Here is a 55,973-nt window from a genome sequence, read left to right as displayed (position 1 = left end):
TGAACAGGCATTCCTGGCCCAGTTCCAGGCCCTGCCTGAACCTTCCCAGGCGCTGCTGGTGCGCCTGGTCATGCGCAAGGGCCCGCACTTTCGCGCCGGCAAGCTGGCCTACCCGGAGATCGGCGATATCGCTGTCGCAGCTGGTTCGCTGCTCGAACGGGGCTGGTTGATCGAAGACGCCGAACTGGGGCTGGACGCGCTGTTCGCCCTGCTGCGCAAGGACGAGTTGCTGGCCACCTTCGCCGAAGCCGCCGCCCTGCGTGGCCTGAAGAAGTCGGAGCTGCTGGAGGCGCTGCTCGACCTGCATCCCGAACCACGCCCCTTCACCCGATGGAGCCCGGGGCTGGACCGCCTGTACAGCCTCACCGTCGGCCCGCTGTGCGATCGCCTGCGCCTGCTGTTCTTCGGCAACCTGGCCCAGGACTGGTCCGAGTTCGTGCTCGCCGAACTGGGCATCTACCGCTACGAGAGCGTACCCCTGGACGCCGAGTCGCGCGGCTTCCGCAACCGCCTGGACGTCGACCGCTACCTGCACTTGCAGCACTGCCGCGACCTGTTCGACGCGGGCCTGCCGGTCGCCGAGGTGCTCGCGGCACTGGGCGAATTCGCCAGCGACAACCCCTACTTGGTCCGGCGCCATGCCAAGCTGCTGTTCCGCCTGGGCCAGCAGTTGGAGCGCGAAGGCGAATGGGCCGAAGCGGCCGCCCTGTACGCCAGCAGCAGCCACGGCGAGGCCCGCCAGCGCCAGGTTCGCGTGCTGGAGAAGCTGGGCGAGTTCCAGGCGGCTCACGACCTCGCCACCCAGGCGCTGGACGCGCCGCGCAACGACGCCGAGGCCCAGGCGCTGGAGCGCGCCCTGCCCCGCCTGCAGCGGCAGCTCGGCCTGCCAAAGCGCCCTCGCAGAACCAGAAGTGACACCGGCGTGATCGAGCTGGAGCTGCCACAACCGCAGTTCAGCGTGGAGTGGGCGGTGCAACAGCACCTGCACCGGGACGAGGCGCCGGTGTTCTATGTGGAGAACACCCTGGTCTGCAGCCTGTTCGGCCTGCTCTGCTGGGAAGCGATCTTCGCCCCGCTGCCCGGCGCCTTCTTCCACCCCTTCCACGCCGGCCCGGAGGATCTCCACGATGCCGACTTCCGCACCCGGCGCGCCAACCTGTTCGAGCGCTGCCTGGCGCGCCTCGGCGACGGCAGCCACGGCGAGGCGATCCGCGCCACCTATGCGGCCAAGCACGGCACACTGTCACCCTTCGTGCACTGGGCGGTGCTCACGCCGGAGCTGCTGGAGACCGCCCTGCACTGCCTGCCGCCGGCGCACCTGCGCGCCTGGTTCGAGCGGCTGCTCGGCGACATCCGCGCCAACCGTGCCGGCATGCCGGACCTGATCCAGTTCTGGCCGGTCGAACGGCGCTACCGGATGATTGAGGTGAAGGGCCCCGGTGACCGCCTGCAAGACAATCAGAAGCGCTGGCTGGCCTTCTGCGCCGAGCACGGCATGCCGGTGGACGTCTGCTACGTGCGCTGGAGCCCGTCCGCGTGAGTTACGCCGTGGCCGTGCGCGCGCTGTGCGAATTCACCGCCAAGGAGGGCGACCTCGACCTGCGCTTCACCCCCGCGCCAACTGCCAGCGAGGGCATGGCCGGCCACGCCACTGTGGTCGGCCGGCGTGGCCCCGGCTACCTCGCCGAGCTGCCGCTGGCCGGCGAATACCCGGGGCTGCTGGTCAGCGGCCGCGCCGACGGCTACGACCCCGGGCAGAACCTGCTGGAGGAGATCAAGACCCATCGCGGCGACGTGGCGCGCATCCCGGACAACCACCGGGTGCTGCACTGGGCCCAGGTCAAGGTCTATGGCTGGCTGCTGTGCGACGCCATGGAGCTGCCGCACATCGACCTGGCGGTGGTCTACTTCAACGTCCTCTCGCAGAAGGAAACGGTCTTCCGCGAGCGCTTCGCCGCGCAAGACCTGCGCGCCTTCTTCGAGCTGCAGTGCTCGCGCTTCGTCGCCTGGGCCGAGCAGGAGAGCGCCCACCGCGTGGCGCGCGACGCCAGCCTGGAGACGCTGCGCTTTCCCTACCCGAGCTTCCGCCACGGCCAGCGCCAGCTCGCCGAAACGGTGTACCGCGCCGCCCGCGACGGCGACTTCCTGCTGGCCCAGGCCACCACCGGCATCGGCAAGACCCTGGCCACCCTGTTCCCGCAGCTCAAGGCGTTTCCCGGCCAGGGGCTGGACCGGCTGTTCTTCCTCACCGCCAAGACCCCGGGCCGACGCCTGGCGCTGGACGCCCTCGCCAGCCTGCGCGCCCAGGAAGCCGACATGCCGCTGCGAGTGCTGGAGCACGTGGCCCGCGACAAGGCCTGCGAATACCCGGATCGGGCCTGCCACGGCGAATCCTGCCCGCTGGCGCGGGGTTTCTACGACCGCCTGCCGGCCGCCCGCGCCGCCGCCCTGCAGCGCCGCTGGCTGAACCAGGAGGCGGTGCGCGAGATCGCCCTGGCGCACCAGGTCTGCCCCTACTACCTGTCCCAGGAGCTGTGCCGCTGGAGCGACGTGGTGGTGGGCGACTACAACTACTACTTCGACATGAGCGCCCTGCTGCACGGGCTGACGGTGCTCAACGGCTGGAAGACGACGCTGCTGGTGGACGAGGCGCACAACCTGATCGACCGCGCCCGCGGCATGTACAGCGCGGAGCTGGACCAGGCCGAGTTCAACGCCATGCGCAAGGTCGCCCCGGCCGGCCTCAAGGGTGTACTGGAGCGGGTCGGCCGGCACTGGAACCAGTTGCACCGCGACCAGGAAGTGCCCTACCAGATCTACCCGGCCATCGCCGACCTGTTCATCCTCGCCCTGCAGAAGGCGGTGGGCGCCATCACCGACCACCTCACCGACCAGCCGGAAGGCAACCAGGCCGCGCTGCTGCGCTTCTACCTCGACGCCCTGCTGTTCTGCCGCCTGGCGGAGGCGTTCGGCCCGCACTCTCTGTTCGACATCACCCGCCACGACACCCGCGGCGGCCGCAGCCTGTCGACCCTGTGCCTGCGCAACATCGTGCCCGCGCCCTTCCTCGCCGAACGCTTCGCCCATGCCCACAGCGCCACCCTGTTCTCCGCCACCCTGAGCCCCGGCCGCTACCATGCCGACCTGCTCGGCCTGCCGCGCGACTGGCGCTGGCTGGAGGTGCAGTCGCCGTTCGCCGCCGAGCAGCTCAGCGTCCGCGCCCTGGCCAACCTGTCCACCCGCTACCAGCACCGGGAGGCCAGCCTGGCGCCCATCGCCACGCTGATGGCCCGCCAGTTCGACGAACTGCCGGGCAACTACCTGGCCTTCTTCAGCAGCTACGCCTACCTGGAGCAGGCGCTGGCGCGTTTTCGCGCCGAGCGCCCGGACATCCCCGTGTGGGAGCAGTCGCGCAGCATGAACGAGGCCGAGCGTCAGGGTTTTCTCGATCGCTTCATCGAGGGCTCCCGGGGCATCGGCTTCGCCGTGCTCGGCGGCGCCTTCGGCGAGGGCATCGACCTGCCGGGCAAGCGCCTGATCGGCGCCTTCATCGCCACCCTCGGCCTGCCCCAGGTCAACCCGATCAACGAGGAAGTGAAGGCGCGCATGGAGCAGATGTTCGGCAACGGCTACGACTACGCCTACCTGTTCCCCGGCCTGCAGAAGGTGGTGCAGGCCGCCGGGCGGGTGATCCGCACCACGGAGGACCAGGGCGTGGTCTACCTGCTCGACGACCGCTTCACCCGCGGCGAGGTGCGCCAGCTGCTGCCCGGCTGGTGGCGGGTCGAGCGCAGTCGCTTCCAGCCGGAACCGCTCAGGTAGGGTGCGCCGTGCGCACCGCGCATCTCGCGGTACGCCCTGGGCGATACACACTTTGCAAAAAGCCGGAACTTGAGGCGCGGCGGAATTTCCTTATTCTCCGCAGCCGTGACGCCGGGCCCCTCTGACGGTCAGCAACCGCCATGTCGGAGTCATAGTTGGTACAACTACGACTTTAAGGAGGGGCTCATGAGCGCCCTGCATGCGTTTCTCTTCGCCGACCTGCTCGGCACCGCCACCTGGCTGTGGCTTTCCTTCTTCGCCCTGGTGATCGCCCTGCTGGCCTTCGACCTCGGCGTCCTCCACCGCGACAACCACGAGATCGGCGTCAAGGAGAGCCTGCTGCTGTCCGGCGGCTACATCTCCATGGGCCTGCTGTTCGCCGTCTGGGTGTATTTCCAGAAGGGCGGCGACTCGAGCATGGACTACCTGACCGGCTTCCTCATCGAGAAGTCGCTGTCGATGGACAACGTGTTCGTCATGGCGCTGATCTTCAGCTTCCTCGCCATCCCCCGCCAGTACCAGCACAAGGTGCTGTTCTGGGGCATCCTCGGGGTGATCGTGCTGCGCGCCCTGATGATCGGCCTGGGCGCCGCGCTGATCCACGAGTTCAGCTGGATCCTCTACGTGTTCGGCGTGTTCCTGGTGCTGACCGGCGTGAAGATGCTGTTCTCCAAGGTGGACGACGAGCCGGACCTGGCCAACAACCGCTTCATCCGATGGATACGCGGCCATCTGCGGGTGACCGAGCGCCTTCACGAGCAGCGCTTCTTCGTGCGCCAGCCGGACGCCAGCGGCCGCGACGTGCTGTGGGTGACGCCATTGTTCCTCGCCCTGATCCTGATCGAGTGCGCCGACCTGGTGTTCGCCGTGGACAGCGTGCCGGCGATCTTCGCCATCACCCAGGACCCGTTCATCGTCTACACCTCGAACATCTTCGCCATCCTCGGCCTGCGCGCCCTGTACTTCGCCCTGGCGGCGATGATCCATCGCTTCGCCTACCTGAAGTACGCCCTGGCCCTGGTGCTGGTGTTCATCGGCGGCAAGATCTTCCTGGTCAACGTCATCGGCAAGGTGCCGGCCGCCCTGTCCCTGGGCGTGACCCTCGGCCTGCTGGCCGGCGGCGTGCTGCTGTCGCTGTGGAAGACCCGCAACCAGCCGCCCCACGCGCTCGAACCCAACTCGGAGAACCGTCCCGGCGGGGCATGATCAGGCACCGAAGGCAGCCTCCAGCAGCCGTGGCAGGACCTCGCCGGCAGCGCCCTGCAAACTGTGCTCGCGGGGCCCGCCGACCGCCATCGGCTGCGGATTGATGTGCACCACGGTGGCCCCGTTCCGCAACGCGATCTGCGGCACCTGGGCCGCGGGGTAGACCAGGCCCGAGGTGCCGACCGACAGCAGCAGGTCGCACTCGGCCGCCGCTGCGAAGGCTTGTTCCAATGCCGCCTCCGGCAGCGCCTCGCCGAACCAGACCACGCCGGGCCGAACCCGCCCGCCGCAATGCTCGCAGCATGGCGGCGGCAGGCGTCTACCCTCCTCCGGCTCATCCAGCTCGGCGGCCAGCCCGACATGCGGTTGGCCACAGTCGAAGCAGCGCGGCGCATGCAGGCTGCCGTGCAGGTGGATCACGTCCCGGCTACCGGCGCGCTCGTGCAGGTCGTCGACGTTCTGCGTCACCAGGGTCAGGCGCGGCACCCTGGCCGCCAGTTCGGCGATGGCCCGGTGGGCGGCATTGGGCACCGCTCGCAGCACCCGCTGGCGTCGCCACTCGTACCAGCCCCAGACCAGCGCAGGGTCGGCCTCGAAGGCGTCGGGTGTGGCCAGCCGCGCCGGATCGAAACGCGCCCACAGCCCGGTCAGGGCGTCACGAAAGGTCGGGATACCGCTCTCGACGGAAACGCCGGCGCCGGTGAACACCAGCAGATGGCGGGACTGACGCAGGGCTTCGAGGAGGGAGGGAGTCATGGCGCGCTCGCGGGATCGGGGCAGGCCTTCATTCTCACCGAGCATGGTGGTGGTCGCCACTCATCCGCGGGGAGGAACGTCCTGGCCGGCGGGCCAGTCGCAAGTCCATCCCCAAGGAGAACCATCATGCACAACGTCCACGGTTACGAACGCACCCTCTCCATCGGCCTGGGACTGGCCGGCCTCGCCTATGGCCTGCACCGCGCCGACGTCTGCGGTTTCGGCCTGGCCGCTCTGGGCGGCCTCGGTCTGCTGCGCGGCCTCACCGGCCATTGCGCGGTGAAGGGCTACCTGCGCGATCCGCAGCAAGAGCTGCACTACCTCAAGGCCGAGATGCTGCGCCTGCGCGAGGCCATCGCCCGGCTCGGCACGCAGAACCCGGAGGAAGAACCGCCACTGGGCGCCGACACCATGGTCCACGGGTTCGACCGCTCGCTGCTGAACCCACGCTAGAGAGAAATCAACCGAGCACCTGACTGAGCACCGCCCGCAGCTTGCCCGGCTTGAGCGGCTTGTTCAGCAGGGGGATCGCCTTGCGCTGGGCCGCGCTCTGGCATTGTTCGCTGCGGTCGGCGGTGATCATCACCACCGGCAGCTGGGGATCGAAGCACGCACGCAGCGCCTCGACCACCTCGCAGCCGATCACGCCGTTGTCCAGGTGGTAGTCGATCAGCAGCACGTCGGGCGCCTTGCCGTCGAGCACCGCCAGCGCCTGGTTCAGGTCGCGGGCGGTGAGCACTTCGCAGCCCCACTGGCCGAGCAGCGCGGCCATGCTGTCGAGGATGCTCTGCTCGTTGTCGACCACCAGCAGGCGATGGCCCGGCAACGGATCGCCGAGCTGCACCTGGGGCGCCTTCGCCACCGCGCGGCGCGGCATCGGCGCCAGCGGCAGTTCGAAGGCGAAGCAGGAGCCCCGGTCCAGCCGCGAGCGCACCTGCACCGGGCTGTCCAGCAACTGGGCGATGCGCTCGACGATGGCCAGGCCCAGGCCGACGCCACGCCCCGGTTCGAGCTGGCTGAATTCCTGGAAGATCGCCTCCAACTGCTCCTCGGGAATGCCCCGGCCGCTGTCCCACACCTCGATGCGCACGCGCTCGCCGCGCCGACGCGCGGCCAGCAGCACGCCGCCCTGGCCGGTGTAGCGGCAGGCGTTGCTGAGCAGGTTGCGCAGGATGCGGCTGGCCAGGTGCAGGTCGGTGCGCACCGCCAGTTTCGGCAGGCGCGTGCGCAACCGCAGGCCCGCGGCCTCGGCCACCGGTTGGAATTCCGATGCCAGCGGCGCGAACAGGTCGGCCAGGTCGTGGTCGGCCGGGTCGGCCCGCACCGCGGCCTGGTCCAGGCGGGAGATGTCGAGCAGGTCGCCGAGCAGTTCCTCGGCGCCGTCCAGGGCCTGCTGGGTGCGCTCCACCAGTTGCCGCTCGGCGCTCGGCAGCGCGCGCTCGGCCAGGGTGGCAATCAGCAGCCGCGCGGCGTTCAGTGGCTGCAGCAGGTCGTGGCTGGCGGCGGCGAGGAAGCGGTCCTTGGAATGGTTGGCCTCCTGGGCCGCGTCGCGCGCCTCGCGCAGCTCCTCGGTGCGCGCGGCGACCCGCAGCTCCAGCTCGTCGTTGAGCTGCTGCAGGCGCAACTGGGCCAGCTTGCGCTCGGTGATGTCGGCGACGAAGCCCTCGAACACGCCAGGTTCATCCGGCTTGAGCAGCAGGTTCATGATCACCGTGATGCGGCTGCCGTCGCGCCGGCGCAGCTCGGTCTCGTAGCCATACAGGCCACCGCGCGCCTGCAGGGCGTCGCGGATCGACAACAGCTCCTCGGCGCCGCCGACGAACAGTTCGCGCGCCAGGTCCGACAGCGACCACAGCACCTCGCGCGGTTCGGCGTAGCCGAGCATCCGCGCCAGCGCCGGGTTGGCCGCCATCAGGCCCTGGGTCAGGCTGGCGCGGAACACACCGTGCACCGCGTTCTCGAACAGCCACTTGTAGCGGTTGCGCTCGGCCTCCAGTTCCTCAAGGCGCGCCATCAGCTCGGGATAGTGGCTCTTGCGCTGCGACTGGCTGCCCAGGCCAAGCAGCCCGGCGAGGGCCTTCTGCGGGTCCTCAGAGGGCCTCGCCATAGACGACCTCGACATCGCGCTGGCTGGACTGGCGCGGGTTGGTGAGGATGCACGGGTCGTGCATCGCGTGGCGCGAGAGGAACGGAATGTCGCTGCTGCCGACGCCGTGGCGCGCCAGGGTCTCGTGGAATCCCACCGCACTCTTGAAGGCGATCAGGTGCTCCACCAGCCGCGCGCGGATCTGCGGATGGGTCAGGCCACGGCAGTCCAGCCCGAGGGTCTCGGCGATCACCTTGAAGCGCTCCGGCGTGGCGTCGTAGTTGAAGGCCACCACGTGCTCCACCAATGCGGCGTTGCACAGCCCGTGGGGCAGGTCGAGGAAGCCGCCGAGGCTGTGGCTCATGGCGTGCACCGCGCCGAGGATGGCGTTGGAGAAGGCCAGGCCGGCCTGCATGCTGCCGAGCATGATCTTCTCGCGCAGGGCGATGTCGGCGGGGTTGGCGATCATGTCCACCAGGTTGCCACCGATCAGGCGCATGGCCTCCAGCGCGTGGCTGTCGGTGAGCGGGCCGTGGCCGGTGGAGACGAACGCCTCGATGGCATGCACCAGGGCATCGATGCCGGTGCAGGCAGAGAGGAAGGGGTCCATGCTCAGGGTGGTTTCCGGATCGATCAGCGACACGTCCGGCACCACCGCCTTGCTGACGATGGAGAACTTCATCCGCTCGGTCTGGTTGGAGATGATCACGAACTGCGAGACGTCCGCCGAGGTGCCGGCGGTGGTCGGGATCAGGATCAGCGGCGGGCTCGGCACGCGCACCGTGTCCACCCCCTCGAACTCGAGGATGTGGCGGCCGTGGGCGGCGACGATGCCGATGGCCTTGGCGCAGTCCATCGGGCTGCCGCCGCCGACCGCGACGATCACGTTGCAGCCCTCGCTGCGGTAGCGCTCGGCGCCGGCCATCACCTCTTCCATGCGCGGGTTCGGCGACACCTCGGTGTACAGGCTCCAGGCCAGGCCCTGGGCCTGCAGGCTGGCCTCCACGTCGGCCACCCAGCCGGCGGCCATGACGCCGGGGTCGGAGACCAGCAACACCTTGCTGGCGCCGAAGTTGGCGGCGACGTTGCCGACGTTGTGCCGGCAGCCGGCGCCGAAGATGATCTCGGGCGAGACGAACTTGCGCAGCGGGCTCAGTACCTGGCTCATGCCACAGCCTTTTTCTTGTTCTGGTGATGTGTCCGCAGCAGCCTACTGCAATCGTCGGGCTTTGCAATCGGACCTTCTGCCTAGAGCGGCCCGGCGCCATGGTCGAGCCCAGGTAGGGTGCGCCGTGCGCACCGTTCTCCGGGAAAATCGGTGCGCGCGGCACACCCTACGTCGAAACCACGCGGCCGATGTCGATCAACCCGGGGCCTCCAGCAGGTCGCGATAGAACCGGTACTCCGCCTCCAGCGCCTCGGCCTGGTGTTCGGCACGGCGGAAGCCGTGGCCCTCGTCCGGGAACAGGCGGTACTCCACGGCGACGCCGTTACCACGCAGCGCGGCCACCATCGCCTCGGTCTGCTGCGGCACCACCACGGCGTCGCGGCCGCCCTGGAAGAAGATCACCGGTACGCGGATGCGCCCCGCCTGGTGCAGTGGCGTGCGTTGTCGGTAGCGCTCCGGGTGCCGCTGCGGATCGCCGAGCAGCCAGTCCAGGTAGTCCGCCTCGAACTTGTGGGTGAGCCGGCGCAGCACCAGCGGGTCGCTGACGCCGTACAGGCTGGCGCCCCCGGCGTAGCCGCCCTCGGCCAGGGCCAGCAGCGCGCTGTAGCCGCCGGCGCTGGCGCCGCGCACGAAGACCTTGTTGCGGTCGATGCGCCCGGCGCCAGCCAGGTGCTCGACGCCGGCGCGGATGTCCTCCAGTTCGATGCACCCCCACTCTGCGCACAGACGCTGCCGGTAGGCGCGGCCGAAGCCGGCGCTGCCCCGGTAGTTGAGGTCGAGCACGGCGAAGCCGCGCAGGGTCCAGAACGGGATGCGCGGGTCGAACGCCGGGTAGCAGACCGAGGTCGGCCCGCCATGGAGGAACACCACCAGGGGCGTCGGCCCGGCCGCCCGCGCCGGGTAGAAGTAGCCGTGGGCGGTTTCCCCGCCGCTGGCGAAGGCGATGGCCTCGGGGCGCGGCAAGTGCTCGTCGTCCAGCGGGCGCTCGCCGCCGGCCAGCACCCGCACACCGCCATCGCGCCGGTCGATGGCCAGCACCGCTGGCAGGCGGTGCGGCGCGGAGGCCACGCAGTAGAAGTGTCCCGGGTCCGCCGCCAGCGCGCGGAAGCGGCTGAACTCGCCGGCCAGGCGCCGCTCCCGGCCGTCGCCGGAGCACTCCAGCAGCTCGCCGCCCTGCGCAGCGATCCGGCTCGCCAGCAGGGCGCCGCCGGTCAGCGGCAGGTAACTGCGCCCGCCCAGCTGCCAGGGCGCCGGCGCGTGATCGAACGGGGCGTCGAGCAGCGCAACCAGCCCGTCGCCCGCCTCGGCCAGCGGCTGCCACCAGCCGTGGCGGTCGCTCAGGCAATGCAGGCGGCCGTCGGCGTCGAAGCGCGGTTGCTGCAGCGATTCCTCGCCGGCGTCGCCGGCCAGCACCCGGGTGCGGCTCCAGTCGCCTTGGGGCGAGCGGTGCCGCTGGCACAGGCGGGTGGCGGTCCAGGGCTGGCGCGGTCGGTCCCACTCGATCCAGGCCAGCCGCTCGCCGGCCTCGTCCACCGTGGGCGCGGCGTAGAAGTCGGCGCCCTGCACCAGCACCTGGCGACTGCCGTCCAGGCCGAGGCGGACGATGCGGTGCGCCACCTCGCCCGGCTCGTGGCTCTCCTCCACCGCCAGCAGAGCCTGCCAGGCCGGGACGAAGGCCAGGTCGCCGTAGCGGCAGGTGAAGCAGGCGCTCAGCGCGCACGGCGCGCCGCCGGCCAGGTCGAGGTGGTAGACCTGCTGGTCGGCCTCGTTGACGAAGGCCACGCCCCGCTCGGTGGCGCAGCTGGCGCCGCCGCCGTATTCGTAGACCTTGCTGCGCACCGAGTAGCCGGGTGGCGTCAGCTCGCGGCACCAGTCGCCGAGGAGGAACTGCAGCGAGCAGCGCCCGCTGGCCGGGTCGAATTCGACCCACAGCACGCCGCCGTGGGCCGCGTGCAGCTCGGCGAAGTCGCGGCTGGCGGCGGCCGCCTGGGCGGCGGACCAGGCTGGCTCTGCGGTGCGCGCGGCGCACCCTACGGTGTCCGAGGGACTCATCTCAGCAATCCCCGGAGAACGCCGTGGTGCGCATGGCGCACCCTACGGTGAGTGGCGAGCAGGGTGCGCCGTGCGCACCGGTCGGTCCTTTCATGCCTTGCAGATCAGCCGCGAGGCCTTGTCGTTGCGGAAGGTCAGTTCGCCGAGGCCGGCGCCGCCCTGTTCCGCCTCGCGCCGGGCGTCGAGGATCATGCCGTGGTGGGCCGACTTGGCGCAGACCGGGTCGGCATTCTCCGCCGTGCCGGTGAGCATGAACGCCTGGCAGCGGCAGCCGCCGAAGTCGCGCTCCTTCTCGTCGCAGGTGCGGCACGGCTCGGGCATCCAGTCGTCGCCACGGAAGCGGTTGAAGCCGAAGGAGTCGTACCAGATGTGGCGGATGTCCTGCTCGCGCACGTTAGGGAATTTCACCGGTAGCTGCCGTGCGCTGTGGCAGGGCAAGGCGGTGCCATCCGGGGTGACATCGAGGAACAGGTTGCCCCAGCCGTTCATGCAGGCCTTGGGGCGTTCCTCGTAGTAGTCGGGGGTGACGAAGATCAGCTTGCACGGGTGGTTCTGCGCCGCCAGCCTCGTCCGGTATTCGTTGGTGATGCGCTCGGCGCGCTCCAGTTGCGCCTTGCTCGGCAGCAGGCCGGCGCGGTTGAGCTGGGCCCAGCCGTAGAACTGGCAGGTGGCGAGTTCGACGAAGTCCGCCTCCAGCTCCAGGCACAGCTCGATGATGCGGTCGATGCGGTCGATGTTGTGCCGGTGGGTGACGAAGTTGAGCACCATCGGGTAGCCGTGGGCCTTCACCGCGCGGGCCATGGCGACCTTCTGCGCGTAGGCCTTGCCGCTGCCGGCGAGCAGGTTGTTGAGTTCCTCGTCGGCGGCCTGGAAGCTGATCTGGATGTGGTCCAGCCCGGCCTCGGCGAAGGCCGCCACCTTGGCCTCGGTGAGGCCGATGCCGGAGGTGATCAGGTTGGTGTAGTAGCCCAGGTCGCGGGCCGCGCGGATCAGCTCGGCCAGGTCCTGGCGCACCAGCGGCTCGCCGCCGGAGAAGCCCAGCTGCGCCGCGCCCAGTTCGCGGGCCTGGCGGAACACCTCGATCCACTCGGCGGTGCTCAGCTCCTCGCCCTGGCGGGCGAAGTCCAGCGGGTTGGAGCAGTACGGGCACTGCAGCGGGCAGCGGTAGGTCAGCTCGGCCAGCAGCCAGAACGGCGGGCCGACCAGCACGCCGGGCTTAGCGCAACTCGATCCAGAACTGGGCATGGGCCACCTCGAGGAACGCCAGGATGTCTTCGTCGATGCCCGGCACTTCCGGGAAGCGGCCCTGCAGCTCGGCCACCAGGGTCGCCACGCTGCGCTGGCCGTCCACCAGCTTGAGTATCTCGCCGGCGCTCTCGTTGAGCTTGATCATGCCTTCCGGGTAGAGCAGCACGTGGCAGCCCTGGGCCGGCTCGAATTGCAGGCGGAAGCCGCGGCGGATGGCCGGCACGCTGGAGAACAGGTGTACGGTCATGGCGTGGGCTCCAGTGCGGTGTGTGCGACAAAAGTGGAATGCGATTTGGTGCGCGCGGCGCACCCTACGCGGGACACGACGGCGTGCATGGCGACGTATGTAGGGTGCGCCGTGCGCACCGGCTGACCCCGGCTCATGGCGTGATGCCCCGGTGCCACACGCGCTCGCGGGTCACCGTGTGGTACGGCGGGCGCTGCAGTTCGTAGGCCATGCTCATGGCGTCGAGCATGCTCCACAGCACGTCGAGCTTGAACTGCAGGATGTTCAGCATGCGCTCCTGGGCCTCGCGGGTGCGGTAGTGTTCGAGGGTGATGCGCAGGCCGTGCTCGACGTCGCGGCGCGCCTCCTTCAGGCGCTTGCGGAAGTAGTCGTAGCCGGCCTGGTCGATCCACGGGTAGTGCTGCGGCCAGCTGTCCAGGCGCGACTGGTGGATCTGCGGGGCGAACAGTTCGGTCAGCGAGCTGCTGGCCGCTTCCTGCCAGGACGCGCGGCGGGCGAAGTTGACGTAGGCGTCCACGGCGAAGCGCACGCCCGGCAGCACCAGCTCCTGGGACAGCACCTGCTCGCGCTCCAGGCCCACCGCCTCGGCCAGGCGCAGCCAGGCCTCGATGCCACCCTCCTCTCCCGACGTAGCGACGCCCGGCACCCCATCGTGGTCGAGGATGCGCTGAATCCACTCGCGGCGGGTGTCACGGTCCGGGCAGTTGGCCAGGATCGCGGCATCCTTCAGCGGGATGTTCACCTGGTAGTAGAAGCGGTTGGCCACCCAGCCCTGGATCTGCTCGCGGCTGGCGCGGCCCTGGTACATGGCGACGTGGAACGGGTGGTGGATGTGGTAGCAGGCACCCTTGGCGCGCAGCGCCTGTTCGAATGCCTCGGGGGTCATGGCCGGCTGGTTCATGCCAGGCTCCTCAGAGTTCGATGCCCATGCCGTCGAAGGCGACCTCGATGCCGTGCGCGGCCAGTTCGGCGCGCTCGGCCGAGTCCTCGTCGAGGATCGGATTGGTGTTGTTGATATGGATGAGCACCTTGCGCGCGGCCAGGCCCTGCAGCGCGGCGATCATGCCGTGCGGCCCGCTCTGCTGCAGGTGGCCGAGCTGGCTGCCGAGCTTGCCGCCGACCTCGGCGCGGATCATCTCGTCGTCGCGCCAGAAGGTGCCGTCCACCAGCAGGCAGTCGGCGGTCGCCATGCGTGTGCGCAGCCCGGCGTCCACCTGGCCCAGGCCGGGGGCGTAGAACAGCGTGCCGCCGGTGCGTCGGTCGCGCACCAGCAGGCCGATGTTGTCGCCCGGATGCGGGTCGTTGCGGTGCGGCGAATAGGGCGGCGCGGCACTGTGCAGCGGAAACGGGACGAACTCCAGCTGCGGGCAGGCGGCGATGGTGAAGCCGCGCTCCAGCTCGATGGGACGCCAGTGCAGGCCGCCGCCCGGCCAGTGCGAGAGCATGTCGAACAGCGGGAAGCCGCTGGTCAGGTCCTGGTGGACCATCTCCGTGCACCACACCTCGTGCGGGCAGCCCTCGCGCAAGCTGAGCAGCCCAGTGGTGTGGTCGATCTGGCTGTCGAGCAGGACGATGGCGGCGATGCCGGTGTCGCGCACCGCCCGCGCCGGCTGCAGCGCCGGGAAGGCTTCCAGCTGGGCGCGGATGTCCGGCGAGGCGTTGCACAGGATCCAGTTGACCCCGTCGTCGGACAGGGCGATGGACGACTGGGTGCGCGGCCGCGCGTTCAGCGTGCCCTCGCGCAGGCCACGGCAGTTGCGGCAGTTGCAGTTCCACTGGGGGAAACCGCCGCCGGCGGCCGACCCGAGAATCTGGACGAGCATACGGACTGCTCCGGGTGAAGCCCCGGCGGACCGGGGCTGTGCGGATCAACGATTGGCGAAGTACAGGGTCACTTCGAAGCCAATGCGCAGGTCGGTATAGCTAGGCTTGGTCCACATGGGTCGATCCTCTTCTTGTAAGCCGATGGATTACGGCCATTCGAGTTAAACACCAGGGTCGCCCCCTCCGAATGATACTTTCGAAGGAATTGCCCCCCTGATTTGGTAGGGCGGGCGCGACAGCTGTCGCCCCGCCCGCTACAGGTGTCGCAACACTGCGACAACTGTCCCGGCCGGCGCCGCCCCGGAGCGCGGAAAACCGCGCCGGCAGGGGCCGCGCCACGATACGGGCGAGGCGGCACGGCACTTGCTGCGCCTCTCGCCGTTCGACGGATGGATGACTGCACTTCGTTCCCGCCCGGAGTAAGGTTGGGACACGACGCCGGACGAACGGCTCCATGAAAAACAACAACGCGCCGCGGCACGATCCGCGGCCGACGGGAGTGCCCATGACCGCCCATGCCTTGGAAACCTGCCCGAACGACCTCGCCGCCTTCGTCGCGGACCACTTCCCCGAGCGCGGCATCCGCCCCGACGGGCTGATCGCCCGCTCCTGGTACCGCAGCGTGGTGGAGCACCGGCTCGATCCGCGTGGCCCCGTCGAGAAGAGCATCCTCACCGCCACCGAACTGCGCGAGCATCAGGCCCTGCACGAGGAGTACCTGGCCATCGCCGGCCAGGGCGTCAGCGGCCTGGCCAAGCGCGTGGTGCCGGCCGGCTTCGCCGTGCTGCTCAGCGACGAGCACGGCGTCACCCTCGACGCCCGCCTGCCGCGCCAGCGCGACCTCTATACCCAGGCCGGGCTGATCGTCGGCGCGCGCTGGGACGAATCCATCGCCGGCACCAACGGCATCGGCACCACCCTGGCCGCCGGCCAGCCGATGACCATCCACCGCCAGGAGCACTTCCTGGTCTCCAACTTCCGCCTGAGCTGCTCGGTGGCGCCGATCTACGACGCACAGAACGCCCTGCGCGGCTGCCTCAACGCCACCTGCCTGAACAGCGACGGGCCGAAGGAGGCGCAGTACCTCACCCTGCAGCTGGTGATCATGTATGCCCGGCTGATCGAGAACGCCAGCTTCCGCCAGCGCTACCGCGACCGCCTGAGCCTGTCGCTGAAGCCGCGCGACGACATCGCCGACCTGGCCAACGAACAACTGCTGGCCCTCGACGAGGGCGGCCGGGTGATCGGCGCCAACCACGCGGCCTTCGCCGCCTGCGCGGCGCATGGCATCGACCTGCTCGGCAGCCGCATCGACCAGCTGCTGCCGGCCGGCGTCGACGAACTGCTCGGCCTGACCCACGGCGGCGCCCGGGGCGTGCGCCTGCGCACCCTGTTCGACGAGGCGCTGGTGGACATCGGCCTGCGCATTCCCGCGGCCCAGCCCCGCCGCGCGGCAAGCACGGCCGCCGCGCAGCCCGGGCACCCGGACCTGCAGCGCCTCAGCGGTGGCGACGCGCGCCTGCAGGACGGCGTGCGGCGCCTGCGCAAGGTGCTCGACAAGGGCATCCCGATCCTCGTCACCGGCGAGACCGGCACCGGCAAGGAGGCCTTCGCCCGCGCCATCCACCAGGCCAGCGCGCGGCACGCCGGGCCCTTCGTCGCGCTGAACTGCGCGGCGATCCCGGAGAGCCTGATCGAGAGCGAGCTGTTCGGCTATCGCGGCGGCAGCTTCACCGGCGCCAGCAAGAAGGGCATGAAGGGCAAGCTGGAACTGGCCAACGGCGGCACCCTGTTCCTCGACGAGATCGGCGACATGCCCGCCCACCTGCAGACCCGCCTGCTGCGCGTGCTGGCCGAGCGCGAGCTGTTCCCCCTCGGCGCCGACGCGCCGGTGGCGCTGGACGTGCAGGTGGTGTCCGCCACCCACCAGGACCTGGCGGCGATGATCCAGGGCCGGCAGTTCCGCGAGGACCTGTTCTACCGCCTCAGCGGCATGACCCTGCACCTGCCGGCCCTGCGCGAACGCGGCGACCGCGACGCGCTGATCGACCAGCTGCTGGCCGGCCTCGCCCCCGACCTGCGCCTGGACGACGCGGTGCGCGAGCGCCTGCGCACCCATCCCTGGCCGGGCAACATCCGCCAGTTGCTCAACTGCCTGCGCTACGCCGCCGCCCTGGCCGAGAACGGCCGCGTCGACCTGGACTGCCTGCCGGCGGAGCTGCATCAGGCGCCCCTGCCGCCCGCCACCGCAGGCGCCCCGGCGAACGGCGAGCTGGCCGCGCGGCTGGGCGACGACGAGGCGCGCCACCTGTACGCCGCCCTGCGCGAACAGCGCTGGAACATCAGCGCGGTGGCCGAGGCCTTCGGCATCGCCCGCTCCACGCTGTATCGCAAGATGAAGAAACACGGCATCGTCCAGCCCAACGAACTTTTCTGAGTCCGGCGCGGCGCGCCGCCCGCGCCCTGGGAGCCGATCCATCCGGCAGGTACAAGTAGCGTGCGCCATGCGCACCACATGCCCCGCCCCAGTCCACCCGGAGTCGCCTGGAGTACTCCCGCTCCTTTCGCCTGGCATCGCGCGCAATGCCAGGAAAAAGGAGCGGGGTCGGGCCAGCGCCCTTCCCCGCTCAAGCATGCCCGGTCACTCCTGCGCGTAGATCACGTGGGTGTGGGTGTATTCGTACAGGCCGTGCTTGCCGTCCGCGCCGCCGATGCCGGACTTGCGCGTGCCGGCGTGGAAGCCCTGCATGGCCTCGAAGTTCTCGCGGTTGATGTAGGTCTCGCCGAAGTCCAGCTCGCGGCTGGCCTTGAGCGCGGCACTCAGGTTGCGGGTGTAGATGGACGAGGTCAGGCCGTACTCGCTGTCGTTGGCCAGGGCGATGGCCTCGTCGAGGTCGTCGACGATCTGGATCGGCAGCACCGGGCCGAAGACTTCCTTGCGCATGATCTCCATGTCCGCCGTGCAGCCGGCCAGCACCGTGGGCTGGTAGTGGAAGCCACGCCTCTTGTCCGCCAGCGCGCCGCCGGTGACCACTTGGGCGCCCTGCCCGGCCGCCGTGCGGACCATCTGCGCGACCTTGTCCAGGCCGGCCTGGTTGATCAGCGGCCCCATGTCCAGATCGGCTTCGACGGAGGGGTCGCCGTAGCGGGTGGCGGCCATCGCCGAGGCGATCCTGTCGATGAACTGGTCGGCCACCTTGCGCTCGACGTAGACACGCTCGGCGCAGTTGCACACCTGCCCGGTGTTGATCACCCGCGAGGCCTTGATGGCATTGACCGCCAGCTCCAGGTCGGCGTCGGCGAGGACGATGGCCGGCGCCTTGCCGCCCAGCTCCAGGTTGAGCTTGGTGATGTTCGGCGCCGCCGCGGCCATGATCCGCGAGCCGGTGCCGACGCTGCCGGTGAAGCTGATCAGGTCCACCCCGGCATGGCTGGTCAGGGCGCTGCCGGCGCCCGCGCCGGTGCCGCCGACCACGTTGAACACGCCGCGCGGCAGGTCGGTCTCGGCCACCAGCCTGGCGAACTCGAAGCAGTTGATCGGGGTTTCCTCGCTGGGCTTGATCACGATGGTGTTGCCGGTGATCAGCGCCGGCGCCATCTTCCGCGCGATGAGGAAGAACGGGAAGTTCCACGGCAGGATGCCGGCCACCACGCCGAGCGGCTTGCGCAGCAGGAAGATGTGCTCGCCGGCGCGGTCGCTGGTCAGTACCTCGCCCTCCAGGCGGCGCGCCCATTCGGCCATGTAGTCCAGGTAGTCGGCGGTGAAGTTGACCTCCACCTCGGCCAGGGCCGGTACCTTGCCGCCCTCGGTGGTGATGATGCGCGCCAGGCGCGGGGCGTTGGCGCGCACCTTGGCGGCGATCTGGCGCAGGTAGCCGGCGCGCTCGATGGCCGGCCTGGCGGCCCAGCCCTTCTGCGCGGCGCGGGCGGCGGCGATGGCGCGCTCGACCTGCTCGGCGCCGGCCTCGGGGATGCGCGCCAGCAGCTCGGCGTTGGCCGGGTTGCGCACCTCGATCAGGCTGTCGCTGCCGACGAAGGTGTTGTCGATGTAGTGCTGGTAGGTGGTGATGTTGCTCATGGTCGCTCTCGCTGTGCGGAGTGGGCGGACGGGCGCGCGCCACGGCGGCGCACGCCCGCGTGGATCACTTGGCGCTGAATTTCTTCCAGGCGTCGCCTTCCTGCTGCAGGTCGTGGGCGCGCTTGATCAGGTACTGATGGATCTGGTCCACCTGCTTGGCATCGAAGGCCTCGGCGAACGACGGCATGCCGTCCGGCACGCGGCCGCCGTAGAGGATGCCGAGGAACATCTGGTGCTTCTCCGGGGTGAGCTTGCGCAGGTCCGGCAGCACGCCGCCGCTCACCGCGTGGATGCCGTGGCACTGCGAGCAGTGGCCGTCGTAGAGCTTGGCACCGGCCTCCACGGTGGCCGCGTCGGCGGTCAGCGGCGGCGGCTTCGGCGCGTCGGCCGGCGGCGCCGGCTCGCGCAGCCTGGCGGTGCCACCGAGCTTGTAGGTGAGCACCTGGGCGAACGGCTGCACGCCGGCGCGCAGCGACAGGGCGCCGGCGAAGGTGGAGAAGGCGCCGCCCCAACCGGCCATGAAGGTGACGTACTGCTCGCCGTCCACCGAGTAGGTGATCGGCGCGGCCATCACGCCGCTGGCGGCCGGCTGCTCCCAGAGCTTCCTGCCGTCCTCGGCGGCGTAGGCGATCACCCGGCCGTCGGCGCTGCCCTCGAACACCAGGTTGCCGGCGGTGCTCAGGGTGCCGCCGTTGAAGATGGTCACGTAGGGCACTTCCCAGGCCGCCTCCTGCTTGACCGGGTCCCAGGCGATCAGCTTGCCGGACCATGTCTTGGCCATCTCCAGCAGGCCGTCGGCGCCCTCCGGCATCATCCCGGTGCGCAGGCCGAGCTGGTACATGCTCTTGAACGGGTTGCGGGTGGGCGCCTCGGGGATGTGCTCGTAGTAGGCGGACATGATGTGCGCCGGGATGTACACCAGCCCGGTCTTCGGGTTGAACGACATCGGGTGCCAGTCGTGCGCGCCCCAGAACGCCGGGGTCACCAGGTTGCGCTTGCCGTTCTTCCAGTAGGCGGCGTTTTCCTCGTCGACGATGGGCCGGCCGGTCTTCATGTCCATGCCCTTGGTCCAGTTCTGCGGGACGATGCCCTTGGCCGAGAGCAGCTCGCCGGTGGCGCGGTCGATGACGTAGAAGAAGCCGTTCTTCGGCGCCTGCATCAGCACCTTGCGCTGCTTACCCTCGATCTCCAGTTCGGCGAGGATCATGTGCTGGGTGGCGGTGAAGTCCCAGGCGTCGCCCGGGGTGGTCTGGTAGTGCCAGGCGTACTCGCCGGTGTCGGCATCGACCGCGACGATGGAGGACAGGAACAGGTTGTCGCCCTTGGCCTGGCTGCGCCACTTCGGGTCCCACAGCGAGCCGTTGCCGACGCCGATGTAGAGCAGGTTCAGCTCCGGGTCGAAGGCGAAGGAGTCCCACGCGGTGCCGCCGCCGCCCTGCTCGACAAAGGCGTCGCCGTGCCAGGTCTTGGCGGCGATCTCCATGGCCTTGTCTTCCGGCGGCAGCTTGGGGTCGCCCGGCACGGTGTAGAAGCGCCAGGCCTGCTTGCCGCTCTCGGCGTCGTAGGCGGTTACGTAGCCGCGCACGCCAAACTCGGCGCCGCCGTTGCCGATGACCACCTTGCCGTTCACCACCCGCGGCGCGCCGGTGATGGTGTAGCTGCGCGCGTGGTCGGCACGGGTGTCGACCGACCAGACACGCTTGCCGGTCCGGGCGTCGATGGCTTCCAGGCGGCCGTCGAGCACGCCGACGTAGACCTTGCCCTTCCACACCGCCACGCCGCGGTTGACCGCGTCGCAGCAAGCCTCGCCGGCGCGCGAGCGATCCGACTGCGGGTCGTACTTCCACAGCAGCTCGCCGTTGCGCGCGTCCAGCGCGTAGACCACCGAAAACGGCCCGGTGGTGTACATCACGCCGTCGACCACGATCGGCGTGGCTTCCACGCCACGGTCGAGGTCGAGCTTGTAGCTCCAGGCCAGGCCGAGCTTGCCGACGTTCTGCTGGTTGATCTGCTCGAGCGGGCTGTAGCGCTGCTCGTCGTAGGTACGGCCGTGGCTCATCCAGTTGCCCGGCTCCCGGTCGGCGGCGACGATGCGCTTGCCGTCGACGTTGGCCGGTGTCTCGGCGGCCTGGGCGGTATGGGCGAAGCCGGCCAGCAGCATGGCGGCGAACAGGGCGCGGCGGGGAGTACGCAGGGCGGGGTGCCGGCCGGATGACGGGCAGGCGGAAGGCGCGGTGAGGCCAATCGATCTCATGGAGTGTCTCCGATTCTTGTTGTTGCCACGGCGGCCACGCCGGGGCTTGCAGGCACAGGAGCAACGGCTGTGCCAGCACCGTGACGGATGGCCGCAGGCCAGGCGGCACGCGGTCTGCGGAGAAACGGCGGGACTCTGGAAAGGCGCGGCGGAGCGCGACACCTGTTGCAGCGGGCGGGACGGCTGTCGCACCGGCGCGACGCCTTCGCCGCCTCGCGGAAAAGAAAAAACGCGGCAGCGCCGCGTTCGACAGGACCTGCCGCTCCGAAGGGAGTAGGCGGTGTGGGAGAGGGCAGGACGCCCGGAGGCTCATCGAAAAAAAGCGCGGCCTGGGACCGCGCGGGACATCAATCCATCTGCCGGACAATGGCCGCACAGGCGGCCCACGCTCAGTTGGGCCGGCGACGGAAGCGCTTCCCTGCGCTCGATGAAAAAGCTGTCGGCGCCCGCCGCGAAGCGGGCGCGCCCCGGGTCAGAAGAAGCCCAGCGGGTTGATGTCGTAGCTCACCAGCAGGTTCTTGGTCTGCTGGTAGTGGTCGAGCATCATCTTGTGGGTTTCGCGGCCGACGCCGGACTTCTTGTAGCCGCCGAAGGCGGCGTGCGCCGGGTACAGGTGGTAGCAGTTGGTCCACACGCGGCCGGCCTTGATGCCGCGCCCCATGCGATAGGCGATGTTGATGTCGCGGCTCCACACCCCGGCGCCCAGGCCGAACTCGGTGTCGTTGGCGATGGCCAGCGCCTCGGCCTCGTCCTTGAAGGTGGTCACGCCGATCACCGGGCCGAAGATTTCCTCCTGGAACACGCGCATCTTGTTGTCGCCCTTGAGCAGGGTCGGCTGGATGTAGTAGCCGTTGGCCAGATCGCCGGACAGGCGCTCGGCGCCGCCGCCGGTGAGCACCTGGGCGCCCTCCTGCTGGGCGATCTCGAGGTAGCTGAGGATCTTGTCGTACTGCTGCTGCGAGGCCTGGGCGCCGACCATGATGTCGGTGTCCAGCGGGTTGCCACGCTTGATCTGCTTGACCTTCTTCAGCACCTCGGCCATGAACGCGTCGTAGATGCTCTCCTGCACGATGGCGCGGGACGGACAGGTACACACTTCGCCCTGGTTGAAGAAGCCCAGCACCAGGCCCTCGGCGGCCTTCTCGATGAACGCCGGCTCGGCGCGCATGATGTCCTCGAAGAAGATGTTCGGGCTCTTGCCGCCCAGCTCCACGGTGCTCGGGATGATGTTCTCGGCGGCGCATTTCATGATGTGCGAGCCGACCGGGGTGGAGCCGGTGAAGGCGATCTTGGCGATGCGCTTGCTGGTGGCCAGCGCCTCGCCGGCCTCGCGGCCGAAGCCCTGGACGATGTTCAGCACGCCCGGCGGCAGCAGGTCGCCGATGATCTCCATCAGCAGGGTGATCGACAGCGGCGTCTGCTCGGCCGGCTTGAGCACGATGGCATTGCCGGCGGCCAGCGCCGGGGCGAGCTTCCAGGCGGCCATCAGCAGCGGGAAGTTCCACGGGATGACCTGGCCGACCACGCCCAGCGGCTCGTGGAAGTGGTAGGCCACGGTGCCGTCGTTGATCTCGGCGGCGCTGCCTTCCTGGGCGCGGATGCAGCCGGCGAAGTAGCGGAAGTGGTCGGCGGCCAGCGGCACGTCGGCGTTCAGCGTCTCGCGCACGGCCTTGCCGTTGTCCCAGGTCTCGGTGACTGCGAGCAGCTCCAGGTTCTGCTCGATGCGGTCGGCGATCTTCAGCAGGACCAGCGCGCGGTCCTGCACCGAGGTGCGGCCCCAGGCGTCGGCGGCGGCATGGGCGGCATCCAGGGCCTTATCGATATCCTCGGCGCTGGAGCGCGGGAACTCGGCGATGACCTGGCCGTTGACCGGGGAGGTGTTGACGAAGTACTCGCCCTTCACCGGCGGCACGAACTCGCCATTGATGTAGTTGCCGTAGCGTGGCTTGAGGGAAACGATGGAGCCGGGGGTCCCAGGTTGAGCGTAAATCATGACGATGCCTCTTCTTGTGGTGCCTGCCCCTGCCAGTGGGCCAGGTCGTGCTTCGATCTTTGCAGCCGCTCTGCCGCGCGGGTATGCGCCGATGGCACAGCCGGACTACTCATTTGGTAGTACATGCCCGAGTGCAACCCTCGGCGGGGCGGCGCTCAGGGCAAGCGACGGTCGAAGGTCGCGCCGTCGTCGTCCCTCCAGCGTAGACCCAGCTCGCCGGCATCGACCGGCAGCACCACCCGCCAGTAGGGGTTGGCCGCCAGGCCGGCGAAGGCCTCCACCCGCATCAGTTCGCCCCGCTCGCCGCTCACCCGCAGCTCGCGCAACAGGTGACGCGACAGCAGGCGCCCGTCGGCGTCGTGGCGCTGGCCGGTCTCCATGGGATGGCGCAGCAGGCTGGCCAGTTCGCTGCCGCCGTCCAGCGGCCGGCGCCAGGCCTGGCTGCGGCCGAGTCCTTCCGCCGGATCGCCGACCGGCGGCGACAGGCAACTGCTGCCGGCGATGCGCACCGGCTGGCGCACGGCCCAGGTGCGGCCATCCGCGTCACGCGCCAGCACCAGCAGCGCCTGGCTCCGGGGCAGGCGCACGCGGGTGCTCAGGCGCAGCGGTTCGTGCCAGCCCCGCAGCTCCACATGGGCGATGCGCGGCTCATCTTCCGCCTCCCGCAACAGCGCCAGCCGCAGCGGCGGTCGGGCACCGCGCAGGGTCAGGGTGACGGCGACGAAGGCGCCGTCCTCGACCCATTCCGGTACCTCCAACGCCAGGCCCTCCGCCTGGGGCATGCCGCCGGCGAGCAGCCGTTCGCGCTCGTCATGCAACGGGTCGGCGGACAGCGGCAGCACCAGGCACAGCGACAGAACCGCCAGTAGGGCGCGCCGCGCGCACCGATAACCACTCACGCCGACGATCCCCACGCCGCGCCGCAACTGGCGGCGTACCAGGCCGCCGCCAGCTCGGCCTCGTGCCGGCGCAGCGCATCGTCGCCCTCCAGCGGGCTGAGCCGCAGGCTGCCCGGCACCTCGCCGAGCAAGTCGCTCTCCACGCGGTAGCGCGCCGAGATGGACACCGCGTCGTCGGGCGTCAGCAAGCTGAAGCAGGTGTTGCTCAGCGCGGGCGCCCGGGGTGGCTCGCCGCGCAGCTCCGCCAGCAGATGGGCGACCGCCAGGTGCGCCTGGGCCTGGGCGCTGAAGGCGGACTTGGGCATGGGCGCGGCGATGCTGGCGTCGCCCAGCACCGTGATGCGCCCGTCGGCCCGCGCACGGAAGCTCACGGGCTCCACCGGCACCCAGCCGCTGGTATCGGTCAGCCCGGCCCGCGCGGCGATGCTCGCCGCCCGTTGCGGCGGGATCAGATTGATCACCGCCGCGCGGTGACGAGCACCGAACTCGCACTCCAGCTCGCGCCGCGCCGCATCCGCCCGCACCACCCGGCCATCGCCGGCGTGGCCGATCCACTCGACCAGCCCCGGGTAGTGGCGGCGCCAGCCCTGCTGGAACAGCGCCTGCTTGGAGAAGCTGTCCTTGGCGTCGAGGATCAGCAGCTTGCTGCGCGGCTTGTGGCGCCTGAGGTAGTCGGCGACCAGGCTGGCCCGCTCGTAGGGGCCGGGCGGGCAGCGGTAGGGATTGTCCGGCACGCTCATCAGCACCAGCCCACCATCATCCATGGCCTGCAGTTGTCGGCGCAGCAGCTCGGTCTGGGCGCCGGCCTGCCAGGCGTGCGGCAGCCGCTCGGCCGCGGCGGCGTCGTAGCCCTCGATAACGTCGAAGCGCATCTCGATGCCCGGCGCCAGGACCAGATGGTCGTAGCCGAGCCAGCGGCCGTCATCGAGTTGCACGCGGCGGCCGGCCGGGTCGATGTCCCGCGCCGCCTGGCGCAGGTGGCGGACGCCGAGGCGCTCCAGCTCGCGGAAGGACCAGGCGATCCGCGCCAGCGGGTCGAACCCGGCAATCACCCGGTTGCTCATCGGGCAGGTGTGGTACACCGCCTTCGGCTCGACCAGCACCACCTCCAGCCCCGGCTCGGCCTGGATCAGCAGCCGCGCGGCGGTGGCGCCGGCGAAACCGCCGCCGACCACCATTACCCGGGCGGCGACACCCCGACCCTGCCCCGCCCGCACCCACCAGGGCAGCAGGGCCAGGCCGGCGAGCAGGCGGCGACGGCTGAAGGCGATCATCGGCTCAGCGCGCCGCGGCGCCTTCCGGCCGATAGCCCAGGCGCAATCCGCCCCAGTGCCGGCCCTTGACGCGGATCGGCACCGACAGGTCGTGCATCAGCTCGCCGGTGTCGCGGGTGTAGGTCTGCAACAGCAGCGTCTGCTCGTGGCTGCCGCAGCGGCTGCCGGTGCGGTCGTCGAAGCGGCGCTTGCTGCGGCTGCGCACCGTGTCCAGCTGGCGGTCGCCGGTAGGCGCGGCGCTGAACGCGCGGTTGTGGGTGGGCACATAGCCCTCGGGCGTGCAGGCGATGGCGAACACCAGGCCCTCGTGCTGCTGCAGCAGCGGCTCCTGGATATCCGGCAGCACGCGGTCGGTGTAGTCGTCGAAACGGGTCTTGTACTTCGCCGGGAAGCTGCCGGGCACGGGGCGGTACTGGCGGTCGAACAGATCGTCCAGGCCGATGCCGCCGGCGTCGATATCGGCCTCGAAGCGCGCGGCGATGGCCTGGGCACCCTGCCGGGCGAGGTCGTAGACGCGCTGGTGGTAGTCGTCCAGCGCCACCTCGGCGAGGCGCTCGCTGATCTGTTCGGCCTGGCCTTCCAGGCGCCCTGCGACGCCACCGAGGCGCTGGGTGTGGGCGTCGCTCTCGGCCAGGTCGCCGCGCATCTGTTCCATGGCGGCGAACAGGCTGGTGAGCTGCTCGCGGTTGACCTCGGCGCCCTGGGCGATCTCGCCCACCTGCCCCTCCACCGCCTGGGCCAGCTCGACGATGCTGGCGAGGCTGGCGCCGGCCTGCTCGACGGCGCCGACGCCCTCGTCCAGCTCGCTGGCCAGCTGGCGGATCTGCTCGACCACCGCGGCGGTCTGGCGCTGGATATCGGCGACCATCTCGCCGACCTCCTCGGTGGCGCTGGCGGTGCGCGCGGCCAGGCCGCGCACCTCGTCGGCCACCACCGCGAAACCGCGCCCGGCCTCGCCGGCGCGCGCCGCCTCGATGGCCGCGTTGAGCGCCAGCAGGTTGGTCTGGCTGGCGACGCCCTGGATCACCTGGGTGACCCGCTGGATATCCTCGCTGCGCTGGCTCAGCCCGCCGATCAGCTCGCGGCTGGCGCTGGCGCGGCCGCTCAGCTGGTGCATGCGGTCGATGCTCTGGCGCAGCACCAGCAGCCCCTCGTCGCTGCTGCGCCGGGCGTCGTGCGCGGCCGCCAGGGTGCGCTGGCTGAGCAGGCTGGTCTGCTCCTCGGTGGCGATCATCACCTCGGCGTTGCCGACGATGCTGGCCGCCGCCTGCAGCTGCGACGCCAGGCGCTGGGCCAGCTGCTTGACCGAATACGCCACCTCGGCCGCGGACAACGCGTTGCCGCTGGTGGTACGCGACAGATCGCGGCTCAGGCGCAGCAGCGACTCGTCGTCGCCGGCCTCCGCAACCGGCGCGGGCGCGCCGCCCTTGAGCAGCAGCGGCAGCCAGGCCACCAGCACCGCCAGCGGCAGAGCCACCGACAGGCCGATGTTGCCGCGCTGCAGGGCCAGGATCAGACAGCAGATGGCCAGGGCCTGGAGCAGGCCCGCCAGCAGAAGTCGATACATCGCATACCTCGTCCCGGAGGTTCTTGTGGTTGTCCGCCCATTAGGCGCCCCGGACCGGGTACTGGCCATCATTCCTTGGTCGCAAACGGCTCGGCCGAAAGAGCGGTAACGCGCCCTAAGTCGCAGGCGCTTCGGCACAAGGACCAATGGTGCCAAGGCGGCGGGCTCCCTAAAAAGGCGGCTCGTGATCGACAAGGAGTGACACCATGCCCCGCCTGCTCACCGGCCTGCTGCTCGGCGCCCTGCTCGCCGGGCCCGTCCTGGCCGACAGCGTGAAGATCGGCCTGAACTACCCGCGCACCGGCAACTACCGGGACGAGGGGCTGGAACTGAGGCGCGGCGCGCTGCTGGCGGTGGACGAGGTGAACCGCAGCGGCGGCGTGCTCGGCAGGCCGCTGGAACTGCTCGGCGAGAACACCGCCTCGCGCGCCGAGCAGGCCCGCGACAACGTCGACCGCTTCGCCGACGCCGGCGCACGCATGGTGTTCGGCGGTGCGACCAGCGAGGAAGCCATCGCCGCCGGCCAGCGCGCCCGTGAGCGCGGCCTGCTGTACTTCGCCACCCTGAGCTACGCCAACGACGTCACCGGCAGCCAGGGCCACCGCTACCTGTTCCGCGAATCCAACAGCGCCTGGATGAGCGCCCGCGTGCTCGGCGAATACCTGGCCTGGCACATGCCGCGCCGACGCTACCACTACATCCTGATCGACGACGCCTGGGGCCGCAGCATGGAAAACGCGCTGCGCCAGGCCACCGGCAGCAGCGACCGCGCGCGCCACGGCCGCACCGCGCTGCCCACCGGCCTGGTGCGCCGCGAGCAGTACCAGGCGGCCCTGCGCAAGGCGGCCGACAGCGATGCGGACATGCTGGTACTGGTGCTGCTCGGCGACAACCTGCAGCGCAGCATGCGCATGATCCACAACATGGGCCTCAAGCAGCGCATGCAGGTGATCGTGCCGAACCTGACCAAGAGCGTGGTGCAGCAGAGCGGCCCGCTGGTGATGGAAGGCGTGATCGGCACCGAGGCCTGGACCTGGGAGCTGCCGCGCCAGGAAGGCAACGCGACCGGCGAGCGCTTCGTGCAGCGCTACATCGACGAGCACCGCGAATACCCGGGCAGCACCAGCGCCTCGGCCTACGGCATCGTCCTGCAATGGGCCGACGCCGTGCGCCGCAGCGGTAGCCTGGACAGCGAAAGGCTGATCGACGCGCTCGAAGACCATCGCTACACCCTGCTCAAGGAACAGCAGCAGTGGCGCGCCTTCGACCACCAGAACGTGCAGAGCATCTACGCGGTGCGCGTGCGCAACCGCGAACAGGTCATGCGCGACCCGTTCAAGCAGGACTACTTCGAGATCATCCACCGCATGGCGGGCGACCACGCTGCGCCCAGCCTGGAAGACTGGCAGCAGGAGCGCGGCGAACAGCTGACCCTGCAATGACGCTGCGCTAGACTCGCGCCCGGCGGGCCGATGGCCCGCTCCCCCGCGTGCAGTTCGGAGTAGCGATGTCCCCTTCCCTCGGCCCCAACGCGGCCACTCTCTGCGGCCTCGGCGCCATCGTCCTGTGGAGCACCATCGTCGGGCTGATCCGCAGCGTCAGCGAGCACTTCGGCGCCATCGGCGGCGCCGCACTGATCTACACGGTCGGCGCCCTGCTGTTGCTACCCCTGCTCGGCCGCCCGCGCCTGCGCGGCTTCCCGCGCATCTACCTGGTGCTGGGCAGCCTGCTGTTCGTCGCCTACGAACTCTGCCTGTCGCTCTCCCTGGGCTTCGCTCACAACCGTACGCAGGCTATCGAGATCAGCATCATCAACTACCTGTGGCCCTGCTTCACCATCATCCTGGCCATCGTCATGAACGGCCAGCAGGCGCGCTGGCCGATAATCCCGGGCATCGCCCTGGCCCTTACCGGCATCGCCTGGGTGGTCAGCGGCGACCAGGCCATATCCCTGCCGCAGACCCTGGCCAACGTCTCCAGCAATCCCCTGAGCTACGGCCTGGCCTTCGCCGGCGCGGTGATCTGGGGCGTCTACTGCAACGTCACCAAGCGCTATGCGAACGGACGCAACGGCGTGGTCCTATTCTTCCTGCTGGTGGCGACGACGCTATGGCTGCAGTACGCCTTCAGCGACCGCCAGGCGCTGAGCTTCAGCCTCCCTGCCAGCCTCGAACTGCTCGCCGCCGCCGCCGCGATGGCCGGCGGCTACGCCCTGTGGAACGTCGGCGTCCTGCGCGGCAACCTCACCCTGATGGCGAGCGCCTCGTACTTCACCCCGGTACTGTCGGCCCTGTTCGCCATGGTCTGGCTGGACACGCAACTGACCTCGGCGTTCTGGCAGGGCGTGGCGATGGTCACCGGCGGCTCCCTGCTGTGCTGGCTCGCCACCCGGGAGGCCCACGGACACTGACGAATCGCGCACGCCTAAGCGCTTGATAACGCGCCACTTTGTCCGCCGGACGGGGTTGACAGCACAAATCGACAAGAGAATAATGCGCGCCACTCGGCTACATAGCTCAGTCGGTTAGAGCGCAGCATTCATAATGCTGATGTCCCAGGTTCAAGTCCCGGTGTAGCCACCATACATTTCAAAGGGTTAGCTTCGGCTAGCCCTTTGTCGTTTATGGGGCTGTCCCAACACTGTCCCGATCTTGTCTCAAGAGTGCGAGCGGCGAGTAAGTCAGCGCAGTGGCGAAATGATCCGGCGCCAAGTGTGCATAGCGCATGGTCATCTTTATATCGCCGTGACCCAGGATGCGTTGCAGGGTAAGAATGTTGCCGCCTTGCATCATGTAATGACTGGCGAATGTATGGCGCAGAATATGGGTCATCTGTCCCGGCGTATATAACCCCGCCCTCTCATACGCTTTACGGAATGCCGACCGGCAAGAACTGAAAAGCGGCCCCGATCCTGGGTAACCCCTCTCAAGTATCAGCTTCTCCAGATCAGCCGGAATAGGCACGGACCGTCCCTTGCCATTCTTGGTCCGAGCAAAGCGGACTTTGCCGCCCATCAGTTGCTGGCGAGTGATGCTTTCCGCTTCATCCCACCTTGCACCAGTCGCCAAGCACAACTCGGCCACCGGCAACGTATGGCTATTGGTCGAGGCCGCACACTCCCGGAGAACAAGCTGGCATTCATCTAGGGTCAGAAAAGCCCGCTCGGTCTCATCGACCTTGAGCTGACGCAACGCCGACAGCGGATTGGCCTCCTTCCAAACGCCCAACCGAATCAGCTCATTGAATACAGCCTTGAGGTAGCGGTGCTCGTGATTGACCGTGGCCGGCGAGCAGTCCTTCAGGCGCTGTATCCGATAGCGACCGAAGTCGAGAGCGGTAAAGCTGGAGGCGATGGGGTCGCCCAGGGCCTTGGCAACCGCCATGGTGCGGCTGAATCGATAAGGGTCCTTCAGGGTCGAGCCGTGCAGCTCATACCAGATGTCGACCAGATCAGAGAGACGCTCGCCCGGATCACGCCCACGCTGGGAATACTGGCGGCGCATATCGGAGACCCAACGTTCAGCCTCAGACTTGGTTCGAAAACCCCGTTTCCGCTTGCGAATACCAAGCTGGCGATCAAGCCAGAAATCCACTTCCCAACCGGTAGGACCCTTGCTGATCATACGGCCCTGCCCCACCGGATATGGCGTTCCTCCAGCAAGTCGCGGATATGCTGATAGATGTCTATGGCGGTCATATCCTTGGCGGCGTAATGGTCGCGAATGACCGGCCAGCATTCCCACTCGGTCAGGCGCTTAAACGCCTTTTTTGCCCCCACCCGTTCCCTTGCCAGCAGGCTGACGAAGTTTCCCAGGAACAGCTCGACGTTCTTCCCCGAGAAGCCACGCGCAGTCTTGTAATGGCGCTTGTAGTCCGTGTCCTCAAGCAGCGAATCAGCCGCTATATCGACGCGAATATCCTGACGGAACAGCGTCCAGATCGGCTCAAAGTAGCCCGGCCGTGATTGCAGGCGGAACTGGCTCAGCCCATAGCGCCACAAGCCGTCCAGATGACCGGCGAAGGCCGCAAAGGAGCGAGTGTCGATCAAAGCGCCCGAATGCAGATCGACCGAGCCGCTGGCGAATTGCTGGATGATGGAGTGGTGGTAGCGAAGCTCGATACGCCACACGTCCTGGACCGGGTTGTAGTTGTCCGGGTCGCCTTCGTCGAAGCTGTCACGGCGTTTCCAGACGCCTTCCCAATAGTCCAGCTTGTCGGTCGCCCTGGCCTGTTCGGTCTTGTTGTAAATACACAGCTGGATACCGCTCGCCGAACCGAACATGGAGGTTTCGCCGCGGCCGTAGACGCTGGACTTGGTCGCCCACTCAATCTGCTGGATGCCCGAAATGTCGCGATGGGTACTGGCCCGGCAATGCATCCTCGCTACCAGATCAACAGGCGGCGCCCAGCCTTGCACATCAAGCGCGAGGTGAACCGCGCACTGATTGACTTCGAGATTGCTCAGCACCTCGCCGGCGTAGTAATCCAGCCGGGCTTGCAAGCGCTCAGGCGACAAGGCGTCAACGGCATGCGGAGAAACCTCTATCTTGAGGTGCGGCCCAATGGCGTCGGCCTTAGCGTTGAAGTTCTTCACCAGCAGGACAAAGCCTAGGTCGGCGTTCTGGAGCTTGTACTGGTAACCGGAGTCACGTCCAACCCGGCCCGAGTGCCAGCGCTGGCCGGCAAACTCGACAATCGCACCGGGCTTCTCAAACAGCGGCATGATGGCTGGGCGAATCAGCCCACGGTAAAGCTGGCGAACGGTATCGACGCCACATCGCAGAACCCGGACGCCGGACAGGTCGGCGACCACGGCGGACTTACTATCAAAGAACAGACGCCCCCTTGGCGACTCCAGCCCAGTACTACGATCAACCCGGATAAAGTCCTTTACCGACATTCCTTTCACCCTTTATTGAAGCTTTTTGATGTTCTCGATTTCGGTTTATCTGACGTGTTACAGGGACGTCAGCGGCGCGGCCCGAGGCGCTACGCTAGCGAGCCGGCGCCGCTGACGTGCCCGTGACCGCGATAGGGTCAATCACGGAGGTCACCGCTCCACGCCCCGTCCAGGGCGTGACTCGCTCGCCGTCGATATCGCAGTACATATCGGGGGAGTTCTCGAACCAGCGGCATTGCTCGATGGGTAACAGCCGCTGCTGGCCGCTGACAGACTGGAGCACGACCCGAGCCGTCTGGCTGATCCGTTTGCGAGGCTCAGCGTTGTAGCCGTCTATAGAGCCCCATCCAGGCGAGGCGCCCCCGTGCATGCCGTGCAGGTAGCCGGCAACGCGCCAAGTCGAAGACATGAGCGGCCCGGACGGCTCGGTCCGGTAGACCTGCTGGGCGGCCCTGGAGGCTGTCGAGGGCGGCGGTACAGGTTTTGTCTCGGGGGCTGGCGTGGGTGCCGCAGTTTCATGCTTGGCAAAGCGCTCAGGCGAGAAGAAGCGGCCAACGCCGTAAACACCGAACGTACCGCCAACGACCATGATCAGAATCAGCCCCCACAGCCCCCAGGAGCGCAACAGCGAGGCCCGACCATCCGCCTTGGTCTCGTCCCCTACTTCGCCGGTCTGGCTCTGCGTGGCCGACTTGTAGAGCGAAAACACCTCCGGCTTGAAGCTGCCGGAGGTCTGGCGCAGAAGAGCCGACTTCGGCGGCCTGGGACCGGTTACTGCCCCGCGGTAGATGTCCACCATGAAGCGTTTCTCGGTGATCTTGCGCATGCGGTAGGTCGACTCAACCAGCAGGCGTGCCCAGCTGGCGAGCTGGGCAAGGTCCTGGGTCACCAACACCACCCGCATAGAACGGCCCTTGTCATCGACCCGGTGCCGGTGTTCAGCCAGCAGGGCCTTATCCTCGGTGGATGCTTCGTTGGTTTTCATGCCGTTCGGCCAGCGGCGCCAGAGTTCATCGAGAACGAGCACCGAGCCGGGCGGCGCGAAATCGGCCAGATCGGCACGCTCGAACCAGTTGGCGGGCAGTTGCTCAATACGCCCACCGAAGGCCATCAGCAGCGCATCGACCTCAAGCGGAATGTTGGTGACGACGAGCCGGTCTTGCTTGAGCGAAGGAATAATGACGTGCTCGACCACGCCGTAACTTTTGCCATGCCCTGGAAGGCCGGTGTATGCATCAATTGCCATAAATCACCTCAACCAATAATGGGAATTCGGCGAATGATGAAGCGAAACAGAAATGCGAGCAGAACCATAGTGATCCCCGGCCCTATCTGAAATGCATCAGCAAAGAAAACAACAGATGGCGGAATGCCGCTAAAGGCATTCGAAGCGGAAGCAAAGAACGAAGGAACAGGCAGCGCCTCGAAGAACTCGACAATACCCTGGCAAACCTCATTGAAAACCCACTTCGGGAAATCCATAAGGAAGTCCACGAACCAATCGAAGGCATCCTGAAACCATTCAAACATGTCATTGATAGAAGGAAGAACTTCGTCAGCAATATTGGAGAGCTTTTCATATACGCCCTTAATCCACGCAATAATGCCTTCCATATATCACCTCATGCAGAAAGGAAAATTCGAACGGCCAGCAATGCCCACACGGCCAAGAACACCGCGCTCAATATCGGGGCAATCTGCCCCCAAAGGTCACAATGCGAGTCAAACGTAATGCTTGTGTTAAGCAGGGAAACGCTGGAAACAGGGCAAGTGCCACCGCTCGGAAATGAAATACTCGTTACCGCCTGACCAATCGGTGATTCTTGGATGCCCTTAAAAACCTGCTCGAGAGATTCGCCAAAGCCAGGAACTTCGCCATCACCAAAACCCTCGGGCGGCTCAAACTGACAAACACCATCTTCACAAACCCCAGGAACACCACCGCCACCAGGGCCACCACTGCCCTCTCCGTCCCCGTCGCCATCCCCGCTGCCGTTGCCATTACCGTTGCCACCGCCAGTGCTGCCGCCGCTATTGCCGTCGCCATCACCGCTACCGTTACCATTGCCGCTTCCATCACCGCCGCCATTGTTCCCGCCGTTATCGCCGCCACCGTTATTTCCACCGCCGTTATCACCCCCATTGTCACCGCCGCTATCGCCACCGTTATCGCCGCCACCATCACCGGTCGGAGCTTTAACGCAGGTAGTGCCGTTCCAGACATAGCCAGGAATGCCATGGCAGCCCGGATCATCAGGATCAGAGGGAGGCTCATCAGGATCAGGAACTTCCGCAGGTGGATTCAAAGAGTCACCAGAGCGCCCTAATTCAGCATCCGGCAACGAGCAATTATCACCATTGCCCGTGCCTAAGTAATTACAGAAGCCAGTATCCGAAGAGCCTGGGACAGCAAAACAACTAGATGCGCGCGGCGCAATGTCATACCAGCACCCGCTATAACAAACCTGGCCCTCAAGGCGAGACGCAACCCAACGACGACCGTTAACTGTCGTTATCGGGCCATCAGAGGATTTAAAAATGCCGGGAGAAAGATTGGAGCAATCTTGAGGAGGCTCTGGAGGCTGGTCAGAAATGCACTCGCCAACAGATGCATCATACGTATGTTCAGATGGGCAAGAATCGCCGCCCCGAACAAAAGAAACACCAGCAGTTTGAAGGCCGCCAGAGCCTTTACGATAAGAATATATACAGCGAAAACTAGTAGGCGATTGAAAGCTAGAGCTTGAAATATAAAAAGTATCGGCCGATGAAGCAGAAATAACACTAGATGGAGACAAAGAATTGCAACCAGCAGCGGGAGAAGAGAACGTTAGAGTTCGAAACTCCGCAGTCAAGCGCGAATCCGTCGAACGCCAGAAATAATCCTCCGCACTAACGGCCTGAGAGAAAAATATAATCACAAGTAAAATACGCATATTCACCACCTAGAAAATATGCCGTATGCACAAGCGGAACCAATTACGAAGAAGGCAAACTCGTAAAGATCGGCCATCGCTATTCTCCAAAGAAAAAGGGCGGAGAAATCCCCGCCCTTGTTCGCCAAACCCGATCAGCCACGCAGGAAACCGAGAACGATGCGGGCGCCCTTGATACCGGCGTAAACCACAGCCAGAAGGCCGGCCACGGCCAGCACACCAGTAGCGATGGAGGCGAAGTCGATATCGCCGGTAATGCCGGAGTAGTCCCAGCCAGCAGCATGGGCGCCGGCTGCGGCGATGGAGAACGGAATAGCCAGGGCGAGGCTACGAGAGACGTGCTTGAGTTTTTGCATGTATCACTCCTATGGCGCTAAGCGCCTTTGATGAAGTCGAGAACGGCCTTGCAACCCAGCCCGATCAGCAGGGTTGTAGTCACCAGGGTGAAACCGACACCGAACGCAACGGCCAGTTGAGAGGGGTCCAGTTGCATCGGGTCGAAGGGCTCGGGCGCGTTGACCAGAATCCACGCGCCCGAACACTGCGGTGTGCCCGCCGTGACGGTGACCTGCCCATCACAGGCGAGCAGGTTCATTACTTGGTCTCAGCCTTTTGCGGGGCGGCCTGGGAAGCAGCCGGAGCGGCCGAGGTGGCGGGGCGGGGCTTCACGGGCTCGATGTGCAAGGCGAGATTCTTGCCCTTGTTCTGGCCGCCTCGGGCGACCTCGAAGGTGATGCGGACGGTCTCCAGCGGGGCGAAGCCGGAACCTGCGAAGAAGACTTCGTCGGCGACCTCATCGGCAGCGGCCATGCCCACGATGGACAGGCCGTGTTCGGTCTTGCCGTCCGGCTCATCGCCGTAGAAGACCTTCACGTATTTGGCGCCCTCTACTTCGGTCTTTTGGGTGCCCAGGAATGCAACTTCCATAATCGAACGTGCCATCGGTATTTCCTCTTTGGGGTGCGCGTTGTTGCGCGGTTTTGCCTTTCTGCAGGCCGAGCGATCCCGTGCAGGTGAACTGGCTTGTTCGGCCTGCCGGCTTTCTCGATCTGCGGGTTAAAACTCGGTCTTGCGTCTATCCGTCAGCGGGTCAACACCAAGGGCTTTGCCCTTGTCATCCCACCCTTGCCGCCGGGGGCTCGGGAGCGCGGGGCGGTGGAGCTGCCCCGCCCTCCCCAGCGGAGGCTGTTCGTGGTCGAGGTGGGTCAAGGGTGCGCTTCGCCCGTGCTTCCGTTTGTCCGAACGGTGCAGCGTGTTCGGACAAGCCGGGAGCGCGGCCCCTGACCTGGGAGGCTCCTTCGCGGGCGGTTTCGCGGGCGATGAAAAGGGCCAGTACGACGACCAGAGACATAAAAATAATGTGGGGAAACCAGAACAGCAGATCAGCGCGGGTCATTGCTTGGCCTCCCGGCGCTCGGCTTCGGCCTGGACTTCGAACTGGATGCTCAGACGGGCAATGCCCGAGCAGGCATTGCAGCCGCAGAATTCACCCTCGCACTTCGGGCAGCGTTCGTCGCCCATGTGCTTGGCGTCGCTGTAGGCTTCGGCGTGGCAGCAGTCCTGGCACAGCACGTAGGCATCGGTCACTTCGGCAAGCTGGCTCATTGGCTTACTCCAGTTCGAACGGCTCGCGGATAGGCACGAAAGGCGTTGGCTTGCCCGAGTCGTGAATAACGTTCCAGTACTTCGGGGGACGGCGCGGTGGCTTGTGTTTCGCGCAGGTGAAAGCCGGTTTCGCTCGCCAGATTCCATCGACCTTGAACACTGACGCGGGGCGGCACTGGTCGCAGGGTGTGGACTGGCAGGGAGCGGGCTCCACCGGTACGCGACGGGACCAACAGACAGAGCAGTCGCAGGTTTCGGGATGGGGCAGGCGCAGGTACTTGTTCAGGCTCATTGGCTAGCACCTGCGCTTGAGGCTTTACCTGATTTGCCTGATTTTCCTTGTGACGCGACCACCACACCAAAATAGGCATATAAGGCCCCGCGTTGTCATCGCAGGGGAAAGGGCAGCCGGCATACTTACCCGCATTTATGAGCAGGTCACGAAAGCGCTCAGCCTGACCATAGGTGAGGACGCCAAGGCGCTCAGCGGCCGTTATCTGGCCCACCGAATACGAAACACGATGACCACCGTCACGGCCGAATTTCCGCAGCTCAACCAGGCTGTAGAGCAGGCCGGACAGGAAGGTTTTCAGTTGGTCAGTCATCGGCGTAATCCCCCTGGGCAAAGATCGTTTTGCCCTTGGCAAGGTCGGTACGGATGGCGGCGAGGTTCACGAGGCGTGGACGGCCCATCTTGACGCTGGGGACCGTGCCGGTTTGCATCCAGCTCTTCACCGTGTCATGCGAGACACCCACCATCGCGGCGAAAATCTCTCCGCTCACAAACAGCGCGTTCCGGCAGTCGAGGTACACCACCCGCTTGCCGTCCAAGTCGAAGCTCACATCGAAGGGCGGTTGCTCCAGATGCTGTGTGCTCATTCCCTATCCCTGCCCCTGAAATCTTCATAAACTGTCAATAAAGGGTGTTTCCGAATCGGAAACGCCCAAGCGAGCGATTGGTAAAATATTTACCTTTCGAGAAAAATATATACCTACGCTCATGGAAGGTAAATATTTTACCTATCCTTGGTGAGATCAAATGGAAATAACTCAGGACCGAGTTAGAGCATTGGTGCATATGCTCGGGCATCGAGAGGTAGCGAAAGCCACAGGCTTAAAGCCAGAGAGGCTCAAAACCATCCGCTACAACAAAGACGCACAGGTGAGAACAAACGAGCTGGACGCGATTGCGCACGCTTACCAGCAGTACAGCTTGTGGCTGCGGACGGGCGAGATTGACCTAGCCCGAGGCCAGATCAGCCCAGCCTATGCCGAAGCCGACCTAAAATTGGCAGAACAAGAAGCGGGCAGCAGGTAACCGCTGAAGCGGCCCGGCGATGGTTCAGTCGCACACGGACGAGAACGTAGACAGGCAGGGAAGCGGACAGATGAAGAAGTTAATTGCCATCGCAGCTCTACTCGCAGCAACAGCTGCAAACGCTGACGTTGTAGACGATGCCATCAAAGGCACCGCCGACCATGTTGTCGCGCCAGTAGCGAACGAGATCAGCAAACGCATGATGCGAGCCCTGGCTCAGGGAAAAGGCATGGTAGCTGAAGCAGCCAGAGAGAATCTCAAGCAACAGGAACTCGCAGAGAAAGAAGCCAGTCGTGGCGTGCGCCGTAGCGTGAAGGAATGCATGAAGCCCGGAAATGTTATCGACGACGACGTGCAGGAGTGCGTCAGGGGCTATAGAGAGAAGACTTGGTAGAGATGACCGGCAACAGCACGCCGTAGAGGATATCGAGATGCACGCAGACAGGGACGATGCGCCGTTCTACATCAGAAAGAAACGAAGCCAGCTCGGGCGAGTAGTCGCGATCCTTGCGGCAGGATCGGCAATCACACTAGGCGCTCTTATGCTCATCCCCGCGCCCAAGCAGATCAAAGCTCCCTTCCCGGCCGCAGCCCTTGCAGCCAAAACACCGCAGAGAGTGATAGCCAATCAAGCTGTCAAAACCCTGCGACAAGAGCGCCAAGAACCAATCGCTGAAATCTACAAACCCACACCGGCAACCGAACAGGCCGCAGTGAAGCAAACCTCATTCGACGACTCGAACTACATCCCCAAGGGCGCGGCTAACGTGGTCAGTTACCCGAAGCCCATCGAAGTCGCAGCTGCACCGAAGAACGATGAAATGAAAGTTACTGTCGTGAAGCAGAAAACCAGAATTCGAGACTACTGCCCAGGAAAAGAAGGCAGCTTGGAGCGTAGAAACTGTAGGACCCAAGTAAGTTTAGGCAGGCACGACTAGCCGAAAATAAACATTATCAGCGCTAAATTCAAGGAGATGAAATGTCTTTTTCCAGCTTCATGACTGACAATATTGTAGTAAGGAAGCAAAACGGCGAAATAATAGAAGACATTAAAGCCAGCGTGAGCCATAAAGGAATATTCCTAAATCGATCAGACATACTAATTGAAGCACTCGACATTATAGAGCGCAGAATGACGAACGGCGCCATTGAAAGCTTCGAAGTCATTGACCCCGGCTTTCATGAAAAATTTGGCGGCATAGAAGCGCACTATCAAATGAGGGTGCGAAAGCTAGGCATTCCAGAAGCAGAAAAGATAGTAAGCCAGATCACATACAACATATCTGGCCCTAACGCTCGAGTAAACCACCAATCCATTGACAACTCAACAAACCATGCAAACTCAGGAATCGAGCAAAAAGAACTTCTAGATGGAATTCGCCATATCATCCAAGAGATGAAAGACGAAAATCAAAAGAAAGAGGCAATGGAAATTATCGAGGCAGTTGAGATACAGATAGAATCTTCTAAACCCAGCAAAGCTGTCGTCACAACGCTACTTAATGCACTACCTCATATTGCCAGCATCACACAAATCACAGCCGCCATTATAGCCTCTCTTTAAGGAGTATAAATAGAAAAATATTTGCATCATTCCATCGATCACTCTAACCAGGTAGTAACGGCACTCACAGCAAGGATAGGTCTCATGCAGAAGCAAAAGGCAAATATTGATTTCTACGAGGCGAACTACGACATTATCGGTCAATGGATGGTCCGGCCTGGCAATAAAGTAATTTTGGGTGACCTTAATAAACGTATATGCCGCTTCTGCGGAAAGCAGTCTCCAGAGGTAACTTTCAAAAAAGTCGCTCATGCTATCCCTGAGTTATTGGGAAACAAAAGCATTGAAAGCGCCTATGAATGTGATGTCTGTAATAAAGAATTTGGCGATGGAATAGAGAATGATTTGGGGAATTGGTCGAAACCAATGCGCACACTCATTCGCATCAGAGGGAAAAGTGGCGTGCCAACGCTAAAAAAAGGCGGAGACAAGCCAGGGTGGAGAATCGAATACGATCAAAGCAGACTCAATGTCACGTCCTATGAGAATGATCCAATTTTTGAGGTTGATGAAAAAAACAAAACGGTTACATTCAAACTAAGACGAGACGCTTATACGCCGGTGGCTGTGCTAAAAGCATTCATGAAAATTGGAATTACATTACTTCCCGACAATGAAGTTAGCAATTTTTCAGAATTGATAGAGTGGATTAAAGAACCTGACCATTCCAAACCATACTTAAGCAAGTGCCCCGTTATTTATGCCTTTCAGCCGGGACCTATGCCAAATGACTTTATCGTAGCGTTAATTTTGCGTCGTAAAATGACTGTTGCAGGCTATCCGTATGCTTTCCTTGTTCTAGGTTACGGAAATGAAGTATTTCAAGTCCCATTGCTATCCGAGAAGCATGATGGGCAATTGAATGGGCAGTCTATTTCAATTCATCCTTTTCCTGTACCCGGTCACCCTAACCCTGAGCAATATGGTGAGCCCAAGCGAGATGTTTTGGATTGGACAGATTGCCGAGTGCGCAAAGGTGAAATCATGACAATGCCGATGGGCTATAGCTCCAAAGTCCCTGTAAAAACCCAAAACTCCGATTAGCGTCTAAAAAGCTACTGCACTCATAAAAAATATTCGACACTCTCCAAAATTTTCAATGAATGAAGCGTCAGTCGAAAGTGCAGCGGTTGGACATAACGAACAGGTGTCCCACAGACACTCCTAAAATCAGCTTAGCAACGCAGATCGACACTAAAAAATGGATGAGAAGCCCAACTTTACTTAAATCCACCTGCTACGACAGCAAGCCCCACTCTTTCATAATGCTGATGTCCCAGGTTCAAGTCCCGGTGTAGCCACCATACATTTCAAAGGGTTAGCTTCGGCTAGCCCTTTGTCGTTTAGGGGGCTGATGAGATAGCCTCTCCTCGTCCACACGGCTCATCCAAACTCCTCTTCCCAAGTCGTCCATTTCGGTTGAGCATTCGCCGCGAATGGCATCTCTATTGGCTTGAGCCCATCGATCCATAGCCCAGACACTTCGGACACCACCATGAGAGACGACTTCGAGAACATCCGCGCCGAGCGCGACATACCGCTGCACCGCTCCATTACGCAAGGCTCCAACTATGCGGGGCTGTGGAAGCAGATTGCCTTGGGCATCGTGGTCGGTTACTCGGTGCTGGGCGTGCTGAGTGCCGTCGGTTGGTGGGTGTTCGTCAAGCTGGCCCTGAGCGGGCTGCAGATCACTACACCCTGAGCGGGCTAGCGGGTCTGCGCCCGTCCGGCCAGCAGCAACCCGCTGACGATCAGCGCACCGCCCGCCCAGTGGTAGGGCTGCAGCCCCTCGCCCAGCAGCAGCCAGCCGAGGATGGCGGTGAACACGGGCATCAGGTAGTTGCTCATCGCGGTGTGTGCTGGGCCCAGTTCGCGCAGGCCGATGTTCCATAGCTGGTAGGCCAGCACCGAGGCGAACAGGGCCGTGTAGCCGATGGCGGCAAGGTTGGGGAGGTTCGGCTCGAAGCGCGCGCCCTGCCACAGTTCCCAGGCGTAAAGCGGCGCCAGCATCGGCAGGCCGATGAGGACCAGAGCTCCGAGCAGGGTGAAGGGCGGCAGCTGGAAGTGTGCACTCCAGCGGCGCAGCAGCAACGAGTACAGCGCCCAGTCGAGTGTCGCCAGCACCATCAGCAGGTCGCCCTGGGCGAAGGAAAGGCTGCCCAGTACTTGCCAGTCGCCACGACCGATCAGCCAGAGCAGGCCGCACAGCGCCAGGATCAGGCCGGCCCAGGCCCGCCGTGCCGGCCATTCGCCGAGCAGCAGCCCGGCGCCGAGGAAGGTGGCCAGCGGCAGGCAGGTGCTGACCAGGCTGATGTTGATCGCCACCGTGGTCTGCGCCGCGGTGTAGAGCAGGCCGTTGTAGAGGGTGATGGCCAGCAGCGCGGCGAACCACAACCGCCATCCCGCCCGGCGAAGAACATGACGGTGCTGCCAGAGCGATGGCCCGACCAGCGGCAGCAGGATCGCCAGCGCCAGGGCCCAGCGCCAGAAGGCCAGGGAGAACGGCGGGATGATGCCGGTGAAGGCCCGCGCCACCAGGGAGTTGCCCGCCCAGAACAAGCTCGCCAGGGCCAGACCGACCCAGGCCAGCAGCGCGGCGCGACTCACTCAGGACTCGCCGAGCGGACGCAGGCGGTATTGCGGTGGCAGCTGTTCCAGGCCGCTGACGGTGACGTTGAGGTTCTTCCAGCGGCCGTCCTTGATGCCGTAGATGCAGCCATGCACGGCCAGTTGCTGGCCGCGATGCCAGGCGTTCTGCACGATGGTGGTGTGGCCGACGTTGGCCACCTGCTGGATCACGTTCAGTTCGCACAGGCGGTCCACCCGCTCCTCTTCGCTGGCGAACTGGGCGAGGTGCTCGCGGTGTTCGTAGTAGAGGTCGCGGATCGAGCGCAGCCAGCCGTCGATCAGGCCGAACTGGCGGTCCTGCATGGCCGCGCGCACGCCGCCGCAACCGTAGTGGCCGGTAACCAGGATGTGCTTCACCTTGAGCACGTCGACCGCGTACTGGATCACCGACAGGCAGTTGAGGTCGGTGTGCAGCACCACGTTGGCGACGTTGCGGTGGACGAAGATGTCGCCCGGCAGCAGGCCGACGATCTCGTTGGCCGGCACCCGGGCGTCCGAACAGCCGATCCACAGGAATTCGGGGGTCTGCTGCTTGGCCAGCTTGACGAAGAAGTCCGGGTCCTTCTCGGTGATCGACTCAGCCCAGCGCGCGTTGTTGTCGAACAGGTGCTGCAGGTCGCTCATGTTCCGCCTCGTCAGTCGATCAGGGTGCAGGCCATCACCAGGGCGTCTTCGCGCCCGCCGGGGGCCGGGTAGTAGTCGCGGCGCCGGCCGATTTCGTTGAAACCGTAGCGCTCGTACAGTCGGTAGGCGCCCTGGTTGCTGGCGCGCACTTCGAGGAAGCATTCGCCGGCCTCGAGCACCATGGCGCGACGCATCAGGTACTCGAGCAATTGCAGGCCCAGGCCCTTGCCCTGGCTCTGCGGGCGCACGGTGATGTTGAGCAGGTGCGCCTCGTCGAGGATCACCTGGATGATGCCGTGGCCTACCTGCTCCTCACCCTCGAACATCACCCAGCAGTCGTAGGACTTGAGGCCGTCGGCGAACAGGTTGCGGCTCCAGGGATGACTGAAAGCGGCGTTCTCGATCTGCACCACGCGGTCCAGGTCCGCCTCGATCATCGGGCGGAAGCTGATAACGCCGCTCATGCGCCATGCTTCCAGCGCGGCATCACCCGGCGCATGGCGCGCCACAGCTCGGCCTTGCGCTCGGGCTCGTCCATCAGCAGCTCCAGGCTCGGCAGCGCCCAGGCAGCGCCCAGGCCCTCGACCTGCAGCTCGCGGTTGTAGGCCTGCTCATCCGCCTCGCCGGCGAAGCGCACGGCGGGCAGGCCGACCAGCCACAGGCAGCGGCACGGCTCGGCCTCCAGCTGGCCGGCGAGCACGCCCTGCACGTAGTCGCGGGCGGCATCCGGGCCCTGGTCCATGTTGCCGCGAGTGAGCAGCGGCCAACGGATCGGCGAGCCATCGCCGACCTGCTGCGGGGCGTCCGGCAGGCCGGCGGCGCGCAACAGATCCTTGAGCAGCAGGTAGGAAGGGTCGCGGCTCTGGAAGGGCTCGCCGGTGGCCAGCTCGACCAGCAGCGCGCAGTCGCCGGCACGCAGCAACTGCAGGGCGAAGCGCGGCAATGGCTGGACGATTCGCGGCGGCTGTTCCTCGACGATCGCTTCGGCCACTGGCTCGGCCTGTTGGCGAATCTGGCTCCCCGGCCGCGGAATATCGATCTTCGGGCGCTCGACAGGAGGCGGCACCGGCGCTTCGCGCACACCTGCCGCAGCAGGCGAGACCTGCTCGGTAGGCATCTCGACAACCACCGGTTCAGGCGGCGGTTCGAGCAACTCCAGCCGCGACGGCGCGGCAAAGGGCAACGCGGTGCGCGGCAGCCAGCTGGCGACCTGCATAGCATCGAGGTAGGCACGTCGGCGTAGCTCGGGAATCACACGCCCTCCACTTGCGCATGCGCGCCCCACCCGAAGGCATCGGGTGTGGCAGCTTGATGGGGATCGCGACCGGTGCCCGTCAGGGCGTCGCATGATGCCGGCAATTGTCGCGTGAAATACACGGCGCGGAAAGCGCGGGAAGACGATCTCTACGTGCCATCGCCTCCATGCACCTGGCCGACCGCCTGGCGGAACTGGCTCGGCGTGCCACGCGCCACCTTGCGCATGAGCCGGCGCAACGCCGAGGTATCGGCGTAGCCGACCTGCTCCGCCACCTGCTCCACCGACAACCGGGTGCTCTCCAGCAGCAGCCGCGCCCGGTTGATCCGCACGCCCTGCAGCAAAGCCGAAACGCTGCCCCCGGTAGCCTTGCGCACATGGCGCGCGAGGGTGCGGCTGGACATCGCCCGCTCCGCCGCCAGTTCGCTGACACTCGGCGGATTCGGCAAGGCGGCCTCGAAGCGCGCCACCAGGCTGGCGACCAGTTCGTTGCCACCGGCCATCAAGGCCGGGTCGACGTAGCGCGCCTGCGATTGCCGGCCGTCGATCAACAGCACCCGCGAGACCGCCTCCGCCAACGCCGGGCTGAACCGGCAACGCAGCAGATGCAAGGCCAGGTCTACGTAGGCGAAGGCCGCCCCAGCCGTCAGCAGCTCGCCATCGACCACCAGTACCTGGGCGACCTCCACCCGGCAATCGGGCACGCGGCTCTGCAATAGGCCCCCCAGCCACCAAGTCGTAGTCGCCCGCCGGCCCGCCAGCAGCCCGGCTTCCTGCAGCAGAAACACCGACGAGCAGGCCGCGGCAATCGTGCCACCGCCCGCGGCATGAGCACGCAGGGCGCGGCCGACCGCCACGGCGTCCGCCTGCGCCAGGCGCGTAGCGATGGCCTCGGCGTCGGTCATGCCGAGCCCCGGCAGCAGCCAGACCGAAGCGTCACCCTCCCCGGCCTCGGGCAAGGCCTGGGCCTCGATACGCAGGCCGCTGCTGAGCGGCACCGAGGCAACGCTCGAACACACCCGCCAGCGTGGGGCGGCGCAGCCGACCCGGCGCGCCAGGCTGGCGGCGCAGGCGAGGATGTCCAGCGTTCCGCTGACCGCCGAGGCGAAAGCCCCCGGCAGGACGATGAGGGTGAAATCGTACATTGACTGATAAAGCCCGAAAGATGTCGAAACGGACACTTCAAGCAAACCAATTTTCACCGCCAAATTCAAGCCCTGCCTAACACGACAGGAAACCCCACCATGCCCCCCAGAACGCTCGATGAGTTCGACCCGCTCGAAGACTTCACCCCGCGCGCCATCACCCTCGATGACATCACCAAGGTGGTGCAGGTCAGCGGCAGCGGCCCTGCGGTGATCGTGATGCCGGAACTGCCCGGCATCAGCCCACACGTGGCGCGTTTCGCACGCTGGGTCCGAGAGGCCGGCTTCACCGTGTACATGCCCTCGCTGTATGGCCGCGATGGCGACCCCTCCAGCCTGGAGGCGACCCAGACGATCTTCCGCAAGATCTGCGTCAGCGCCGAATTCCACGCCTTCGCCGGTGCCGGCGCCAGCCCGGTCACGCACTGGCTGCGCGCCCTGGCGCGGCTGGCCCACACGGAATGCGGCGGCCCCGGGGTGGGCGCGATCGGCATGTGCTTCTCCGGCAACTTCGCCCTGAGCATGATGCTCGAACCGGCACTGCTGGCCCCGGTTCTGGCCCAGCCGTCGCTGCCGGTGGACGACCCGGCCGGGCTGGAGATCGGCGACGAGGAACTCGCCACGGTGAAGGCGCGCCTCGACCGCGAAGGCCTGGACGTCCTGGCCTACCGCTTCGCCGGCGACCGCTTCTGCCAGGCGCAGCGCTTCGCCGCCTACGAGCGCGCCCTGGGGGAACGCTTCATCGCCCGCGTGCTGCCCGACAGCGCAGCCAACCGCGAGGTGCCGGAATTCTTCGAGAAGGTCGTGCAGTCGCCCCACAGCGTGGTGACCGTGCACCTGATCGACGAGGCCGGCCAGCCGACACGTGCCGCGCGTGACGAAATCCTCGCCTTCTTCAGACAGAAGCTGATGCCCGACGCCTAGGCCGGAAAAGACGAGGCCCGCCGATTGGCGGGCCTCGGTCGGGAATCAGAGAGACTGATCCCAGGGGCGGTCGCCGTGCTCGTCCTTAATGCGGGTGGGCAGGCCCATCGCATCCAGCAGCTTGAGGAACGGCTCGGCCGGCAGCTCCTCGACGTTGACCATGCGCTGCGCATCCCACTCGCCACGGGCCACCAGCAGGGCTGCGGCGACCGGCGGCACGCCGGCGGTATAGGAGATGCCCTGGCTGTCGGTCTCGGCGAAGGCTTCCTCGTGGTCGGCCACGTTGTAGATGAACAGCTCGCGCGGCTGGCCATCCTTGCTGCCCTTGACCAGGTCGCCGATGCAGGTCTTGCCGGTGTAGCCCGGCGCCAGCGAGGCGGGGTCGGGCAGCACGGCCTTGACCACCTTGAGCGGCACCACGTCGAGGCCCTCGGCGGTCCTGACCGGCTGCTCGGAGAGCAGGCCGAGGTTCTTCAGCACGGTGAAGACGTTGATGTAGTGGTCGCCGAAGCTCATCCAGAAGCGCACGTTCGGCACGTCGAGGTGCCTGGACAGCGAGTGCACCTCGTCATGGCCGGTCAGGTACAGGTTCTGCACGCCGACCACGGGCAGGTCGTCGGTGCGCTTGACCTCGAACATGCTGTTGCTGGTCCACTGGCCGTTCTGCCAGCTGTAGACCGTGCCGGTGAATTCGCGGAAATTGATTTCCGGGTCGAAGTTGGTGGAGAAGTACTTGCCGTGGGAACCGGCGTTGACGTCGAGGATGTCGATCGACTCGATCTTGTCGAAGTACTGTTGCTGCGCCAGCGCGGCATAGGCATTGACCACGCCCGGGTCGAAGCCGACACCGAGGATGGCGGTCACGCCCTTCTCCTGGCACTCGGCCAGGTGCTTCCACTCGTAGTTGCCGTACCACGGCGGGGTTTCGCAGATCTTGCTCGGATCTTCGTGGATGGCGGTGTCCAGGTAGGCGACGCCGGTGTCGATGCAGGCGCGCAGGACGGACATGTTGAGGAACGCCGAGCCGACGTTGATGACGATCTGCGATTCGGTTTCGCGGATCAGAGCCTTGGTCGCTTCCACGTCCAGGGCGTTCAGCGCGTAGGCCCGGATATCCGCGGGCTGCTTCAGGCTGCCTTTGGCCTGCACGCTGTCGATGATGGCCTGGCATTTGGAGATGTTGCGCGACGCAATTGCAATGCGACCTAGCTCGTCATTGTGTTGCGCGCACTTGTGGGCCACCACCTTGGCAACACCTCCTGCACCAATGATCAGGACATTCTTCTTCAACTCGTTATCTCTCCCTACTTCACCAGCGCTCAAGAGAGGCTGGATAGGTAATCGTCAAAAGTGAATTCGCGAACCACCTCGACGCTGCCGTCGAGCTGCTTCACCACGATGGACGGCATTTTCAGGCCGTTGAACCAGTTTTTCTTGACCATGGTGTAACCTGCCGCGTCGATGAACGACAGACGATCGCCGATGGCCAGCGGACGATCGAACTGGTACTCGCCGAAGATGTCGCCGGCCAGACAGGACTTGCCGCACACCATCCAGGTGTGGTCGCCGTCGTTGGGCGCCATCTTGGCGTTGAGGCGGTAGATCAGCAGGTCGAGCATGTGAGCTTCGATCGAGCTGTCGACCACCGCGAGGTGCTTGCCGTTGTACAGGGTGTCGAGCACGGTCACTTCCAGCGAGGCGCTCAGGGTGATCGCCGCTTCGCCCGGCTCCAGGTAGACCTGCACGCCGTACTTGTCGGAGAAGGCCTTCAGCCGCGCGCAGAACGCATCGAGCGGATAGCCTTCGCCAGTGAAGTGGATGCCGCCGCCGAGGCTGACCCAGTCGACCTGTTCGAGCAGGTGGCCGAAGCGCTCCTCGATGGTGGTCAGCATCTTGTCGAACAGCTCGAAGCTGCCGTTCTCGCAATTGTTGTGGAACATGAAGCCGCTGATCTTGCCCATCACCGGCGCGATCTTCTCCGCGTCCCACTCGCCCAGGCGGCTGAACGGACGCGCCGGGTCGGCCAGCAGGTAGTCGGAGCTGCTCACCTGCGGATTGACGCGCAGGCCGCGGGTGGTGCCGTCGGTGGCCGCCTCGAAGCGCTCCAGCTGGCTGATCGAGTTGAAGATGATCTTGTCGCAGTTGGCGACCATCTCCTCGATCTCGTCGTCGGCCCAGCCCACGCTGTAGGCATGGGTCTCGCCCTGGAACTTCTGCCGGCCCAGCTTCAGCTCGTAGAGAGAAGAAGACGTGGTGCCGTCCATGTACTGCTGCATCAGATCGAACACCGACCAGGTGGCGAAACACTTGAGCGCCAGCAGGGCCTTGGCCCCGGAATGCTCGCGTACGTAGGCGATCTTCTCCAGGTTGGCCAGCAGCTTCTGTTTGTCGATGAGGTAGTACGGCGTCTTGATCATCTCGTGGCCCCGGCAAGGTCGACGAAGGGGGCTTCAGCCCCCCTGGAAAAAAGGGACGCGAATTGTGCCGGCAACCGGCGAATATCGAAAGAGCGATGGCTATTTTTCGACCAGCGCGCCGGTTACACAGCATGTCGCCCGCAGGTGACGGGGAGATGACGGGCGCAACTATCGCGGCCGGGCCGATGCGCTACAATCGCGCCTTTTCAGCCCATGGAGCCGGCGCCGCGATGATCGATCCCAAGCGCGTACTGCGCGCCCTCGCCGAGCACTGGACGCTGCTCGAACCGCTGTGCGAGCGCTTCGACACCGGCACCCTGAGCCTGGTCGAGCTGCGCAACCAGCTTGGCGCGCAGCTGCCCGAAGGCAGCCCCGCCGACATCACCGCCCTGCTCGACCAGTGGATCCGCCTGGACATCCTGGTGCCGGTGGCCAAGAGCCCGAACCGCTTCGAGCTGAACGCGCAGATCCACGACTTCCTCGCCTACCTGCGCCGCGAGCACCGCCTCGGCCTGTGCCTGGAGATCGAGGCCTACCTGCGCCATCTGGAGCGCCTGGCCGGCTATATCCAGGACGCCTTCGAGGTGCGCGACGGCAACGACCTGGCGCGCCAGTTGCGCCTGCTCGACATGCGTGTACGCGACGTGTTGAAGAAACTGGCCAACGACGAGCAGGCCCTGATCGGCGTGGCCGAGCGGGCCAAGACCAGCGACCGGCAGATTCCCCTGCGCCAGCGCTATGCCGAGGTGCTGGCGACCTGGGACGAGTACGTCGAGCCGATGATCCAGCTGGTCTCCGCCGACGGCGCCTTCGAGCAGGGCGTGCGCCGCGTCGAACAGGTGCTGCTGCGCCTGCTCGGCGAGCAGCAGCGCCTCGGCCAGTTGGTCGACGACGACCTGCTGCTGCGCACCCACGCGCGCATCCTGGAAATGCAGACCGTCGCCCAGCTCACCCTGCGCAAGGCCCGCGAGCTGCTGCTGCCGCTGCGCGAGGAAGCGCGCCGGCACAACGCCGTGACCCGTGGCGCGGCGCTGGCCCTGTCGGTGATCCGCAAGAAGGGTCTGGACGCCCTGCCGCAGGCCGCGATGCCGCTGTTCACCCGGCCGCAGAGCACCTTCCTCGGCACCGCCAGCCAGGTCGAGAGCTACGTCTACGCCCTGGCCCGCTTCGAACCCAAGCCGACCCAGTTCCCCCGCGCCAGCAGCAGCCGCAAGGGCGAGCCGCCACGCGCGCCGCGCACCGCCCGCGAGATGATCGAACGCTGCGAGCAGGCCCTGCCGCTGCCGGACCTGATGGTCTGGCTGCTGGAACAGGAGCCGGACGGTGCCACCGACGAACTCCTCTACTGGTTCTCGCGCCTGTCGCGCGACGGCCGCTTCCAGCGCGAGCGCCTCGAACGCCGCGACTACCTCACCCGCGAGCATCAGGTCAGCCTGAGCTCCTACGCCCTGATCAAGCCGGCCGGGACCACCGCATGAACATCGACCTGAAAGAACTCACCCAGTTGGCGCCGATCTTCCGCGAGCTGTTCAAGGGCTACCACATCAGCCGCAGCAACCCGGAGCTGTACACCCAGCTGTCCAACCTGCAGGACCAATATCGCGCCCTGTTCAAATCGCTCGGCTACGAACTGGTCTGCGACAGCCGCGGCTTCTATTACTTCGTGCCGGAACAGATGGGCGCGCAGGTCAACAAGACGGCCCAGCGCCTGGCGCTGTTCACCTTCATCCTGGTCGAGCACCTGGCCGACCAGGGCCGCGACCCGCTGTCCGTGCTCGACGGCGGCAGCCTGGGCCGCGACGAGCTGCCGCCGCTGCTGGAGAAGTACAAGGACCTGTTCCTCCAGGCCGAAGTCACCACCCAGGAGGAACTGGAAGAGAAGGTCATGCGCCGCCTCACCCAGCTCGGCTTCGCCGGCGAGGACAACGGTGTGTACCGCTTCCTAGCGCCCATGCACCGCTTCCTCGACGTGTGCCTGTCGGTGCAGCAGGACCGCGACCTGGCGGCCAGCCTGCACAGCAACCTGCCGCTGCCGACGCCCGAACTGGTGGCCGACGAGCCCGAAGAAGACATCGTGCGTATCGAACCACTCGCCGAGACGCCGGAAGAATCCGAGGAAGACGCCCTGGCCCGCGCCATGGCCGAAGAACGTGATACCCAGGAGATCGACGCATGAGCCAGGAACGCTACGGCATCCGCCGCTTCGCCCTGCTGAACACCGCCGGCTACAGCCTCGGCATCTTCCCGCTGGAGAATCCGCTGTCGGTCTACGGCGCCAACAACCTGGGCAAGTCGGCGTCGATCAATGCGCTGCAGTTCCCGATCCTCGCGCGCATGTCGGACATGAGCTTCGGCAAGTACAGCCTGGAGCAGTCGCGCAAGTTCTACTTCGCCAGCGACACCAGCTACATCCTGGTCGAGGTCGCCCTGCCCCACGGCCCGCACGTGATCGGCGTGGCCGGGCGCGGCCCGGGCGGCGGCTTCGGCCACCAGTTCTTCGCCTACCAGGGTGAGCTGGACCTGGCCCACTACCAGCAGGACGGCACCTGCCTGCGCCAGCGCGAGCTGTTCAAGAACCTCGGCCAGGCCGGCATCGTCGCCTACGAGCTGAAGCCCGAGGAACTGCGTCGCCTGCTGGTCGGCGGCCACACCAGCATCCCGCTGGACCTGACCCTGATCCCGCTGCGCTCCACCAGCGAGCAGAGCCTGAAGACCTTCCGCGCACTGTTCATCAACCTGTTGCACATGCGCGAGATCACCGCAGCGAAATTGAAGCAGCTGTTCCTCGACGCTTTCGAGCACAGCCTGCGCTCCGGCAGCGTCGACTACATCGCTGCCACCGAAGAAGCCTTCCGCGACGTGCGCCGCATGGAGCAGGACTACCAGGCGCTGGTCGCCGCCGGCCCGCTGGTCGAGGCGCTGGCCTCAGGTGTCAGCCAGCGTGAACTGCTGCGCGGCAAGCTGCATCGCCTGTCGCCGCTGCTGGATAACCTGCTGGGCGCCTGGCAGGACTATTCCGGCGCGCGCAAGGAAGAGCTGGTGATCCAGGCCGAGCACTACAAGCGCGAACAGGACGGCCTGCAGAACGAACAGCGTGGCGGCACCGCCGAGCTGATGCGCCTGGAGCGCGAGATCAGCGAGATCCAGCGCTGGCTGGGCGAGCTGGCGGTGCTGAAGAACCGCTTCGCCCTCGTCACGGACGCCAAGATTCTGGAAGAGCAACTGCTCACCGCCAAGGACGCTCACGACGAACTGGCCGGCGCCCTGGCCCAGTCACGCCAGTTCTCCGCCGAGGACCTGGACGAGCGCCTGCGCGACCTGGAGAAGCGCCTGAAGTCTGTCAAGCAGCAGCTCGACCACGCCGACAACAACAGCTACTCGCGCCTGCGCGAGGAGTTCAGCCAGGCCGACGTCGACCGCCTGATGCGCCTGTTCAACGGCCAGCTGTTCAGCCTGCCGCTGGGCGAGAAAGGCATCCAGGCCGAGGGCGACGACTGGGTCAAGGCTGTCGAGGCCGTGCTGGACCGCTTCAAGGGCGAGACCTTCGCCGTACCGGGGCTGTCCATCGACCTCTCCCACATCGAGCCGCCGGCCCTGCAGGCGCTGGCCGACCGCGCCGCCCTGCGCGACCAGAAGGACCGCCTGGAGCGCGAGCTGAAACAACTCAAGACCCAGCAGGCCGTGGCCAACGACCGCGCGGCGAGCAAGGCCCAGGCCGAGCAGCTGTACCAGACCGTGCTGGATGCACAGAAGGCCCTGGAAGACTTCCGTCGCAGCCAGACCCTGAGCGCCGAGGAGCCGGCCAAGCTGGAACAGCTGGCCGAAGCCGAAGCCGCCCAGGACGAACTCAAGCGCGCGTCGGACGCTTTCACCGAGCGCGTGCAGCAACTCTCCGCCAAGCTGCAGCTGGTCGGTCGCCAGTTGGCCGATCTGGAAGCCAAGGAGCGTACCCTGGAGGACGCCCTGCGTCGTCGCCAGCTGCTGCCGGCCGACCTGCCCTTCGGCACGCCCTTCATGGAGCCGGTGGACGACTCGCTGGACAACCTCCTGCCGCTACTCAACGACTATCAGGACAGCTGGCAGGCGCTGCAGCGCATCGACGGCCAGATCGACGCCCTGTATGCCCAGGTGCGCCTCAAGGGCGTGGCCAAGTTCGACAGCGAAGACGATCCAGAGCGTCGCCTGCACCTGCTGGTCAACGCCTACGCGCACCGCCAGGACGAGGCCCTCACTCTGGCCAAGGCCCGGCGCGCGGCGGTCACCGACATCGCCCGTACCCTGCGCAACATCCGCAGCGACTACGACAACCTGGAACACCAGCTGGCGCTGTTCAACCGCGAGATCAACAAGCGCCAGGTCTCCAACCTGGAGAGCTTCCGCATCGTCCTGGCGCCCAACCGCGACGCGCTCAAGCACATCGACCAGATCATCCACAGTGCCGGCCAGTACGAGGAAGGCGAGACCCTGTCGGTGTTCGACCTGTCGCAGAGCGCCGATCAGGACGCCAAGAACGAAGAGGCCAAGGACTACCTGTCGCGACTGGTGGCCGCCAGCGGCAACCAGCTGGGACTCAAGGACCTGTTCGAGCTGGCCTTCGAGATCACCAAGGTCGGTGGCCAGCCGGTGATGCACACCGACATCGACGGCGCCGCGTCCAACGGCACCACCATGACCATCAAGGCGCTGACCAACATGTACCTGTTGCTGCACCTGATGGACCGCGAGCAAGCCGGCAAGGTGCGCCTGCCCTACTACCTCGACGAGGCGGCGGACATCGACGAACGCAACCAGCAGGCGCTGATCGAGACCAGCCTGCAGCTGGGCTTCGTGCCGATCCTCGCCTCGGTGAAACCGCAGGTCTCGGCCCACGTGGCCATCGACCTCGAAGGAGGCAGCGGCCCCAGCGGCATCTATATCGACGAGGCCGACTGGAAGTTCATCAAGCGCCGCGAAACGGCGAAAGCCGCACAGGAAGAGGTCGAACCGGCCTGATTCTGCCGCACAAACGAAAAGGGCCGCTCATGCGGCCCTTTTTCTTGTTCCTGGCTATGTACCCGTTACGTGTTGGCGACGCAATTCTGCTCTTGTGGGAGCGGCTGGGCGGCATTCCGATTGGCCGCGAAATTCGCGGATAAATCCGCTCCCACAAGGTGTGCAACAACTAACGAGGACATAGCCTTTTTCTTGGCTGTGTCCCCTTTGTTGTAGAGCCCCCTTCTGGATCCCCGCCTACGCGGGGATGACGAGGTAGAGGTGAAACTCCTCCGAAGACCGTCATTCCCGCGCAGGCGGGAATCCAGGGCAGGCAGCTGCAGCGCTCAGAATAGAGCGACTTAACCGCGCAACACGTAACGGGGGCAGCCTTTTTTCTGGCGGGTTGGATCAATCGTCCTGATGATCCTGCAGCACCTGGCCATTGGTGGCGTCCAGTTCCAGGTCCCACTTCACGCCCTGGGCGTCGCGCACTTCCACCTGGTAGATGTAGCGGCCGTATTCCTCTTCCAACTCGGTCTCGGTGACCTGGCCACCGGGGTGCTTGGCCAGGGCGGCGGCGTTGAGCTTGTCGAAGCTCTGGATGGTGCCGGCATCGCGCAGCTTGAGGGCTTCGTCCGGGCCGAGGTCACGGGCCTGGGCGATACCGGCGGTGGCGGCGAGGGTGGTGATGGCGAAAAGGGCAGTCAGCTTGTTCATGTGCGTTCTCCGTCGGGAGTAATGGGTTTCGACGGGGACCACGATAACCAAGCCGACTTAAGCCAAGCTGAATCCGACTACTTCTCCAGCACTATCTTCGGCGCCCACTTCAACCACTCCTCGTTGACCTCGTCGTTGAGCACGAAGGTCTGCCCAGGCTGGGCCGGGCCACCCATGATGGGGTTGTCCGGCGTGGCGAAGGCGATGCCGCCCTCCAGCAGCGCCTCCAGGGATTCGGTACGCACCTTCACGCCCTTGAACAGGCCGGCGTCGACGCCGATGCCACTGGCGTTCCAGAAGCGCGAGCCGCTGCGCACCAGAGGCGCGTAGCGCGGCTCGATCAGCACATGGATCAGTACCCGGTCGGAAGTCGGGCCCAGTTCGAAGTCGGTGACTTTGCCCACCGGAATCTCACGGTAACTGACCACCACACCCGGCTTGATCGAGCCCCGGCGCGCCGTGCTCAGCACCAGGCGCAGTCCCTGCTCGCGAATCGCCACGGTGGGCGCCTGCTTGCGCATTTCGAAGAGGCTCTGCGCCTTGCCAACCTTGGACGCCGGCAGCACCTCGATGTACTGGCCGCTGACCAGGGTCTCCAGATTGGCAGTGCGCACCAGCCCCAGCTCCGGCTTGACCACCCAGAACTCGGTGCCCGCCACGGCGATACGCCCGGTCGCCTTGGTGATGCGGGCATGAAGCAGCACGGCCTGCAGATCGTCGGTCAGCTCGACGCTTTCCACTTTGCCCACGTCGATGCCCTTGAAGCGAATCGCCGTGCCGGGGCTGATACCGTCGCCACTCGCCACCTTGATCTGGATCGCCACACCTTCCTGCAGCGCCGCCTCGCGATTGTCGTGCAGGGTGAAGCGCTGAATCTTGCGATTGACCGGCGCCTTCGTGTCCGGTGTCTCGAAGGTAACGCCGCCCGCGAGCAGGGCCTGCAACGACTCGCTCTTCACCTCGATCCCGGAGGAAATGCCGCCCTTCAATGTCACGCCGCTGGCGTTCCAGAAACGGGTGGAGCTGTTCACCAAGTTCGCGTAGGTCGGCTCGATATGGGCGCCCAGCACGACCCGCTTGCGATCCTGGGAGAACTGGAAGCTCTGGATGGTGCCGACCTTGACCTGGCGATAGAGAATCGGACTGCCGACCTCCAGCGAACCCAGGGTGTCGGCGAACAGCACCAGATGCAGGCCAGGCGCATCAATATCCAGCGGCGGTGCCTTGGCCCGTGCGACGAAGTTGCGCATGGGCGGCTTGCCCTTCTCGCCGGGCTTGAGCGCGATGTAGTTACCCTTGACCAGCGCCTCCAGTCCGGTGATACCCGCTAGGGAAATAGAGGGCTTGACCACCCAGAACTCAGCACCCTCGGTGAGGTAATCCTCGGCCCGCGGGTCCATCGCCAAGTCGAGCGATGCGGAAGCCAGATCGTCATCGATCTTGACGGTCTTCACCGAGCCGACCTGGATGCCCTTGTACATGACCGGCGTGCGCGCCTCGACACCCTCGAAGTCCTGCAGCTTGAGCACCGCCTTGATCCCGGCCTGGGCCGCATCGAAGTCGTCGTAGAGGCGGAAGGGCAGACTCGGATCGGTGGGCGGGCTGTCCTTGCGATGTTCCGGCGTGGCGAAGGCGATACCGCCCGCGACAATGCTGGTCAGGGACTCGGTGCGCACCTTGACGCCAGAGAGACCGGCATCAATGGTCACACCACTGGCGTTCCAGAAGCGCGTGTGCTTGCGCACCAGGCTGGCGAACTCCGGCTGGATGTAGATCTGAATCTCGACGGTGCTCTGGTCTTCGCCCAGCCGATAGCTCTTCACCCGACCGACCTGGATCTGCTTGTAAAACACCGGGCTGTCGCGGTTGATCGAAGCCAGCCGCTCGGCCTTCAGGGTGAGATGCAAGCCGGGGACGCTGTCGGAGAGGGGCGGCTGCTCGGTCAGCGCCACGAACCTGCGGGTTTCCTCCCCATCGCCGGGGCTGACCGTAATGTAGTTGCCGGATACCAGGGTCTCCAGGCCGGTGATGCCGGCCAGAGACACGGAGGGCTTCACCAGCCAGAAGCGGGTATTGCTGCGCAGGTGCGGCTCGACCCGCTTGTCCATCTCCACCGTGACACGCACGCCACGGTTGGCACCCTCGTCGTCCAGCTCCATGCCGACCACCTTGCCGATCGACATGCCTTTGTAGATGACCTCGGTCTTGTTGACCTGGATGCCGTCCCCAGCCGGGAAGAATATCTGAATCTCGATGCCCGCCTGGCTGTAGGCGCGATACGCGAGCCAGCCGCCGATCATCAAGGCTATCAGCGGCAGCACCCATATGGCGGACCAGCTGGTGGTGCGGCGGGTGTCAGGAGAATTCAGTGCTGTCATGCAAAGGAGCTCCAGTCCTCGGTGCGTCAGGGCAAGGTGTTGGACGGCTGAAGGGTGCAAAACGATCCTTCAAGCGTACCGCAAGCGTCCTCTTCCCGCATGCCTGTCAGGTGT

Annotated in this window: 51 protein-coding genes and 1 tRNA gene (1 of these 52 running past the window's edge); 17 read left to right on the top strand and 35 right to left on the bottom strand. The window is 65.9% G+C overall.

What is annotated here, in order from left to right; all coding sequences use genetic code 11:
- The 3 genes from N5D30_RS09225 to N5D30_RS09215 all read left to right on the top strand — a co-directional run.
- Positions 1-1,540, top strand: partial view of a VRR-NUC domain-containing protein gene (locus tag N5D30_RS09225; RefSeq protein ID WP_279908757.1) — the 3' portion only. 98 nt of this gene lie to the left of the window's left edge; 1,540 of the gene's 1,638 nt are visible here — the last part of the coding sequence; its start codon lies beyond the left edge, outside the window; it ends in the stop codon at positions 1,538-1,540.
- A complete protein-coding gene (locus N5D30_RS09220) occupies positions 1,537-3,822 on the top strand; it encodes an ATP-dependent DNA helicase (RefSeq protein WP_279908756.1) in 2,286 nt (761 codons plus the stop codon). The genes N5D30_RS09225 and N5D30_RS09220 overlap by 4 nt, the downstream gene beginning before the upstream one ends.
- A gap of 186 nt (positions 3,823-4,008) precedes the next feature.
- Positions 4,009-5,028: a TerC family protein gene (locus N5D30_RS09215; RefSeq protein WP_279908755.1), complete on the top strand. Its 1,020-nt coding sequence runs from the start codon at positions 4,009-4,011 to the stop codon at positions 5,026-5,028.
- On the opposite strand, the gene N5D30_RS09210 is transcribed toward N5D30_RS09215, so the two are convergent.
- Positions 5,029-5,784: an NAD-dependent deacylase gene (locus N5D30_RS09210; RefSeq protein WP_279908754.1), complete on the bottom strand. Its 756-nt coding sequence runs from the start codon at positions 5,782-5,784 to the stop codon at positions 5,029-5,031.
- Between the two features lie 126 nt (positions 5,785-5,910).
- On the opposite strand from N5D30_RS09210, the gene N5D30_RS09205 reads away from it, so the two are divergent.
- Positions 5,911-6,237 carry a YgaP-like transmembrane domain gene (locus N5D30_RS09205; RefSeq protein ID WP_279908753.1) on the top strand — a complete coding sequence of 109 codons (327 nt, stop codon included), beginning with the start codon at positions 5,911-5,913 and terminating at the stop codon, positions 6,235-6,237.
- Between the two features lie 7 nt (positions 6,238-6,244).
- Here the strand turns inward: N5D30_RS09205 and N5D30_RS09200 are convergent, their stop codons facing one another.
- The 8 genes from N5D30_RS09200 to pqqA all read right to left on the bottom strand — a co-directional run bounded on the left by N5D30_RS09200 (position 6,245) and on the right by pqqA (position 14,525).
- Entirely contained in the window at positions 6,245-7,891 is a 1,647-nt protein-coding gene (locus N5D30_RS09200; RefSeq protein WP_279908752.1) for a NahK/ErcS family hybrid sensor histidine kinase/response regulator, read from the bottom strand.
- Positions 7,875-9,038 carry an alcohol dehydrogenase-like regulatory protein ErcA gene (gene ercA / locus N5D30_RS09195; RefSeq protein ID WP_220813098.1) on the bottom strand — a complete coding sequence of 388 codons (1,164 nt, stop codon included), beginning with the start codon at positions 9,036-9,038 and terminating at the stop codon, positions 7,875-7,877. The genes N5D30_RS09200 and ercA overlap by 17 nt, the downstream gene beginning before the upstream one ends.
- A 195-nt stretch (positions 9,039-9,233) precedes the next feature.
- Positions 9,234-11,090, bottom strand: a complete 1,857-nt coding sequence (locus tag N5D30_RS09190; RefSeq protein WP_279908751.1) for a S9 family peptidase — start codon at positions 11,088-11,090, stop codon at positions 9,234-9,236.
- 90 nt (positions 11,091-11,180) lie between these two features.
- A complete protein-coding gene (gene pqqE, locus N5D30_RS09185) occupies positions 11,181-12,335 on the bottom strand; it encodes a pyrroloquinoline quinone biosynthesis protein PqqE (protein WP_279908750.1) in 1,155 nt (384 codons plus the stop codon).
- Positions 12,307-12,585 (bottom strand): pyrroloquinoline quinone biosynthesis peptide chaperone PqqD, encoded by a 279-nt coding sequence (gene pqqD, locus N5D30_RS09180; protein WP_220813101.1) that lies wholly within the window; start codon positions 12,583-12,585, stop codon positions 12,307-12,309. Before pqqD ends, pqqE begins: the two co-directional genes overlap by 29 nt.
- A gap of 133 nt (positions 12,586-12,718) precedes the next feature.
- Positions 12,719-13,486, bottom strand: coding sequence for a pyrroloquinoline-quinone synthase PqqC (pqqC, locus tag N5D30_RS09175; protein ID WP_279908749.1), 768 nt, complete (start codon positions 13,484-13,486; stop codon positions 12,719-12,721).
- A 10-nt stretch (positions 13,487-13,496) separates the two neighbouring features.
- Positions 13,497-14,408 carry a pyrroloquinoline quinone biosynthesis protein PqqB gene (gene pqqB, locus N5D30_RS09170; protein WP_279908748.1) on the bottom strand — a complete coding sequence of 304 codons (912 nt, stop codon included), beginning with the start codon at positions 14,406-14,408 and terminating at the stop codon, positions 13,497-13,499.
- A 45-nt stretch (positions 14,409-14,453) separates the two neighbouring features.
- A complete protein-coding gene (gene pqqA / locus N5D30_RS09165; RefSeq protein ID WP_003239771.1) occupies positions 14,454-14,525 on the bottom strand; it encodes a pyrroloquinoline quinone precursor peptide PqqA in 72 nt (23 codons plus the stop codon).
- Positions 14,526-14,914: 389 nt separating this feature from the next.
- Between pqqA and N5D30_RS09160 the strand changes: the two genes are divergently transcribed.
- Positions 14,915-16,846 (top strand): sigma-54-dependent Fis family transcriptional regulator, encoded by a 1,932-nt coding sequence (locus tag N5D30_RS09160; RefSeq protein WP_279908747.1) that lies wholly within the window; start codon positions 14,915-14,917, stop codon positions 16,844-16,846.
- Between the two features lie 204 nt (positions 16,847-17,050).
- Here N5D30_RS09160 and aldA read toward each other — a convergent pair whose 3' ends face one another.
- The 6 genes from aldA to N5D30_RS09130 all read right to left on the bottom strand — a co-directional run bounded on the left by aldA (position 17,051) and on the right by N5D30_RS09130 (position 26,474).
- Positions 17,051-18,487 carry an aldehyde dehydrogenase gene (gene aldA / locus N5D30_RS09155; RefSeq protein WP_279908746.1) on the bottom strand — a complete coding sequence of 479 codons (1,437 nt, stop codon included), beginning with the start codon at positions 18,485-18,487 and terminating at the stop codon, positions 17,051-17,053.
- Positions 18,488-18,551: 64 nt separating this feature from the next.
- Positions 18,552-20,741 (bottom strand): PQQ-dependent dehydrogenase, methanol/ethanol family, encoded by a 2,190-nt coding sequence (locus N5D30_RS09150; protein ID WP_279908745.1) that lies wholly within the window; start codon positions 20,739-20,741, stop codon positions 18,552-18,554.
- Positions 20,742-21,213: 472 nt separating this feature from the next.
- A complete protein-coding gene (locus tag N5D30_RS09145) occupies positions 21,214-22,734 on the bottom strand; it encodes an aldehyde dehydrogenase (RefSeq protein ID WP_279908744.1) in 1,521 nt (506 codons plus the stop codon).
- Between the two features lie 155 nt (positions 22,735-22,889).
- A complete protein-coding gene (locus N5D30_RS09140; protein WP_279908743.1) occupies positions 22,890-23,633 on the bottom strand; it encodes a thiosulfate oxidation carrier complex protein SoxZ in 744 nt (247 codons plus the stop codon).
- A complete protein-coding gene (locus N5D30_RS09135) occupies positions 23,630-24,907 on the bottom strand; it encodes an NAD(P)/FAD-dependent oxidoreductase (protein ID WP_279908742.1) in 1,278 nt (425 codons plus the stop codon). Before N5D30_RS09135 ends, N5D30_RS09140 begins: the two co-directional genes overlap by 4 nt.
- 4 nt (positions 24,908-24,911) lie before the next feature.
- Positions 24,912-26,474: a methyl-accepting chemotaxis protein gene (locus tag N5D30_RS09130; RefSeq protein ID WP_279908740.1), complete on the bottom strand. Its 1,563-nt coding sequence runs from the start codon at positions 26,472-26,474 to the stop codon at positions 24,912-24,914.
- Between the two features lie 206 nt (positions 26,475-26,680).
- On the opposite strand from N5D30_RS09130, the gene N5D30_RS09125 reads away from it, so the two are divergent.
- The 3 genes from N5D30_RS09125 to N5D30_RS09115 all read left to right on the top strand — a co-directional run bounded on the left by N5D30_RS09125 (position 26,681) and on the right by N5D30_RS09115 (position 29,056).
- Positions 26,681-27,916 carry an ABC transporter substrate-binding protein gene (locus tag N5D30_RS09125; protein ID WP_279908739.1) on the top strand — a complete coding sequence of 412 codons (1,236 nt, stop codon included), beginning with the start codon at positions 26,681-26,683 and terminating at the stop codon, positions 27,914-27,916.
- 65 nt (positions 27,917-27,981) lie between these two features.
- Positions 27,982-28,884, top strand: a complete 903-nt coding sequence (gene yddG, locus N5D30_RS09120) for an aromatic amino acid DMT transporter YddG (protein WP_279908738.1) — start codon at positions 27,982-27,984, stop codon at positions 28,882-28,884.
- 95 nt (positions 28,885-28,979) lie between these two features.
- Positions 28,980-29,056, top strand: a tRNA-Met gene (locus N5D30_RS09115).
- Between the two features lie 39 nt (positions 29,057-29,095).
- Here the strand turns inward: N5D30_RS09115 and N5D30_RS09110 are convergent.
- The 11 genes from N5D30_RS09110 to N5D30_RS09060 all read right to left on the bottom strand — a co-directional run bounded on the left by N5D30_RS09110 (position 29,096) and on the right by N5D30_RS09060 (position 36,794).
- The gene (locus N5D30_RS09110) at positions 29,096-30,097 is read right to left on the bottom strand and encodes a tyrosine-type recombinase/integrase (RefSeq protein WP_279908737.1); all 1,002 of its coding nucleotides are present in this window, start codon (positions 30,095-30,097) and stop codon (positions 29,096-29,098) included.
- Positions 30,094-31,374: a hypothetical protein gene (locus N5D30_RS09105; RefSeq protein ID WP_279908736.1), complete on the bottom strand. Its 1,281-nt coding sequence runs from the start codon at positions 31,372-31,374 to the stop codon at positions 30,094-30,096. Before N5D30_RS09105 ends, N5D30_RS09110 begins: the two co-directional genes overlap by 4 nt.
- A gap of 94 nt (positions 31,375-31,468) precedes the next feature.
- Positions 31,469-32,620, bottom strand: a complete 1,152-nt coding sequence (locus N5D30_RS09100; RefSeq protein WP_279908735.1) for a zonular occludens toxin domain-containing protein — start codon at positions 32,618-32,620, stop codon at positions 31,469-31,471.
- 8 nt (positions 32,621-32,628) lie between these two features.
- Entirely contained in the window at positions 32,629-32,988 is a 360-nt protein-coding gene (locus tag N5D30_RS09095) for a DUF2523 family protein (protein WP_279908734.1), read from the bottom strand.
- A gap of 8 nt (positions 32,989-32,996) precedes the next feature.
- Entirely contained in the window at positions 32,997-34,310 is a 1,314-nt protein-coding gene (locus tag N5D30_RS09090) for a methyltransferase (protein ID WP_279908733.1), read from the bottom strand.
- A gap of 134 nt (positions 34,311-34,444) precedes the next feature.
- Entirely contained in the window at positions 34,445-34,666 is a 222-nt protein-coding gene (locus tag N5D30_RS09085; RefSeq protein WP_279908732.1) for a major capsid protein, read from the bottom strand.
- A 17-nt stretch (positions 34,667-34,683) separates the two neighbouring features.
- A complete protein-coding gene (locus tag N5D30_RS09080; protein WP_279908731.1) occupies positions 34,684-34,905 on the bottom strand; it encodes a hypothetical protein in 222 nt (73 codons plus the stop codon).
- Positions 34,905-35,252, bottom strand: a complete 348-nt coding sequence (locus N5D30_RS09075) for a hypothetical protein (RefSeq protein ID WP_279908730.1) — start codon at positions 35,250-35,252, stop codon at positions 34,905-34,907. The genes N5D30_RS09080 and N5D30_RS09075 overlap by 1 nt, the downstream gene beginning before the upstream one ends.
- A gap of 450 nt (positions 35,253-35,702) precedes the next feature.
- The gene (locus N5D30_RS09070; RefSeq protein WP_279908728.1) at positions 35,703-35,915 is read right to left on the bottom strand and encodes a hypothetical protein; all 213 of its coding nucleotides are present in this window, start codon (positions 35,913-35,915) and stop codon (positions 35,703-35,705) included.
- Between the two features lie 4 nt (positions 35,916-35,919).
- Positions 35,920-36,207 (bottom strand): DUF5447 family protein, encoded by a 288-nt coding sequence (locus N5D30_RS09065; RefSeq protein ID WP_279908727.1) that lies wholly within the window; start codon positions 36,205-36,207, stop codon positions 35,920-35,922.
- A 305-nt stretch (positions 36,208-36,512) separates the two neighbouring features.
- Positions 36,513-36,794: a DNA-binding protein gene (locus tag N5D30_RS09060; RefSeq protein ID WP_279908725.1), complete on the bottom strand. Its 282-nt coding sequence runs from the start codon at positions 36,792-36,794 to the stop codon at positions 36,513-36,515.
- Positions 36,795-37,303: 509 nt separating this feature from the next.
- On the opposite strand from N5D30_RS09060, the gene N5D30_RS09055 reads away from it, so the two are divergent.
- The 5 genes from N5D30_RS09055 (at position 37,304) to N5D30_RS09035 (ending at position 40,499) form a co-directional block, all read left to right on the top strand.
- Positions 37,304-37,627 (top strand): hypothetical protein, encoded by a 324-nt coding sequence (locus N5D30_RS09055; RefSeq protein WP_279908724.1) that lies wholly within the window; start codon positions 37,304-37,306, stop codon positions 37,625-37,627.
- 37 nt (positions 37,628-37,664) lie between these two features.
- Positions 37,665-38,171, top strand: a complete 507-nt coding sequence (locus N5D30_RS09050) for a hypothetical protein (protein ID WP_279908723.1) — start codon at positions 37,665-37,667, stop codon at positions 38,169-38,171.
- A gap of 41 nt (positions 38,172-38,212) precedes the next feature.
- A complete protein-coding gene (locus N5D30_RS09045) occupies positions 38,213-38,797 on the top strand; it encodes a hypothetical protein (RefSeq protein ID WP_279908722.1) in 585 nt (194 codons plus the stop codon).
- Positions 38,798-38,881: 84 nt separating this feature from the next.
- Positions 38,882-39,841, top strand: coding sequence for an HNH endonuclease (locus tag N5D30_RS09040; RefSeq protein ID WP_279908721.1), 960 nt, complete (start codon positions 38,882-38,884; stop codon positions 39,839-39,841).
- A 451-nt stretch (positions 39,842-40,292) separates the two neighbouring features.
- A complete protein-coding gene (locus N5D30_RS09035) occupies positions 40,293-40,499 on the top strand; it encodes a hypothetical protein (RefSeq protein WP_279908720.1) in 207 nt (68 codons plus the stop codon).
- A gap of 5 nt (positions 40,500-40,504) precedes the next feature.
- On the opposite strand, the gene N5D30_RS09030 is transcribed toward N5D30_RS09035, so the two are convergent.
- From N5D30_RS09030 to N5D30_RS09010, 5 genes are all read right to left on the bottom strand, one after another.
- On the bottom strand, positions 40,505-41,404 hold the full coding sequence (locus tag N5D30_RS09030) for a DMT family transporter (RefSeq protein ID WP_279908718.1): 900 nt from the start codon (positions 41,402-41,404) through the stop codon (positions 40,505-40,507).
- Positions 41,405-42,049: a carbonate dehydratase gene (gene can, locus N5D30_RS09025; RefSeq protein WP_279908717.1), complete on the bottom strand. Its 645-nt coding sequence runs from the start codon at positions 42,047-42,049 to the stop codon at positions 41,405-41,407.
- An 11-nt stretch (positions 42,050-42,060) separates the two neighbouring features.
- Complete coding sequence (rimI, locus tag N5D30_RS09020) at positions 42,061-42,513, bottom strand: ribosomal protein S18-alanine N-acetyltransferase (RefSeq protein WP_279908716.1); 453 nt, start codon at positions 42,511-42,513, stop codon at positions 42,061-42,063.
- Entirely contained in the window at positions 42,510-43,304 is a 795-nt protein-coding gene (locus N5D30_RS09015; protein ID WP_279908715.1) for an energy transducer TonB, read from the bottom strand. Before N5D30_RS09015 ends, rimI begins: the two co-directional genes overlap by 4 nt.
- A gap of 149 nt (positions 43,305-43,453) precedes the next feature.
- Positions 43,454-44,449: a helix-turn-helix domain-containing protein gene (locus tag N5D30_RS09010; protein ID WP_279908714.1), complete on the bottom strand. Its 996-nt coding sequence runs from the start codon at positions 44,447-44,449 to the stop codon at positions 43,454-43,456.
- A 99-nt stretch (positions 44,450-44,548) separates the two neighbouring features.
- Between N5D30_RS09010 and N5D30_RS09005 the strand changes: the two genes are divergently transcribed.
- Entirely contained in the window at positions 44,549-45,373 is an 825-nt protein-coding gene (locus tag N5D30_RS09005; RefSeq protein ID WP_279908713.1) for a dienelactone hydrolase family protein, read from the top strand.
- 45 nt (positions 45,374-45,418) lie between these two features.
- Here N5D30_RS09005 and N5D30_RS09000 read toward each other — a convergent pair whose 3' ends face one another.
- Entirely contained in the window at positions 45,419-46,663 is a 1,245-nt protein-coding gene (locus N5D30_RS09000; protein WP_279908712.1) for a saccharopine dehydrogenase family protein, read from the bottom strand.
- A gap of 29 nt (positions 46,664-46,692) precedes the next feature.
- Positions 46,693-47,790 carry a carboxynorspermidine decarboxylase gene (locus N5D30_RS08995; RefSeq protein ID WP_279908711.1) on the bottom strand — a complete coding sequence of 366 codons (1,098 nt, stop codon included), beginning with the start codon at positions 47,788-47,790 and terminating at the stop codon, positions 46,693-46,695.
- Between the two features lie 230 nt (positions 47,791-48,020).
- Here N5D30_RS08995 and mksB point away from each other — a divergent pair, with 230 nt between their 5' ends.
- Genes mksB through mksF form a run of 3 tightly spaced genes read left to right on the top strand, consistent with a single transcriptional unit; the run spans position 48,021 to position 52,782 of the window.
- Positions 48,021-49,268, top strand: a complete 1,248-nt coding sequence (gene mksB / locus N5D30_RS08990) for an Mks condensin complex protein MksB (protein ID WP_220813135.1) — start codon at positions 48,021-48,023, stop codon at positions 49,266-49,268.
- A complete protein-coding gene (gene mksE / locus N5D30_RS08985) occupies positions 49,265-49,966 on the top strand; it encodes an Mks condensin complex protein MksE (protein ID WP_279908710.1) in 702 nt (233 codons plus the stop codon). Before mksB ends, mksE begins: the two co-directional genes overlap by 4 nt.
- Positions 49,963-52,782, top strand: coding sequence for an Mks condensin complex protein MksF (mksF, locus tag N5D30_RS08980; protein WP_279908709.1), 2,820 nt, complete (start codon positions 49,963-49,965; stop codon positions 52,780-52,782). The genes mksE and mksF overlap by 4 nt, the downstream gene beginning before the upstream one ends.
- A gap of 390 nt (positions 52,783-53,172) precedes the next feature.
- On the opposite strand, the gene N5D30_RS08975 is transcribed toward mksF, so the two are convergent.
- A complete protein-coding gene (locus tag N5D30_RS08975) occupies positions 53,173-53,481 on the bottom strand; it encodes a PepSY domain-containing protein (RefSeq protein WP_142135567.1) in 309 nt (102 codons plus the stop codon).
- Positions 53,482-53,558: 77 nt separating this feature from the next.
- The gene (locus N5D30_RS08970) at positions 53,559-55,859 is read right to left on the bottom strand and encodes an MlaD family protein (RefSeq protein WP_279908707.1); all 2,301 of its coding nucleotides are present in this window, start codon (positions 55,857-55,859) and stop codon (positions 53,559-53,561) included.
- Positions 55,860-55,973 lie beyond the last annotated feature (114 nt).

The sequence above is a fragment of the Pseudomonas sp. GD03875 genome (assembly GCF_029840585.1).
GTDB classification, from domain to species: domain Bacteria; phylum Pseudomonadota; class Gammaproteobacteria; order Pseudomonadales; family Pseudomonadaceae; genus Aquipseudomonas; species Aquipseudomonas paralcaligenes.
Note: the sequence above shows the minus strand (reverse complement) of the source record. Positions and strands in the feature narration are given on the sequence as shown.

What these genes read in the sequence shown, in the direction of transcription:
- N5D30_RS09215 (WP_279908755.1), top strand. Translation starts at nt 4,009, where the DNA reads ATGAGCGCCCTGCATGCGTTTCTCTTCGCCGACCTGCTCGGCACCGCC.
- N5D30_RS09210 (WP_279908754.1), bottom strand. Translation starts at nt 5,784, where the DNA reads ATGACTCCCTCCCTCCTCGAAGCCCTGCGTCAGTCCCGCCATCTGCTG.
- N5D30_RS09205 (WP_279908753.1), top strand. Translation starts at nt 5,911, where the DNA reads ATGCACAACGTCCACGGTTACGAACGCACCCTCTCCATCGGCCTGGGA.
- N5D30_RS09200 (WP_279908752.1), bottom strand. Translation starts at nt 7,891, where the DNA reads ATGGCGAGGCCCTCTGAGGACCCGCAGAAGGCCCTCGCCGGGCTGCTT.
- ercA (WP_220813098.1), bottom strand. Translation starts at nt 9,038, where the DNA reads ATGAGCCAGGTACTGAGCCCGCTGCGCAAGTTCGTCTCGCCCGAGATC.
- N5D30_RS09190 (WP_279908751.1), bottom strand. Translation starts at nt 11,090, where the DNA reads ATGAGTCCCTCGGACACCGTAGGGTGCGCCGCGCGCACCGCAGAGCCA.
- pqqE (WP_279908750.1), bottom strand. Translation starts at nt 12,335, where the DNA reads ATGCCCAGTTCTGGATCGAGTTGCGCTAAGCCCGGCGTGCTGGTCGGC.
- pqqD (WP_220813101.1), bottom strand. Translation starts at nt 12,585, where the DNA reads ATGACCGTACACCTGTTCTCCAGCGTGCCGGCCATCCGCCGCGGCTTC.
- pqqC (WP_279908749.1), bottom strand. Translation starts at nt 13,486, where the DNA reads ATGAACCAGCCGGCCATGACCCCCGAGGCATTCGAACAGGCGCTGCGC.
- pqqB (WP_279908748.1), bottom strand. Translation starts at nt 14,408, where the DNA reads ATGCTCGTCCAGATTCTCGGGTCGGCCGCCGGCGGCGGTTTCCCCCAG.
- N5D30_RS09160 (WP_279908747.1), top strand. Translation starts at nt 14,915, where the DNA reads ATGACCGCCCATGCCTTGGAAACCTGCCCGAACGACCTCGCCGCCTTC.
- aldA (WP_279908746.1), bottom strand. Translation starts at nt 18,487, where the DNA reads ATGAGCAACATCACCACCTACCAGCACTACATCGACAACACCTTCGTC.
- N5D30_RS09150 (WP_279908745.1), bottom strand. Translation starts at nt 20,741, where the DNA reads ATGAGATCGATTGGCCTCACCGCGCCTTCCGCCTGCCCGTCATCCGGC.
- N5D30_RS09145 (WP_279908744.1), bottom strand. Translation starts at nt 22,734, where the DNA reads ATGATTTACGCTCAACCTGGGACCCCCGGCTCCATCGTTTCCCTCAAG.
- N5D30_RS09135 (WP_279908742.1), bottom strand. Translation starts at nt 24,907, where the DNA reads ATGATCGCCTTCAGCCGTCGCCGCCTGCTCGCCGGCCTGGCCCTGCTG.
- N5D30_RS09130 (WP_279908740.1), bottom strand. Translation starts at nt 26,474, where the DNA reads ATGTATCGACTTCTGCTGGCGGGCCTGCTCCAGGCCCTGGCCATCTGC.
- N5D30_RS09125 (WP_279908739.1), top strand. Translation starts at nt 26,681, where the DNA reads ATGCCCCGCCTGCTCACCGGCCTGCTGCTCGGCGCCCTGCTCGCCGGG.
- yddG (WP_279908738.1), top strand. Translation starts at nt 27,982, where the DNA reads ATGTCCCCTTCCCTCGGCCCCAACGCGGCCACTCTCTGCGGCCTCGGC.
- N5D30_RS09110 (WP_279908737.1), bottom strand. Translation starts at nt 30,097, where the DNA reads ATGATCAGCAAGGGTCCTACCGGTTGGGAAGTGGATTTCTGGCTTGAT.
- N5D30_RS09105 (WP_279908736.1), bottom strand. Translation starts at nt 31,374, where the DNA reads ATGTCGGTAAAGGACTTTATCCGGGTTGATCGTAGTACTGGGCTGGAG.
- N5D30_RS09100 (WP_279908735.1), bottom strand. Translation starts at nt 32,620, where the DNA reads ATGGCAATTGATGCATACACCGGCCTTCCAGGGCATGGCAAAAGTTAC.
- N5D30_RS09095 (WP_279908734.1), bottom strand. Translation starts at nt 32,988, where the DNA reads ATGGAAGGCATTATTGCGTGGATTAAGGGCGTATATGAAAAGCTCTCC.
- N5D30_RS09090 (WP_279908733.1), bottom strand. Translation starts at nt 34,310, where the DNA reads ATGCGTATTTTACTTGTGATTATATTTTTCTCTCAGGCCGTTAGTGCG.
- N5D30_RS09085 (WP_279908732.1), bottom strand. Translation starts at nt 34,666, where the DNA reads ATGCAAAAACTCAAGCACGTCTCTCGTAGCCTCGCCCTGGCTATTCCG.
- N5D30_RS09080 (WP_279908731.1), bottom strand. Translation starts at nt 34,905, where the DNA reads ATGAACCTGCTCGCCTGTGATGGGCAGGTCACCGTCACGGCGGGCACA.
- N5D30_RS09075 (WP_279908730.1), bottom strand. Translation starts at nt 35,252, where the DNA reads ATGGCACGTTCGATTATGGAAGTTGCATTCCTGGGCACCCAAAAGACC.
- N5D30_RS09070 (WP_279908728.1), bottom strand. Translation starts at nt 35,915, where the DNA reads ATGAGCCAGCTTGCCGAAGTGACCGATGCCTACGTGCTGTGCCAGGAC.
- N5D30_RS09065 (WP_279908727.1), bottom strand. Translation starts at nt 36,207, where the DNA reads ATGAGCCTGAACAAGTACCTGCGCCTGCCCCATCCCGAAACCTGCGAC.
- N5D30_RS09060 (WP_279908725.1), bottom strand. Translation starts at nt 36,794, where the DNA reads ATGAGCACACAGCATCTGGAGCAACCGCCCTTCGATGTGAGCTTCGAC.
- N5D30_RS09055 (WP_279908724.1), top strand. Translation starts at nt 37,304, where the DNA reads ATGAAGAAGTTAATTGCCATCGCAGCTCTACTCGCAGCAACAGCTGCA.
- N5D30_RS09050 (WP_279908723.1), top strand. Translation starts at nt 37,665, where the DNA reads ATGCACGCAGACAGGGACGATGCGCCGTTCTACATCAGAAAGAAACGA.
- N5D30_RS09045 (WP_279908722.1), top strand. Translation starts at nt 38,213, where the DNA reads ATGTCTTTTTCCAGCTTCATGACTGACAATATTGTAGTAAGGAAGCAA.
- N5D30_RS09040 (WP_279908721.1), top strand. Translation starts at nt 38,882, where the DNA reads ATGCAGAAGCAAAAGGCAAATATTGATTTCTACGAGGCGAACTACGAC.
- N5D30_RS09035 (WP_279908720.1), top strand. Translation starts at nt 40,293, where the DNA reads ATGAGAGACGACTTCGAGAACATCCGCGCCGAGCGCGACATACCGCTG.
- can (WP_279908717.1), bottom strand. Translation starts at nt 42,049, where the DNA reads ATGAGCGACCTGCAGCACCTGTTCGACAACAACGCGCGCTGGGCTGAG.
- rimI (WP_279908716.1), bottom strand. Translation starts at nt 42,513, where the DNA reads ATGAGCGGCGTTATCAGCTTCCGCCCGATGATCGAGGCGGACCTGGAC.
- N5D30_RS09010 (WP_279908714.1), bottom strand. Translation starts at nt 44,449, where the DNA reads ATGTACGATTTCACCCTCATCGTCCTGCCGGGGGCTTTCGCCTCGGCG.
- N5D30_RS09005 (WP_279908713.1), top strand. Translation starts at nt 44,549, where the DNA reads ATGCCCCCCAGAACGCTCGATGAGTTCGACCCGCTCGAAGACTTCACC.
- N5D30_RS08995 (WP_279908711.1), bottom strand. Translation starts at nt 47,790, where the DNA reads ATGATCAAGACGCCGTACTACCTCATCGACAAACAGAAGCTGCTGGCC.
- mksB (WP_220813135.1), top strand. Translation starts at nt 48,021, where the DNA reads ATGATCGATCCCAAGCGCGTACTGCGCGCCCTCGCCGAGCACTGGACG.
- mksE (WP_279908710.1), top strand. Translation starts at nt 49,265, where the DNA reads ATGAACATCGACCTGAAAGAACTCACCCAGTTGGCGCCGATCTTCCGC.
- mksF (WP_279908709.1), top strand. Translation starts at nt 49,963, where the DNA reads ATGAGCCAGGAACGCTACGGCATCCGCCGCTTCGCCCTGCTGAACACC.
- N5D30_RS08975 (WP_142135567.1), bottom strand. Translation starts at nt 53,481, where the DNA reads ATGAACAAGCTGACTGCCCTTTTCGCCATCACCACCCTCGCCGCCACC.
- N5D30_RS08970 (WP_279908707.1), bottom strand. Translation starts at nt 55,859, where the DNA reads ATGACAGCACTGAATTCTCCTGACACCCGCCGCACCACCAGCTGGTCC.